46 protein-coding genes and 1 pseudogene (2 of these 47 only partly in view) are annotated in these 57,671 nt (G+C 45.0%); 29 read left to right on the forward strand and 18 right to left on the reverse strand.

From position 1 onward, the window contains the following. Both AB4114_RS08740 and AB4114_RS08745 read left to right on the forward strand, forming a co-directional pair. Positions 1-1,213: the 3' portion of a hypothetical protein gene (locus tag AB4114_RS08740; protein ID WP_441988092.1), read on the forward strand. The gene continues 641 nt to the left of window position 1, outside the view; the window shows 1,213 of its 1,854 coding nt (coding positions 642-1,854); the start codon falls outside the window, past its left edge; its stop codon occupies positions 1,211-1,213. Positions 1,214-1,328: 115 nt separating this feature from the next. After that, positions 1,329-2,639: a glycosyltransferase gene (locus tag AB4114_RS08745; protein ID WP_441988093.1), complete on the forward strand. Its 1,311-nt coding sequence runs from the start codon at positions 1,329-1,331 to the stop codon at positions 2,637-2,639. Between the two features lie 60 nt (positions 2,640-2,699). Here the strand turns inward: AB4114_RS08745 and AB4114_RS08750 are convergent, their stop codons facing one another. Continuing rightward, positions 2,700-2,783 (reverse strand): YjcZ family sporulation protein, encoded by an 84-nt coding sequence (locus AB4114_RS08750; protein ID WP_420794167.1) that lies wholly within the window; start codon positions 2,781-2,783, stop codon positions 2,700-2,702. Between the two features lie 154 nt (positions 2,784-2,937). On the opposite strand from AB4114_RS08750, the gene AB4114_RS08755 reads away from it, so the two are divergent. Continuing rightward, on the forward strand, positions 2,938-4,023 hold the full coding sequence (locus tag AB4114_RS08755) for a hypothetical protein (RefSeq protein ID WP_441988094.1): 1,086 nt from the start codon (positions 2,938-2,940) through the stop codon (positions 4,021-4,023). Between the two features lie 72 nt (positions 4,024-4,095). Here the strand turns inward: AB4114_RS08755 and AB4114_RS08760 are convergent, their stop codons facing one another. Then, complete coding sequence (locus AB4114_RS08760; protein ID WP_171634058.1) at positions 4,096-4,725, reverse strand: nitroreductase family protein; 630 nt, start codon at positions 4,723-4,725, stop codon at positions 4,096-4,098. A gap of 212 nt (positions 4,726-4,937) precedes the next feature. Here AB4114_RS08760 and AB4114_RS08765 point away from each other — a divergent pair, with 212 nt between their 5' ends. The 9 genes from AB4114_RS08765 to AB4114_RS08805 all read left to right on the forward strand — a co-directional run bounded on the left by AB4114_RS08765 (position 4,938) and on the right by AB4114_RS08805 (position 15,580). Then, on the forward strand, positions 4,938-5,219 hold the full coding sequence (locus tag AB4114_RS08765) for a hypothetical protein (protein WP_056616186.1): 282 nt from the start codon (positions 4,938-4,940) through the stop codon (positions 5,217-5,219). 72 nt (positions 5,220-5,291) lie between these two features. Next, positions 5,292-5,765 (forward strand): 6-carboxytetrahydropterin synthase QueD, encoded by a 474-nt coding sequence (gene queD / locus AB4114_RS08770; RefSeq protein ID WP_056616183.1) that lies wholly within the window; start codon positions 5,292-5,294, stop codon positions 5,763-5,765. Next, complete coding sequence (locus tag AB4114_RS08775) at positions 5,765-6,445, forward strand: 7-carboxy-7-deazaguanine synthase QueE (protein WP_441988095.1); 681 nt, start codon at positions 5,765-5,767, stop codon at positions 6,443-6,445. The genes queD and AB4114_RS08775 overlap by 1 nt, the downstream gene beginning before the upstream one ends. A gap of 64 nt (positions 6,446-6,509) precedes the next feature. After that, positions 6,510-7,205: a 7-cyano-7-deazaguanine synthase QueC gene (gene queC, locus AB4114_RS08780; protein WP_441988096.1), complete on the forward strand. Its 696-nt coding sequence runs from the start codon at positions 6,510-6,512 to the stop codon at positions 7,203-7,205. Between the two features lie 29 nt (positions 7,206-7,234). Further along, positions 7,235-7,912, forward strand: a complete 678-nt coding sequence (locus tag AB4114_RS08785; protein ID WP_441988097.1) for a response regulator transcription factor — start codon at positions 7,235-7,237, stop codon at positions 7,910-7,912. Next, positions 7,909-9,303: a sensor histidine kinase gene (locus tag AB4114_RS08790; protein ID WP_441988098.1), complete on the forward strand. Its 1,395-nt coding sequence runs from the start codon at positions 7,909-7,911 to the stop codon at positions 9,301-9,303. Before AB4114_RS08785 ends, AB4114_RS08790 begins: the two co-directional genes overlap by 4 nt. A gap of 107 nt (positions 9,304-9,410) precedes the next feature. Next, entirely contained in the window at positions 9,411-12,524 is a 3,114-nt protein-coding gene (locus AB4114_RS08795) for an efflux RND transporter permease subunit (protein ID WP_441988099.1), read from the forward strand. Between the two features lie 12 nt (positions 12,525-12,536). Continuing rightward, positions 12,537-13,835 carry an efflux RND transporter periplasmic adaptor subunit gene (locus AB4114_RS08800; RefSeq protein ID WP_441988100.1) on the forward strand — a complete coding sequence of 433 codons (1,299 nt, stop codon included), beginning with the start codon at positions 12,537-12,539 and terminating at the stop codon, positions 13,833-13,835. A 35-nt stretch (positions 13,836-13,870) separates the two neighbouring features. Beyond that, positions 13,871-15,580 (forward strand): hypothetical protein, encoded by a 1,710-nt coding sequence (locus AB4114_RS08805; RefSeq protein ID WP_441988101.1) that lies wholly within the window; start codon positions 13,871-13,873, stop codon positions 15,578-15,580. A gap of 81 nt (positions 15,581-15,661) precedes the next feature. Here AB4114_RS08805 and AB4114_RS08810 read toward each other — a convergent pair whose 3' ends face one another. Then, positions 15,662-16,570, reverse strand: a complete 909-nt coding sequence (locus tag AB4114_RS08810; protein WP_441988102.1) for an AraC family transcriptional regulator — start codon at positions 16,568-16,570, stop codon at positions 15,662-15,664. A 150-nt stretch (positions 16,571-16,720) separates the two neighbouring features. Here AB4114_RS08810 and AB4114_RS08815 point away from each other — a divergent pair, with 150 nt between their 5' ends. Then, entirely contained in the window at positions 16,721-17,563 is an 843-nt protein-coding gene (locus AB4114_RS08815; protein ID WP_441988103.1) for a sugar phosphate isomerase/epimerase family protein, read from the forward strand. A 2-nt stretch (positions 17,564-17,565) separates the two neighbouring features. Continuing rightward, positions 17,566-18,585, forward strand: coding sequence for a Gfo/Idh/MocA family protein (locus tag AB4114_RS08820; RefSeq protein WP_441988104.1), 1,020 nt, complete (start codon positions 17,566-17,568; stop codon positions 18,583-18,585). 420 nt (positions 18,586-19,005) lie between these two features. Here AB4114_RS08820 and AB4114_RS08825 read toward each other — a convergent pair whose 3' ends face one another. The 7 genes from AB4114_RS08825 to AB4114_RS08855 form a co-directional block, all read right to left on the reverse strand. Further along, positions 19,006-20,904 (reverse strand): FAD-dependent oxidoreductase, encoded by a 1,899-nt coding sequence (locus AB4114_RS08825; protein WP_441988105.1) that lies wholly within the window; start codon positions 20,902-20,904, stop codon positions 19,006-19,008. Then, positions 20,879-21,724 (reverse strand): hypothetical protein, encoded by an 846-nt coding sequence (locus AB4114_RS08830; RefSeq protein ID WP_441988106.1) that lies wholly within the window; start codon positions 21,722-21,724, stop codon positions 20,879-20,881. Before AB4114_RS08830 ends, AB4114_RS08825 begins: the two co-directional genes overlap by 26 nt. Next, a complete protein-coding gene (locus AB4114_RS08835; protein WP_441988107.1) occupies positions 21,721-22,770 on the reverse strand; it encodes an SGNH/GDSL hydrolase family protein in 1,050 nt (349 codons plus the stop codon). Before AB4114_RS08835 ends, AB4114_RS08830 begins: the two co-directional genes overlap by 4 nt. Positions 22,771-22,793: 23 nt before the next feature. Further along, on the reverse strand, positions 22,794-24,344 hold the full coding sequence (locus AB4114_RS08840) for an extracellular solute-binding protein (protein WP_441988108.1): 1,551 nt from the start codon (positions 24,342-24,344) through the stop codon (positions 22,794-22,796). A gap of 115 nt (positions 24,345-24,459) precedes the next feature. Next, positions 24,460-25,347, reverse strand: coding sequence for a carbohydrate ABC transporter permease (locus AB4114_RS08845; protein ID WP_441988109.1), 888 nt, complete (start codon positions 25,345-25,347; stop codon positions 24,460-24,462). Continuing rightward, positions 25,344-26,270, reverse strand: a complete 927-nt coding sequence (locus tag AB4114_RS08850) for an ABC transporter permease (protein ID WP_441988110.1) — start codon at positions 26,268-26,270, stop codon at positions 25,344-25,346. The genes AB4114_RS08845 and AB4114_RS08850 overlap by 4 nt, the downstream gene beginning before the upstream one ends. A gap of 172 nt (positions 26,271-26,442) precedes the next feature. Beyond that, a complete protein-coding gene (locus tag AB4114_RS08855) occupies positions 26,443-28,599 on the reverse strand; it encodes a helix-turn-helix domain-containing protein (protein ID WP_441988111.1) in 2,157 nt (718 codons plus the stop codon). 295 nt (positions 28,600-28,894) lie between these two features. On the opposite strand from AB4114_RS08855, the gene AB4114_RS08860 reads away from it, so the two are divergent. Together AB4114_RS08860 and AB4114_RS08865 are read left to right on the forward strand one after the other, a co-directional pair. Further along, on the forward strand, positions 28,895-34,663 hold the full coding sequence (locus tag AB4114_RS08860; protein ID WP_441988112.1) for a heparinase II/III domain-containing protein: 5,769 nt from the start codon (positions 28,895-28,897) through the stop codon (positions 34,661-34,663). A 119-nt stretch (positions 34,664-34,782) separates the two neighbouring features. Then, positions 34,783-36,165: an MATE family efflux transporter gene (locus AB4114_RS08865; protein ID WP_441988113.1), complete on the forward strand. Its 1,383-nt coding sequence runs from the start codon at positions 34,783-34,785 to the stop codon at positions 36,163-36,165. Positions 36,166-36,325: 160 nt separating this feature from the next. Here the strand turns inward: AB4114_RS08865 and AB4114_RS08870 are convergent, their stop codons facing one another. The 3 genes from AB4114_RS08870 to AB4114_RS08880 form a co-directional block, all read right to left on the reverse strand. Further along, positions 36,326-37,087, reverse strand: a complete 762-nt coding sequence (locus AB4114_RS08870) for a MerR family transcriptional regulator (RefSeq protein ID WP_441988114.1) — start codon at positions 37,085-37,087, stop codon at positions 36,326-36,328. 49 nt (positions 37,088-37,136) lie between these two features. Then, complete coding sequence (locus tag AB4114_RS08875) at positions 37,137-38,480, reverse strand: amino acid permease (RefSeq protein WP_441988115.1); 1,344 nt, start codon at positions 38,478-38,480, stop codon at positions 37,137-37,139. Between the two features lie 76 nt (positions 38,481-38,556). After that, on the reverse strand, positions 38,557-38,856 hold the full coding sequence (locus AB4114_RS08880) for a Rieske (2Fe-2S) protein (protein WP_441988116.1): 300 nt from the start codon (positions 38,854-38,856) through the stop codon (positions 38,557-38,559). A gap of 103 nt (positions 38,857-38,959) precedes the next feature. On the opposite strand from AB4114_RS08880, the gene AB4114_RS08885 reads away from it, so the two are divergent. Further along, a complete protein-coding gene (locus tag AB4114_RS08885) occupies positions 38,960-40,054 on the forward strand; it encodes a threonine aldolase family protein (protein ID WP_441988117.1) in 1,095 nt (364 codons plus the stop codon). Between the two features lie 224 nt (positions 40,055-40,278). Continuing rightward, a complete protein-coding gene (locus AB4114_RS08890; RefSeq protein WP_441988118.1) occupies positions 40,279-40,623 on the forward strand; it encodes a hypothetical protein in 345 nt (114 codons plus the stop codon). Positions 40,624-41,072: 449 nt separating this feature from the next. Here the strand turns inward: AB4114_RS08890 and AB4114_RS08895 are convergent, their stop codons facing one another. Continuing rightward, a complete protein-coding gene (locus AB4114_RS08895) occupies positions 41,073-42,056 on the reverse strand; it encodes a 2-hydroxyacid dehydrogenase (protein ID WP_441988119.1) in 984 nt (327 codons plus the stop codon). Positions 42,057-42,700: 644 nt separating this feature from the next. Between AB4114_RS08895 and AB4114_RS08900 the strand changes: the two genes are divergently transcribed. The 7 genes from AB4114_RS08900 (at position 42,701) to AB4114_RS08930 (ending at position 51,538) form a co-directional block, all read left to right on the forward strand. Beyond that, positions 42,701-44,017 (forward strand): ABC transporter substrate-binding protein, encoded by a 1,317-nt coding sequence (locus tag AB4114_RS08900; protein ID WP_441988120.1) that lies wholly within the window; start codon positions 42,701-42,703, stop codon positions 44,015-44,017. Positions 44,018-44,102: 85 nt separating this feature from the next. Beyond that, positions 44,103-45,023 (forward strand): carbohydrate ABC transporter permease, encoded by a 921-nt coding sequence (locus AB4114_RS08905; protein ID WP_441988121.1) that lies wholly within the window; start codon positions 44,103-44,105, stop codon positions 45,021-45,023. A gap of 12 nt (positions 45,024-45,035) precedes the next feature. After that, the gene (locus tag AB4114_RS08910; protein ID WP_441988122.1) at positions 45,036-45,848 is read left to right on the forward strand and encodes a carbohydrate ABC transporter permease; all 813 of its coding nucleotides are present in this window, start codon (positions 45,036-45,038) and stop codon (positions 45,846-45,848) included. A 53-nt stretch (positions 45,849-45,901) separates the two neighbouring features. Then, the gene (locus tag AB4114_RS08915; protein ID WP_441988123.1) at positions 45,902-47,743 is read left to right on the forward strand and encodes a sensor histidine kinase; all 1,842 of its coding nucleotides are present in this window, start codon (positions 45,902-45,904) and stop codon (positions 47,741-47,743) included. Positions 47,744-47,752: 9 nt separating this feature from the next. Continuing rightward, positions 47,753-49,342, forward strand: coding sequence for a response regulator transcription factor (locus AB4114_RS08920; RefSeq protein ID WP_441988124.1), 1,590 nt, complete (start codon positions 47,753-47,755; stop codon positions 49,340-49,342). Between the two features lie 75 nt (positions 49,343-49,417). Next, the gene (locus AB4114_RS08925; protein WP_441988125.1) at positions 49,418-50,725 is read left to right on the forward strand and encodes an ABC transporter substrate-binding protein; all 1,308 of its coding nucleotides are present in this window, start codon (positions 49,418-49,420) and stop codon (positions 50,723-50,725) included. 123 nt (positions 50,726-50,848) lie between these two features. Continuing rightward, the gene (locus AB4114_RS08930) at positions 50,849-51,538 is read left to right on the forward strand and encodes a metal-dependent hydrolase (RefSeq protein ID WP_441988126.1); all 690 of its coding nucleotides are present in this window, start codon (positions 50,849-50,851) and stop codon (positions 51,536-51,538) included. Between the two features lie 17 nt (positions 51,539-51,555). On the opposite strand, the gene AB4114_RS08935 is transcribed toward AB4114_RS08930, so the two are convergent. Continuing rightward, positions 51,556-51,957, reverse strand: a complete 402-nt coding sequence (locus AB4114_RS08935; RefSeq protein ID WP_171634119.1) for a helix-turn-helix transcriptional regulator — start codon at positions 51,955-51,957, stop codon at positions 51,556-51,558. Positions 51,958-52,220: 263 nt separating this feature from the next. On the opposite strand from AB4114_RS08935, the gene AB4114_RS08940 reads away from it, so the two are divergent. Further along, positions 52,221-52,388, forward strand: a complete 168-nt coding sequence (locus AB4114_RS08940; RefSeq protein ID WP_246302971.1) for a helix-turn-helix domain-containing protein — start codon at positions 52,221-52,223, stop codon at positions 52,386-52,388. Between the two features lie 53 nt (positions 52,389-52,441). Here AB4114_RS08940 and AB4114_RS08945 read toward each other — a convergent pair whose 3' ends face one another. From AB4114_RS08945 to AB4114_RS08955, 3 genes are all read right to left on the reverse strand, one after another. Beyond that, on the reverse strand, positions 52,442-53,833 hold the full coding sequence (locus tag AB4114_RS08945) for an ABC transporter substrate-binding protein (RefSeq protein WP_441988127.1): 1,392 nt from the start codon (positions 53,831-53,833) through the stop codon (positions 52,442-52,444). A gap of 89 nt (positions 53,834-53,922) precedes the next feature. Next, positions 53,923-54,744, reverse strand: a complete 822-nt coding sequence (locus AB4114_RS08950) for a carbohydrate ABC transporter permease (RefSeq protein WP_441988128.1) — start codon at positions 54,742-54,744, stop codon at positions 53,923-53,925. Beyond that, entirely contained in the window at positions 54,741-55,700 is a 960-nt protein-coding gene (locus AB4114_RS08955) for a carbohydrate ABC transporter permease (protein ID WP_441988129.1), read from the reverse strand. Before AB4114_RS08955 ends, AB4114_RS08950 begins: the two co-directional genes overlap by 4 nt. A gap of 199 nt (positions 55,701-55,899) precedes the next feature. Here AB4114_RS08955 and AB4114_RS08960 point away from each other — a divergent pair. The 3 genes and pseudogenes from AB4114_RS08960 to AB4114_RS08970 form a co-directional block, all read left to right on the forward strand. Continuing rightward, positions 55,900-56,316 (forward strand): annotated as a pseudogene (locus AB4114_RS08960) (glycerophosphodiester phosphodiesterase); the annotation flags it as partial. Next, positions 56,294-56,443 (forward strand): glycerophosphodiester phosphodiesterase family protein, encoded by a 150-nt coding sequence (locus tag AB4114_RS08965; protein ID WP_441988155.1) that lies wholly within the window; start codon positions 56,294-56,296, stop codon positions 56,441-56,443. The pseudogene AB4114_RS08960 and the gene AB4114_RS08965, both read left to right, overlap by 23 nt. A gap of 322 nt (positions 56,444-56,765) precedes the next feature. After that, on the forward strand, positions 56,766-57,671 hold the 5' end (the start) of the coding sequence (locus AB4114_RS08970) for an efflux RND transporter permease subunit (RefSeq protein WP_441988130.1). Its footprint extends 2,202 nt past the window's final position; only the first 906 of its 3,108 coding nucleotides appear in the window; the start codon lies at positions 56,766-56,768; the stop codon falls past the right edge of the window.

Here is a 57,671-nt window from a genome sequence, read left to right on the forward strand (position 1 = left end):
GGAATTAAGCTCATTTTTTAGAGATATTGATGGAGATGATATTTCCGTTATCGTGTTTGACAATATTGATAATTCAGAAACTACACCAGCAGCTAGGTTTGTCTACAAGTCAGAATTTAATAGTTGGATTGTTGAGAGTGTTCAGGTAGGTGAAAGCACATTCACGGCAGTTGCTCTTGATAGTCGTGGTGGCGTAGTGGCATCCCAACCTTTCACAATTGAGGTGCTTGACAATCAGGTACCAACTATGAAAAATAACCCAGTTGCTAATCACTTAGCCACAGAAGGTAATGAACTTAACTTATCATCAAATTCAGAACTTGATTTGAATGAAATTTTCTATGATGCACCTTTTCAAAATCTTCAATATTCAGCTGAGGTAAGTTTTAAAAATGGTTATGGTTGTGGTAGTCAAACAATAAACAACTACCCAATTACTTTCACTCAACCAACGAACATCTTGTCATACGAAAGCGTCAGATCTCGGCTTAATGCAGCCTACCCAAATCTAAACGGAGACATCCATGTAACAAACTTGAAAGCAAAGGATAATTTGAATCAGTTTTCACCTTCTTTATCATCTACTATTAATCTTCATTATAGTGAATACGAGGGATTTAATGAAAATATTCCGCAAAATATGGAGCTTTATGCTTCAAATAGTGCAGGAGAAAGTAGTTTTACAGTAAATACCGATATACAAGATTGGTTTGATGATGATTTATATTTATTCGATATTCAACAACCTCAATCAGAGATTAATCATGCTGTAATACCAAGCATGTATGAAGAAAACGAGCGGGAATACATTAAATTTACTGCTGGAAGTTTAGCGAATACCCAATCCCGATTGAAATTATACTCTGCACTTAATGAAGAGGTTAATAAAACAGTGTGGTTTCAAAATGATATTGTAGTTAAAGTTATGAAGCCAACTCTCTCGGGAATGTCTCAGTCAATTAACCTTTACTCATTATTAGGAGATTATAATTATAATTGGGAATATTTCACCAATAATTTCAACGAGTTTGTTTCTATGACAAACGTAACTGGAGTGACGTATGGCTTTTACGACTCAGGGGTTTATACTTTGACACTGGACAACGTGAATTCAAATGGAACTGTTTTAACGATTATTCCAGACTCTAGCGAAGAGAGGGGCAGTCGCATATTCAAGATTCCATTCGTTAGACTAGAAAATGTCCCATTATAATAACATCATCTCCCTTATCCAATCTAACAAGCTCCAAGAAGCAGAGTGTGAGCTGTTCCAAGCCATTAAGCAATCACCAATTGACGCTCAACTCTGGGTAATGTTAGGGGAAACGTTGCTCCTTCAAAAACAGGCTGGCGCAGCGAAGCTGGTATTTGACCGCGCTTGGTTACTAGATCCACAAGCCAAATGGGTCAACAACATCTACAAGTCAATACAGCAACTCCCTCAAGGAGAGCCGCGCCAGGACATTAGGGATCTATTGGTTGTCCCCAAGGTGACAGTAACTGCTGCGATTTTATCGCATAATGAAGCAGAGAACATTGCGAAATGTATCGTTGCGCTACATGGTGCAGTAGATGAAATTCTACTTATTGATTCATCGACGGATGATACACGTAACATTTCTTTGCAATTTCCAAAGGTAAGAGTTGTCCCAATTGAATGGGAGGATAACTTTGGCGCAGCGCGTAACATCGGTCTTCAGCATGTGCGAACGGATTGGGTCATCTGGATTGATGCCGATGAGATCCTCATTCCAGAAGATGTCCATGCGATAAGGGACGTTGCTAGCATTTATAACCAGTTAGATATCATACCAGTACTGATTATTTGGCATTTGAATCGAATAAATGGAACCATCCAGCATGACTTCTCTCAAGTGCGGATGTTCCCAGCACAACGAGGACTTCGTTACTACGGACGCATCCATGAGCAAATCGCTACGGAAAAAGGAGTTTATCAACTAGATAAATATCGCAGAGCAGTTAAAATCCGATTGGATCATACTGGGTATGAACCTGCCATCCTTCAGAATAAAGGTAAGCTAGAACGGAACCTTCGCTTACTTAAACTCATGATCGAAGAAGAACCTGAGAATCCAGGTCACTGGTTATTTTATGGACGTGAATCGCTGGGACTCGGACTAGAGGAACAAGCTTTCACTGCCTTAACCGAAGCCGAACGCTTAGGTTTACAAACGCCCCTATTCGGCCGGATGCCTGAAATCTACCGACTCCTCATACAAATCATGATGCAACGCAAAAATTACGCCGAAGCGGAAGCCTACTGCCACAAAGCGTTGGCGCATTCACCTGATTTCCCTGATGCGCATTATTTGCTCGCGCAAGTGCGTATACGACAAGCAGATGAGCTGCTGCGATTAGCGGAAATGAGTATTAAGCAGTCGTTATCCAGTCTGCCTAATTACCGCGGCAGTGTTAGCGCTGATTATCACATTGGCGAGTGGAAGGCAGCGACGTCGCTTGGCGAGTTAGCTATGCGTTCGGGGAAGCTTGCGAGGGCGAAGCAGATTTTTTCCAAGCTCAAGGAAAAACCAGGTGCAACGGAGATATTATCAGCTAAATTAGATGCCATTGAATCAGAGCGGCAACGGCTTAATCAAGTCGATCAACACCCCAAATGAGAAAGACGATCACCATGCCTCAGTGGGCTGGTAATCGTCTTTTTGCTTTTAGCACATCGATTAAATAACGAATGCGCTAGTGATGATAACAAGAAGGATAAAAAGCACGAGAATTGCAGCTGACGAAGTTCCTACTGCTGACATGGACATTCCCTCCTTTCGTGATGAGTGTTATAAGATAAGATATGTAAGTGGGGACAGATGTGTATAGACGAATATCCTGATTACTCATATTTTGGTCGATAATGGGCATGCTACAGAAGAATGACACAAGATCTGTAGAGGAGGCGACGAAGTCGTGGCCGATATTATGCTAAGACCCGACCTGAAAACAGCAGGCGGCGAAGTCTGCGATATTATGTACAATGGGGAGTTTGTCGGTACGTTAACGCTAGTCTACAGGGAATCGGATCGTCTTAAAGGCGCGATTCATCTGGAGCAACAATCCATCACGATTGTGAATAAGCAAGCGGTCTATGATTTTGCTCAGTCCTATATCCAGGATGTGATTGATGCGCTTGGAATCGCTCAGTGTGAAGTTACGGTTAGTTACAGTGATTATGATTTCGTCATTGTGACGGATCATGCCGTTGAGCCGATAACGTATCAAGATGATTATATATCGAGTGTAGATCTCTTACATGATGATGGGTTAGATTATTCTTGGCTAAGGGAAGATATTAGCTTGGATGATCAGGAATCGGAAATGTCTTCGGAACAGTTGGATATGCTCGAAGAACGGAAGAAAGAACAGGGATATGAGCTTGTTATTGTGAATGAAAACAGGAGCAGTGTCGAATATCACGTGTATGATAAGGACGCCGAGTTAATCGCGGAAGCCATCCTGCATATATATGGATCCGAAGTGATCGGGGATATTACATGGAAATTCGATCCATTTGATGAAGAGATGGATATTGTCACTGAACTTATGGTGGCAGATTTCAATGAAGAACAAACAGATTCGTTCGTGTTTCATATGATCTTTAATGGGGAGACCGTAGATACGGTGGAACTAACGCATATTGATATGCTGGATCTGGTGGATGACATTCAATTTGAAGATGAAATGTGGATACCGACGAGAGATGACTATTCCATCATTTTGGTTAGAGACGATTTGGATACGTTATCTTATGAGATTTATCAACAATCCTATGGTGGCTTACCGATCGGAACCGCTACGGTGGATATCAGCTCGCGGCAACTCACAGGGTTTATTGATTTCCGTGAGCCCGGTGATTCAGATGATCGAGAGTTGATCGCTACATTGTTGTTAGACGAGTTAGATAAAGAGAAGGAATACGAAACCTTCAATTTATCGATGCTCTATCGGAACAAGCTGATCGATGAAATTATGTTTGAAACCGAACAGTTCCACTAATCCAAGCGCGCAAAAAAGGCATGATCTCTCACCCTAACATGAGAGGCATGCCTTTTATTACATTGACTGTTATTAGAAAGAGTTAGATACTGTGATTTGATCTAATGGAAGGCGACCACCCGCGCGTGCTGGTGTAGCTGCCAAACCAACGCTGATCAACATAACTGGTACATAACGAGCAGGAACGTTAAACGCTTCTACGAATTTACCTGCATCATAACCACCCATTGGACAAGTGTCATAGCCAAGTGCTTTCGCTGCAAGCATCAAGTTCATTGCTGCCAAAGAGGCGTTACGAATCGCTTCATCGCGAGCAACTTGTGGATATTGGTACGCGCCTTCGATTTGTGCAACTAGCGTATCCATCACTGCTTGTGGAAGGAACCCGCCAGCAACTGCTGGACCGAAAACAGCTTGCGCATTTTTGTTAGCTTCAAGATCACCAAGAACGGCGATAACAACGGAGCTTTCAACGATTTGTTTTTGACCGTAAGCGATTGGAAGCAATTTCTCTTTTTGTGCTTGGTCATCGATAACAAGAAGTTTCCAATGTTGCAGATTCCAAGCAGATGGTGCCAAAGAAGCGGAAGTTAGAATTTGTTCAAGATCTGCTTTAGGGATTGTGTGGCCAGCTTGGTATTGTTTAACGGAATGACGGTCTTCAATTACTTTCAAAACTTCATTTTGTACTTGTGTGCTCATTACGGATCCCTCCAAGGATAAGAATTAGTTCTGTATATTGTTGTTCAACCTTCGAAAAGCATGCCTGTAAGTCGTTGGTAATCGATCGAAGAACTGTAAACAACTTTGTAACAATTTACTGTAATCATAAATGTTATAGTTGTGATTGTCAAGAGAGTCTTTCCCGTTGTCGTAAAATGTTGGATAATGGAAAAAGAAAGGGGTTGTTCCTCTTGAAATTAACGCAAAAAGAGTTGAATCACCTTGTTTTTTTGAGCGAGGTCGTATTGACGGGGAAAAAGAAGAGCCTTATGGACGAAACCCTGCAATGCTTGCTCTATATTGTGAAATCACTTGAAGAAGTGGAACTTCCGGATTCTGTTGCCCGCCAGATTGAGCAGTTGACTGCTTTAATTGAAGCAGACTTGCGTGATGAGAATGTACGCATGCAAGAAATACGCGGACACTTAGATTGGATGCAAAAGAAGGAGCGAAATTCTTCCATGCCATCCTAGTAAGGTGACATTCTGTCTATTTATGATATAATATAGAGTACTGTTTTTTTTGAATATATGAGGTGATAAGTAATGAGCTATGAAATCCCAAGAAATGTGCAAGAGTTGGGGCGTGACATCCAAGAGAACCAATTGAAATATCACCATAAATCCGTTTTGATTTCCAAAGAATTTACGTTTGACAGTGCGCATCATCTGCATTGTTATGAGGGAAAATGTAAAAGTCTACATGGCCATACTTACAAACTGCAAGTGATTATGCGGGGAAAAGTGGATAGCCGAGGGATCGCAATTGATTTTGGAGATATCAAAAGAATTACGAAAGAACGTGTGATTGATCGCTTAGATCATCGCTATTTGAACGACGTATTGCCGCCGATGAACACGACGGCTGAGAATATGGTGGTTTGGATTTATGAAGAAATTCACCAAGCATTGCTTGATGAGAAGCTGTACCCAGCCATTTCTTTGGACGAGATTCGCCTATGGGAAACGCCGACTAGCTATGCAGCCATCACTCGCTCGATGATGGAGGAGGATCTGTAATGCGAGATATCCGCATTCCCATGGTCGAGATCTTCGAGACGGTTGAAGGGGAGGGAACCCGTGCCGGGTTCCCAACCATCTTCGTCCGTCTTTTTGGTTGTAACCTGCGCTGCTCGTGGTGTGACACTACGTACAGCTACCCGCCGGCGGAAGCCGAGAACGTCATGACCATTGCTGAAATTATCAGCAAGGTTCAGACGTTCCGCTCCCGGCATATTTGCCTGACAGGCGGCGAGCCGCTCCTGTACGGCAACAAATCACTCGCGTTGATCGAGGCGCTCGCCGAACTGGAGCAGGTCGACGACCTGCACATCGAGACGAACGGTGCGATTGATCTAGCGCCATTCATCTCACAAGTCACATCACCGAAGGTGCGCTACGTGATGGACTTCAAGCTGCCGGATTCCGGTGAAATGGATCAGATGATTTACAGTAATTTCGAGCTGCTGCGCGAGCAAGATGAGTTGAAGTTCGTCATCGGAAGCGATCTCGATTTCGGAACAGCAGTTAATGTACTTCAAGAGTATCCGACGAAGGCGCTGCCGATGTTCAGTCCCGTGTGGGAAACGATGCCGCCGCGCAAGCTGGTAGATCTTATGCTGGCCGAAGGATTATCGAAGGTGAAGCTGAACATGCAGTTGCATAAGATTATTTGGGATCCAGCGATGCGAGGCGTCTAGCCAGCAGGCATTGTACACCATGTGTACAGTGCCATTTTCCAATTATAAGAAAGAGGTGCTTACGATGAGTGAAAACACAAAAAGAGCCGTCATTATTCTCAGCGGCGGTTTAGATAGTACGACATGTATGGGACTAGCGAAGGAAGCGGGGTATGACTTGTTTCCGATTTCTTTTGACTATGGACAGCGTCATAAGATTGAAATCGAAAATGCCAAGCAAGTTGCTGAGCATTATGGAGTTGCAGCGCGTCACAAAATCATTAAATTGGATTTCCTGCGTGATTTCGGTGGCAGTGCACTCACAGATGATTCGATAGATGTTCCAAATGTGATGGAGGGGGCAGAAGTTGAAGAAATCCCAGTAACCTACGTACCTGGACGGAATCTTTTATTTCTTTCCATTGCAACCTCTTACGCAGAAGTAACAGGCTCTCAGGCTATTTATATCGGTGTGAATGCGCTAGATTACAGCGGTTATCCGGATTGTCGGCCTGAATTCATCCACAAAGTAGAAGAAGTTATCGCACTAGCTACAAAAGTTGGAGTCGAAGGCAAGGGAATTACGATTGAAACACCTCTGATTTCCTGGACAAAAGCGAAGATCATAGAAGAAGGATTGAAAATCGGTGTTCCTTATGAACTGACAACATCCTGCTACAATGGTAAAGCAGAAGCTTGTGGTGAATGCGATAGCTGTCGTTTGCGTTTGAAAGGTTTCGAAGAAGCGGGTTCTAAGGATCCGATCGCTTATTTACTGTAGTTGTATGGTTGGAGAAAGGCGGTGCCTGCATGACTCGTATTATGGTTGTTGATGATGACGCTGATATCCGAGAGTTGATCCGCGTTTATTTGGCAGGGGAAGGCCTAACGGTTGTGCAAGCCAGCAATGGCCAAGAGGCGCTAAGTCTTATGGAATCCGTTCCTGCTGACTTAGTCGTGCTGGATGTCATGATGCCGCTGATGGATGGCTGGGAGCTGTGCCGAGAATTGCGATCGCATTACCCGGAACTTCCGTTGTTGATGGTGACCGCGAAGAGTGAATCTATTCATAAGGTAAAAGGTTTTCAGCTCGGCACCGACGATTATTTAGTAAAGCCTTTTGATCCTGTAGAGTTAGTCATGAGAGTCAAGGCGTTGTTAAAGCGATACCGGATTCATTCCTCACAAGTCATTCTCATTGGTGGAATGACCATCGATCGTACAACATTTGAAGTACGCTATCAAGACCAACGGATTACGTTGCCATTGAAGGAATTTGAACTTCTCTACAAGTTCGCAAGTCATGCGGGTCAAATCTTTACGCGTACCCAGCTGATTGAGCAAATTTGGGGGATGGATTATGAAGGTGATGATCGAACGGTTGATGTCCATATCAAACGTTTGCGGGAACGCTTTGAGCCCTATTCGGATGGTTTTCAAATTACAACGATACGCGGATTAGGTTATAGGCTTGAGGTGAAGGTATGATCAAATCGCTATATTTGCGAGTGGTTTTAACCTTTCTGGCGATTGTAGTGGTCAGTGTGCTTGTCGCATTTCCTTTGGCCGAGTACTTTTTTACGAACATGATATCAACAAAATTTCAATCTGAGATGTTAGCCGTAGGAAATCAAATTGTCACGTTAAGCAATGAAGTGCAGCCGAAGAACCTGTATTCCTTTGTAGCAGGAAGCAATCGACTGAATGAAAATTATTTGTTCACACTATTTGATTCCAGCGGCGTTTCATTAGGGCAGACTCCTGTGGATGTAAAAGGGAGGCCGCCCATACAATCGTCCGAAGTTGCTGACGTATTGAAGGGTCATATCTATAAAAGCCTGGATTTCAGTGCACCTTTACGCGGCATTAACGGCATTAAAGTCGGCGTGCCGCTGATCGTTGGCGATCAGAGCTACGCATTATTCATACATACGAACATCACAGATGCTGCACGCGGCCAACTCCAGACATTGATCGTATCAGTTCTCGGCATCGTCCTCAGTGTGGGGAGCATTCTTATTCTAATCGCTTCGCGATATTTAGTGAATCCTTTGAAGAAGCTGACCCTAGCGACAGAGAAGCTGGCTCGAGGTAATTTTAACGTCAATGTGAATGTAAGTAATAAGGACGAATTAGGCAAACTCGCAGAGAGCTTTAACCATATGGCTGGCGAGCTTAAGCAGCTGGAACAGATGCGTCAGGATTTCGTTTCAAATGTTTCACATGAGATTCAGTCTCCACTGACCTCAATTCGCGGCTTTTCCAAAGCGTTAAGGGAGTCGGATATCGATGATAATGATCGGAACAAATACTTGGAGATCATAGAACGTGAGAGTGAACGTCTTTCTCGTCTAAGTGAGAATCTACTGAAGCTAGCTTCGCTGGAATCCGAACATCATCCGTTTCATCCAACGATCTATGATTTGGACGAGCAGTTGCGTCGTATTGTTGTTTTCTATGAACCTCAATGGTCTTTGAAAGAGTTGGATCTGGATCTAGCCCTGCCTCGTGTGAAAATATTTGCAGACAGCGATCAATTAAGTCAAGTGTGGATAAATGTGATTGGTAATGCGATTAAATTCACAGCTACGGGTGGACATATTTATATTAAGCTTGTTCCACTGCGTGACCGGGTTCAAATATGGGTTCAAGATAACGGGATCGGTATTCCAATCGATGAACAAGGTCGTATTTTTGACCGTTTCTATAAGGTGGATCAAGCCAGGCAGCGTGATAGCGGCAGTGGTCTTGGACTTGCTATTGTTAGGAAGATCATTGATATGCACGATGGATCGATTGAGGTGCAAAGTGAAGTAGGCAAAGGCACGGGATTTCTTATAACGTTACCGACAACGCACTCACCAACTAAAAAGAGTTGAACAAGAAACTTGGGATTGTTCACCAAGTTTTTTTGTTTTGTTCATATTGAGTTCATATTGAACCTGTATTCTTTATCTCACAATCATTAGTTGAGGGGAGTACAGGAATGAATCGACTCACACAGTTTTCGATGAAAAACGTTTCCGCGTTATTCATCATCATGATCATGCTTTTTGTAGGCGGCTTGTATTCAGCAACACAGCTCAAGGAAGAGAACATGCCGAACGTTTCCTTCCCTGTTGTGGCCGTTACAACGACCTACACGGGCGCACCTAAAGACGTTATGGATGAAATTACGGTACCCATTGAGAAGAAGCTGGCGAATCTGGAAGATTTAGATTCCATCCAGTCCACTTCCAGTGATAATTTCTCCATGGTTATTATTTTGTTCAAACAGAATGTCGATGTTGACAAAAAGAAGCTAGCAGTACAGGATGCCCTTTCCACGGTTTCCTTACCGGCAACGGCAGGTGCTCCTAAAGCATCTACCTTCGGTGCAGCATCCTTCCCATCCAACTATTTAGTCGCTTATGCGAACGAGGGAGTCAGCCAAACAGAGCTTGATAAAACGTTCAAAGATACGATTAAACCAGGTCTTGAAGGTATTAAAGGGATCGATCATATGGACATTATCGGGGCTAGAGACACCTCACTCGATATTGAGCTAGATGCATCAGCCTTAGATGTCTACGGTTTGTCACCAGGCATGGTGAGCAATGCGATTAATACCGCGGCGACGAAAACACCGATCGGTTCTGTTGAAATCGATGGTAATAGCAAAATGACCCGAGTAACAGGCAACTTATCCAGTTTGTATGATCTGCAAAAAGTAGAGATTACGACGCCTAAAGGTGCCATTGTTACCTTGGATCAAGTCTCCAAAATAAAGGCCATTAGCGAATCCGACTTCAATGGACGTTTAGATGGCAAGCCAGCAATTGGGATGATTTTATACAAAGCTGGCAGTGCGAATGCCGTTGAATTCTCCGATGAAATTGAGAAGAACATTACAGAATGGAAAACAACGTTACCGAACATTACGTTCAAAAGCACCTTTGACAGTGCGGATCAAATCAAAGAATCGATCTCTGGACTTGTCCGTGAAGGGATTGTAGGCGCGGTTCTTGCCTCACTTATGATTCTTGTCTTCTTACGCAATGTACGAATGACGTTGATCGTACTCGTCTCGATTCCGCTCTCCATTTTGATCACATTATTATTAATGTCGCAATTAAACCTCACGCTCAACACGATGACACTTGGTGGTATATTTATCGCGGTTGGACGGGTTGTCGATGACTCGATTGTTGTTATTGAGAACATTTATGCTTCCTTGGAAAAAGCGCAGGAACGGAAAGAATCCGTTATTGCTTTGGCAACGAAACAAGTTTCGATGGCGATTACGTCATCTACCTTGGCTACTGTAGGGGTATTTGCTCCACTTGCTTTGGTAACTGGGGTTGTAGGTGGTTTCTTCCGACCTTTCGCTTTAACGATTGCTTGTGCACTTCTTTCATCTTTAATTGTAGCTTTAACGGTTATTCCGATGCTTTCGAAATTACTAGTGCTGCGTAGTAAACCAGGTAAAGTACAGCATGATGAAACTAAGCCAACGAAGTTGACCATGTTTTATGAAAAAGTGCTCACGTGGAGTTTAAAAAATAAAATTAAAACGCTTCTAGTCGCTTTAGTCATGCTCATTGGGACGATGGCTGGAACGATTCCGTTCTTATCAGTTGCCTTTTTACCTGCATCAGGTCCATCGCACATCATGTATTTCCAATTAAAATTGCCTTATTCAACATCCTTTGATGCGACGGATAGCAAAACAAAAGAAATCGAAACGGTGTTGTTAGACCTGAAGGATTCAAAAGGCGAACCGGTATTTAAATTTGTTGAAGCACTTGTTGGTTATGCGGGTAAAGATGATGAGCAAATTCCGTATGCGTCTCAAATCTTCCTTGAAGTGAATGACAAAGTGGATCCTGAACAAGTGAAGGATCAAACGAAAGCTTATATTTTATCTGAATTGCCGAGTGGTTCTGAAGTTGAACCTAAATCTATGGAAGGTGACTTCGGAGTGTCAAGTACGGACTTCGCCTACACTCTCCAAGGTGATGATCAACTTCAATTAGAGAAAGCAGCTAGAGTGGTGAAAGAGAAATTAAACACGTTCCCTGAGCTTTCCGAAGTTGCCGACAATTTGAGCGATGCCAAAACAGAAATTGAAATTGCTGTTGATCAGAAGAAAGCTAGAGCCTATGGCCTAAGCGCAGCTTCCGTAAGAGATTCAGCACGTACATGGATTCAAAAGCAAAATCTAGGCGATATGAAATTCGATAATATTGTATATACAACAACGGTTTCATTGGAAAAAACAGACAAAGATTCCCTTGAGAAGTTGGGTAATATCCCGTTAACGGCTCAGAATGGCTCGACCATTCTATTGAAGGAAGTTGCCAAAATCAATGAAACGAAAGGCGCTGCTTCCCTTGCAAGAGAGAATCAGGCGCAACTCGTGAAAGTTTCTGCCAAAATTAATTCAGACAATAAGACGGCAGTAAGTGCCAAGCTAAGTTCGGCTTTGAAAGAGCTAGAGCTTCCAGAGGGTGTTACACCGCAAATTACAGGCGTATCCGAAGATGTTAACGAAAGCTTTACCCAGTTATTTGTGGCCATGGCTGCTGCGATCTTCGTCGTCTACTTGATCATGGTATTGGCGTTCGGGAACGCAAGTGCACCATTTGCGATTCTGTTCTCACTTCCTCTAGCTGTTATTGGAGGGCTCTTAGGACTCGTCATTGCTAGAGAACCATTAACCGTAACTTCCATGATCGGGTTCCTCATGTTGATTGGTATCGTCGTAACGAATGCGATCGTACTGATCGACCGTGCACAACAGTTGCGCGAAGAAGGTTATACCGTTCGTCATGCGCTTATTGAAGCAGGGAAAATCAGACTTCGTCCTATTATCATGACAGCCGGAGCAACCATTATGGCGTTAGTGCCACTCGCGCTCGGGATCTCTGCAGAAGGCGGATTGATCGGTAAAGGTCTTGGGGTTGTTGTTATTGGTGGATTGATTACTTCGACGCTCTTGACGCTAGTCGTTGTACCTATTGTTTACGAGTTGATCGAAAGTATGAAAAACCGCATTAGCAACATGTTTAATCGGAAAAAAGCTAAAGAAAAAATGACAACGAGTTCGTTAGAAGTATAAGGAGGCACATCGATGATTAACGAAGGTTCACGAAGAGGGCATAGCAAATATCGCTGGATGGGGGTCATCACGCTGTTAACCGCTGCGACGGTGTTGGCAACAGCCTGCTCGGCACCAGGAGCTAAGGATGCGGCAACCGTACAGTTAACGCCTAAAGCGGTCAAAACGGAAGCGATCAAGCTTCAGAAAATAAGTAATCCGATTGAACAGGTGGCAGATGTTGTAGCCGGAACAACACTCGATGTGATGGCGAAAGCGAATGGCGAAGTTACGGAAGTTCTGAAGAAACGAGGCGAATATGTGACGAAAGGTGATGTCCTTTTCGTTATTGATAATACAGATGCCTTATCTGCTAAACGGAAGAGTGAGCTTCAAGTGAAGAGTGCACAGGATTCCTTGCAGCAAGCTCGAGATAATAAAGTGAATACACGGAAAGATTTAGCTGATAACGTAGCTCGTACACAAACGGCTTTGAATAACGCTCAGCAAGATTACAACAAAATCAGAAATGATTTTGAAGCTGGAGTTGCGGTTCAGCGCCAGGTAGACCAAGTTAAGCAAGCGTTGGATAATGCTCAAATGAGCTTAGATGCTGCGCATAGTAAGTTATCCGCATTCGATAATACGGATTCTATCTCCAGCATTGAAACACAAGCAGAATCCGCACGTCTAACATTGGAGGATGCTACTCGCTCTTTGGATAATTTCGAAGTGAAAGCTCCAGGCAGCGGTATTCTGACAGATTTCAATGTCGTGGTTGGTCAAACAGCATCTGCAGCAGCAGGAAAGGTTGGTCAAGTTCAGCAGATCGATCCTATCAAAATCAAAACTGAGCTAGCTGAAACGAACTACCAACTTGTGAAAAACAAGAAGGAGCTCGTGTACTATAACCCGAATACGCCTGATAAAAAAGGGACAGCTAAGATTAGCTACTTAGCGCCAATCATGAGTGCTGCTTCCAAAACTTATACGCTGGAATTGGATATTCCGAATCCAGATCGTACGATTCAACCGGGTGGACGTTATCTGGTCCAATTGACAACAGAGACGGAAGAGAACGTTGCTGTCGTGCCTACACTTAGTATCATTCGTGAAGAATCCGATACCTTCGTGTTCGTTCAACAAGGTGACCAATACTTGAAACGGAAAGTGAAGCTTGGACGCATTAACGGCGAATTCCAAGAAGTGCTGGAAGGCGTGAAGGAAGGCGAACAACTGGTCATCACTGGACAGAACACTTTGAAAGACGGTCAAAAGGTGACAAGCCCTGCAGCATCCGCACAACCAACTGCATCACCAGCTGCCAAATAGCATCATTGAAATTCATATTAAGGGAGACGTTATAGATGAAAAAAAGACCATGGAAATCCAGTCTAACAGCCATTATGCTGGGAGCAATGATCGTTCAAGGAGGTACCGCAGCATGGGCTGCGGAGCCTTCCACGCCAACTGTTGTCGCACCAACTGTGAATTATGGGTTAACGGAGGATATTCGCGCTGCTATCAAAAGTGTAGGTGAAACGCCGACTGCGACTGGCTCACAGCTTGCTGTGACAGTTCGCTTGTACAATGGCGGCACAACGCAAAATCGTGTGCCAGAGCACGAGCTTCGCGTGCAAACATCTAGCGGGATCTCTTACACGCTGAAACCAAGTGCAAGTAATAAAGCTTCCCTGCAACCAAAGGAAATTGCAGAGCTTGTTTATTTCGCAGCGATTGATTCGAAGGAAATCGGTAGGATTGAAAGCCTTTCGTTCGTGAACGTCGACTTGTATGCTTATCCGAAGGTAGAGACTACGCTGCTTTCAATGCCAACTAATCAAGTATGGTATGGCGGTACGGGCAGTGCAGCACTGGAAAGCATCGCTAGTGCAGAGTGGGGACAAGAGTTCACGATTTCTGGTGTGAATTCAGGACTTACGTATAAGACGGTGGAATCTTCCCTACAGAACACAGCAGCTGGTCGTGTAGCCGTTGTGACTGTTCTTGTAAACAATCCGGGAGCAGGTCGTGAAACGGTACCCGCATTCCGTATAGATGCTCAATCAGAGTCGAAGAATTATGAAGGAAAACGTACAGAAGTGGCGCCAGTTGTCTTGGCAGCAGGAGAAACGACCTACATCCACTACGCGATCCCAGTGGAAAGCGGTGTGACGTTAACGAATGTCGTCGTGCTATCGACAGATACGTTTGTTCCGAAAGACGGAGGACAACCTTCGGAATTGGCAACAGCTAAGTTGGCTATGAACTGGCCAGTAGATGGGGCTAATACAACCGCAGCCGCGTATACGATCGGTCAACCGATCACTTTCAATGCACAAGCCAAAGTGATTGATAAGTCGACGGAAGTATCCTTAATGGAGCTGCATTTGCATGAGAATCCAGGTGAGGGCTATAAGACAGCCGTAGTGAAGTTCAAATTAACGAACGCAAGCACAACGCCAGTAGCAACACCAGCATTCTTGACGGAGCTAACAAGTAAGCTAGGTGCCTCCTACCAAGGTGTTCGTCAAACGAATGTGACGACGATGCTGAATCCTGGATTGAGCTATGTGGTCAGCTATTCCTATATTGTTCCACAATCCGAAGATAGTGAAAGTTTTGCTTTGAAAATATTAGATGCACAGGCTGCAGCTCCATATACGACGACGATTGCTGCGTTGCAAACGGACCTTCAGAAGGAAACGACGGATAATATTATTTCCTTGTACCCAATTGATGTGACGTTCAAGGACATAAACGTTAATATGCAATATGCGATGGGGACATACAGCTACAAGGTGAAATTGGATCTAACTATTACACAGGCTCCAAATGTTGTGGTTGATAACAATTTCTCCAAATTAAGATTTGAGATCGTGGATAGCTTAGGACGTGTTGTAGGTTCTAAAGACGCCTCTTTTAATGGGCCTAATAAGTTAATTAGTGGCAGCCAAATCCTTGATGCGACAGGGGCTAATTTGGATCAATTCAGCTCCCCATTCACGATTAATGTCTATGAAGCCATTGATACGCCAACGGGAATCGCTAAACGTTTAATCAAAGTAATGAAATAATTGCATATGCGTTATATTGAAAAAAACAGCCTGCTAGTAGAGAAATCTACTGGCAGGCTGTTTCTTGTGTAAGTATTCCGTTTACCGCTGTACCCTAGCTTTCACAGATTTCGCATAATCCGATGGTGACATCCCGACGGTTTTCTTAAAATCTCTAGAAAAATAATGAATGCTTGTGTAACCAAGCAAGCTCGCAATTTCTGTTATGTTATAAGGGCCTTCACGCATATAGGTTTTGGCTTGCTCGATTTTGAGTAATTTGAAGGCTTCCATAATGCCCATACCCTTCTGGGATTGAAAGAGCTCCTTCATACGACTTTTGCCCAGGTGAAAGGTTTGGCAGAGGTCATCAAGGGTAAAGGAATCTGCCAGATGATCGCTCAAATAGGCCATAATCTGACCGACGAGCCCAACCTCAGCTTTCTCCTTTTGCAACGAGGACTGTTTCAATTTCTGAGCTTCCTGAACGTTTCCCCGAGCTTCTAGTTTACGGATAAGGGTGATAAGGAGAATTTCTAAATAAGCTTTGATGAGCTGCTCACTAGCAAACGATGCCTCTTCGTTTCTTTCTAACAAATGAACGGAAGGAGAATCGAAGGGAGGGAGGAACGCATGAAATCCCTCTTGCGTGATGATTGAAAGCATATTGCGTTCGCGATCGCCTAACGATACGACTTTATTAGCTAGCTGAGACATAGCCTCAGAATGGCAGACGAAGGCGATAACGATGAGATTCGGCGGCTTATGCGCATGTCTGACATGAACGGTATGGAACTCCTCCGGTTTGTGGAAAATCATATTCCCCTGCTGGAGGGTATGGATGACATCGTCGGCACGGACCTCGACTTCCCCCTTGTCCACGTAGAGAATTTCCCAGAAGTCATGCTGCTCACCGTCGAAAACAAAGCCTTTGGCATATTCAAAATAGTGAAAGGAAATGAGCGCTTCGATCGAAAGTGATTCCTGTAAATAGATTCTTGGGAAATCCATGGTGTCCGTCCTCTCTAGGCGATTTTCTTCCCGAATATAGCCATTTTACCACATTCAATTTAGCTAAAGTGCAAATAATTCGGCTTAATAGATAAATCCAATGGGACATCACTCTTTTATAATAAAGGAAAGAAGCGGAGGCGATTATCAATGAAAAAAGGGATAAATATTTGGTCATTTCCAGGCTCTATGAGCGTGAAAGATTGCATTACGACTGCGAAAAAAGCCGGATTCGACGGCATTGAGTTAGCTTTGAACGAAACGGGTGAACTTAGTCTGGAAAGCACGGAAAGTGAAGTTCGTGCGTACCGCCAGCATGCTGATGAAACAGGGATTGAGGTAAGCAGCTTAGCGACAGGCTTATTCTGGTCTTATTCCTTGACAAGCAGTGCCCCGCAAACGCGTCAGAAGGCGAAAGACATTGTGAAGAAGCAGCTAGAGCACGCCGCGGCACTTGGTGTTGATACGATTTTGGTCGTACCTGGTGCGGTAGGTGTTGATTTCATCCCTGACTCTGAAGTGGTTCCATATGACCAAGCCTATGACTACTCCCTTGAAGCCATTCAGGAGCTTTCGGCCGTTGCCGAGTCTTTGAAGGTTTCGATTGGGATTGAAAATGTGTGGAACAAATTTTTATTATCACCGCTGGAAATGCGGGATTTCATTGATAAAGTAAATTCACCTTATGTAGGTGCATATTTCGATGTAGGGAATGTTATATTCTCCGGGTATCCGGAGCACTGGATTTCTATTTTGAGCCATCGTATTAAAAAAGTACATTTCAAAGATTATCGCCGCGCAGCTGGCGGTTTGCATGGTTTCGTTGACCTGCTTGCAGGCGATGTGAATTATCCGGAAGTGATGAAAGCCCTTCAATCCGTCGGTTATGATGACTATGTGATCGCTGAAATGATCCCAGGCTATACGCATCACGGTGAGCAAATTGTTTATAACACATCAGGCGCAATGGATGCTATTCTGGGGAGGAAATAATCATGCTAAGAATCGGACTAGTTGGACTAGGCTTCATGGGAAGAACACATTTGGAGAATTATGTACGCCTAGAAGCAGAAGGTGTTGCGATTAAAGTTGTAGCGTTATGTGATATTGACCCGGTTAAGCTAGAAGGCAACGCGGTTGCTGGAAATATTGATACAGGTGATTCGGCGATCGATTTCAACCTCTATGCGAAGTACACTAGTGTGTCCGAAATGATTGAAAAAGAACAGTTGGATTACGTGGATCTAGCTCTCCCGACTTACCTGCACCGTGATATTACGATTGAATGTCTAAATAAAGGTCTGCACGTGCTATGTGAGAAGCCAATGGCTTCGAATCCGCAAGAGTGTGAAGAGATGATTGCAGCTGCTGAAGCGAATGGCAAGCAATTGATGATTGGACAGTGTCTGCGCTTTTGGCCAGCCTATGTGTATTTGAAAGAAGCTGTAGAGAAGGGGACTTACGGTAAAGTAACAAGCGGTTATTTCTACCGCGGCGGCGCTACTCCGACTTGGGGACCATGGCTAATCGATAAAGAGAAGAGCGGCGGAGCTTTACTCGATATGCATGTTCATGATATCGATATGGTTAATTGGTTGTTCGGAAAACCTGAATCCGTTTCGTGTTTGGCACGAAATGTAGTTCCAGGCAGCGGCTATGATGTCGTGTCTACGAATTATTTGTACGGGGATGGCAAAGTTATCAATGCGCAAGCTGACTGGACGCTCGAAGGTGATTATGGCTTTGATATGCAGTACCGTGTCAATTTCGAGAAAGCGAACATTATTTTTGGCGCGAGCGGCCTGAAAGTGAACCCGAATGATGCGGCTGGATTCAATCCAGAGCTATCACCAGAGATGGGCTATTACTTGGAGCTGAAATATTTCATTGAGACGCTTCTCGCAGGGGAATCGGTTACAACCGCAACGCCGGCTAGTACACGGGAAACGATTGAAATTGCTGTCGCTGAGATGGCTTCGGCAGACAAGCAAGGGGCTTGGGTGGAAGTGAAATAGTAAGCGAGATCTGTATGTAAACCTTGGGAATCGTATCTGATTTCTAAGGTTTTTTTGAATTGAGGCACTAAGTATACGCGGCTCGCTCTGGTAGGCAGTAGAACGCATACCTCTACATCATATAAAGGAATGACATCTTCGATAACTTCGATGTTTTGCCCCCTTTTGACAGGCGTAACGTACAGGAGATGGTTCACGTACCGGTTAATGGCATAAAGAACCGTTTCCCGCACTGCCACACTACCGCAGGAAGCATAATCTTCGAACACATGCCAGGCGATGTAAATGCCGTTAGGGCTTTCTACTATGCCGGGGCCAGCGGCTCTCAAGGTGCTCACCGATGCCAATAGTGGCAGCAACAAAAACGGCAGTCTAGGACATATTTCCGTTTCCTAGTCCGCCGCTGTTTCTTTTCTCGGATCAGTCTGCAATTTTTTGCGTTTGAATGTCATCCCACTTGCGAAGGAAATTCGAGGAGATTCGCCTTATTTTATGCTCCATCGAGAAGCGAATAGGCGAAAAGTCGCTGCGAGTTTGTTTAAACGAAATTGACAAGGATATCTGCTGTTGCTCAACCCTTTTCCTTATAACTGCAGCAATTTCCTTGCGCAGATGAGCATGTGCGTCCCCGATTTTGAACAATGCCATGAGGCTGAACGTGAAGTATTGAAAGTATAGCTCTTCATCGTCTGCAATAAATTCGGTAGAACCATTTATATTTCTTATTCCGGAAGAATCGGATAACAAGGCGATCAATTCAGGCACAATAACCGTGTCCTTTAATTTACCCAGCAAATAGATCGCTGTATATCCTCTGGCATTATTATATTTGATGCTCGTTTTCGGCACGAAGGAATCGCGTTCCACGACCATAGCTCGCAGCATAGGAAGCGCTGCTTCATCCTGCATAAGGGCTAATGCAAAGGAACTGTGCTTGCGCAAATGTTCATTCTCCTGCTGTTGCAGCCATTCGAGAAGCAGCGGTTTCATGGAGGGACCGTTTCTTATTGCTGACCATATGGCTAGGCCTGGCTTTTCACTGCTTAAGCCTTTCTGAATGTTTACCGTTTCGTTCAACCAATGAATAATCGGATTCTTCTCATCCTCGTAGGCGATTCGATCCTTCATTCCCACATGATTGTGCGGATTCAAACATCCGGTTGATCTTAGTAGTGCCGCTAATTCATCATAAGGTACGTTCAAGAGATCTGTTTGATGCCGGGTAGCCAGATAGGCCGCCATAGCCGCCGCTTCTCCGCACTTCTGCATATCCCGCTTCATCCGCACACAAGGGGCAAGATCATGGTCGAGCGCCAGGCACCGCCCTGCAACGATTAGGCCTTTCATTCCTTTGGGGATGAGTGCCCCGAGCGGGACAGGGACTGAGAAGTTTACGCCCCACATGCTGCCTGCTACGGTCCAATCCTGCTGAGTTTCGCTTTCGAATGCAACGTCCTTACTATGATTATCCAAATTAGCATATGCGTAAAATAAGGGCTGATCGGTGAGGCGATTGTGCAGGTAACCATTAAAGGTAAGATTGGACTCGCCTTCGATAAACCTTCCTTCGCGGATACCAAGCAGCGGTGCTAGGCGGAGAAACCGCTGCTGATCGTCGTATCGATCCTTCAAGTGCGTATGCAGAAGCGCAGAATCGACAATCGCCCGAGTCAAATCCTCTTCATCTGCCTGATCCACATAGCCGGAATCGGTATAAACAAAAGTAACTCTTTGTTTCTCCAAGGCGACGATGACATTAGAAAAAGGTTGGGATTGGCCGTCGCTCTCGCGTCCTTTACGAGTCGGACAGCCGGCCATCGTGCATACCTCTGCATCTCCCGAGCTGTCGATAACGATGCGGCTTCCAGCGGTATGAACGCCATCAGCGTCGATCCAGCGTATCCCTTTGACCGTCAACCCTTCCAGATAGACGCCAGTTGCAGTTGCCTCATAGCATAATTCAACACCTGCCTCCAGCGCCTTCTGTTCCATCACATACTTCTTCAACTCGCCGTTCACCGTCACCTGGGGTGTGTAAGAATCGCGTTCCAGTTCTAGAACTTGCTTATCAATTTCTTCGTAGAAGCCGCCCTTGGAACCGTAATAATAAGCAAGCACACCACCGGCCGTACCCACGCCCCCCATACAATTGAGTCGCTCGATACCCAGCACCTTCAACCCCATCTTCGCTGCTGTGATAGCAGCTATCGCCCCGGCAGTTCCAAGTCCTACAACAATAATGTCATATTCGTTATCAAATAAATGATTATGAGCAAGGGTTTCAATAACGGACTTATTTACAATCTCTGATAAGATCATTCGGGCTCACCTCCTGCTTTGCATAGGATAGTCCTGCTTCGAAGGCTTCCATGAAATTATCATAAGCGCAAGAGGGCAGCCAGCTCGAGCCCATTGCCGCGACTTGAGCTCCCTTGTTTACCTTAATATCGAACGTATCGGCAACTGCCGCCAATTTCCATGGACGAAGCATCTTCGGCCTGTTCATCCAGAATTGATGTAATTTGTCACGAGCCACGATCCAATTGTCCTTGTTATCTACCTTAAATTGGAAATAAATCTCCGATGGAAATCCTCCTTGTACCATTTCGTAGCTTCGCCCGGAATCGCCTATCGATGCTGCCAGTGGAGGACCATCAAGAATAGCATTAATGCTTTTTGCAAGGATGGGGGGATTCCACAGATGAGATGAGCCGCAGGTTGAAGTCGTATCAATAATGTTTCGGACTTGCACCGTTTGCGAGCCTGAAGTGTTGTAAAGCATCACTTCATATCCGTCTTCTGATGATCTTACTTCGGTGATTTCCGTCATCATACGTATATTCAGGTCATGCTTTCGAATGAAATGATACAGAACCGGTGAAATACCGGGAAGGTGGACGGCGCCGTCCGCTTGCACAATATTGCGCCTGACAAGCTCGTCATATAACTCCTGTCCGATACCGGAAGTCGGTCTGTTGGCAAGCCCGTGTCCCGGACGATAGCTGTTAACATATTCATGACCAACTAGTGAGGACCTCTCAACAAGAATGGACTGTTTGCCTAAGCTGTATGCCATCCCTAGACCGGCAAAAGTGGCTCCATAGATCAATACAGGAGCATCAGAATGAAAGGCTGTCATGATTTCTCACTCCTAACTTGAAGAATTTCCCTCAGCTTTGCGGCCATATGCTCACCCATGAGCATGTGGCCGTAATCGGAAGGGTGAAGCAAATCAAATACAAGCGATGACATTTCCTTCATAATCTCGTAACCTTCAATAAGATAAAGCGAAGAGTGGTCCAGTTCGGCGACGATTTCTCGTAATATGTGATTAAATTGAGCTTCATTCCTGCTGGCTGGATAATCCATGTGCGAATAGGTCGCCGCATTCGGATAGACGGTAATGACGACCACAGGCTTCTGAGGCTGCTTCTGAATCACGGTCTGGATTAAATAGTATGCCCGTTCTTTAAACTGCTCAGGTGTAAAGAGCGTTCTCATATTGACTCCTAGCTCCAGCGTAGCTATATCCCAGTCATTCCGATTTGCAATGTAATCCACAGCTTCTTTCTCGCAGAGACACGAGCCACTCAAACCGAGATTAAGAACATCAACGCCAAGACGTCTTGCGGCCTGTTGAGCATAGCAATTGTAGTAATGGATTGCGGCGCCTCCATGCGTGATTGACGAACCGTAGGCAAGCCATCTTAACGCAGGCACTTCGTTCTGATGCGGCGGGCGGACACTCCGACCCAAAGTATCCAACTCGTGAAATACCGCTGTATAGCGGCAAGTCATTATCCTCCACACATGGGGCGAGAACGATAAAGACGACTCTTCCGCCAACTTCCTGTCAGGGCTTTCCCTCTTGAAGCGTTCGGGCTCTTCTAATAAAAGCGTACGTCTGACACCTGTTTGCAATCGGTGGTTGGAGTGAAAGTAATCACCTTTAAACACGATCAGATCTCCGTCTTCTTCCAGTGAGGAGATCGACAGCCTCACGGCCTCGGCATCGGTGACGAAGCGAATCTCGCAACCGCTGGATTGTGTGGATATATGGGATCCTCTTGTACTTAATCGATTCCGTACGTCTCTTGGATATCGATGTAAGCGCAGTCCGGGGAATAGTTTGTTTTCTTCCAATTCCACAACATTATGAAATTCAAGTTGATTGTAGATCATCATGTACTCCTCTTATGCGAGCTGCCTTATTTTTTTACGGAAAGCTCCTTGTAGATCTTATTGACTTCCTCAGTAATTTCTTTGCCTCCCGACTTGTTCCATGTTTCCACAAAACGGTCAAAACCTTTATCTGTATCTACTTCTCCTGTAATAAACTTAATGAAGTATTCCTGTTCGATATTGACCAAATCCGGATATTTGACAGCTGATGGGATGATGAATTTCGCTTCATTGACGACGCGCTCTACCCCTTGGGCCAGCTGGTCCCGCTGTGCAATCTCTTCTGCAGAGTAAGTAAACGGCTCGAACGCTTTCGATTTACGTGAAAGCAGGCCATAGTAATTGCCGAATCCCATATTGATCCGCTTCTTACTATCCTTGAAATCGTCCTTAATTACAGGTTTTCCGTTCTCCATCGAGTAATGTACCCCATCTTCCCCAAATTGGGACATCAAGTAGCTGTCTTTATCGGAGTAGAACGAATTAAGAATTTCATATATTTTTTCTTTCTTAGCCGGATTCTTGCCTGCATCAACGCTCATGCCTATATAATTGCCCGTTAAGCCCCACATGGCCAATTTGCCGGGTCCGTATGGACCTTCAAGCGCTTTGCCAACCATAAGGTTGATGCCATTTTTTTTAGCTAACTGCCCGATTTTGCCGTTTTCTCTAAAGTTGCTCCAGTTTTCGGTTGAAATGCCCACGCGTTTGTTCTCGAAGTCATTTCTTTTGCCGTCATTTGTAATGAATTCCGGGTCGAGGACGCCATCTTTAAACCATTTGTTGAGCAGCTTAAACGATTCGCGAGCACCTTCTGTCGTTATCCCATAGACCAGATTGCCGGATTTATCTTTGGACCAGGATTTGGGATGTACATGATGGGCGCCGAATACGTACTGAAAGGAGTCCGCCGCCCCAGTCTTCCCGTAACCAGTCAAGCCAAAGGTATCTTTCTTGCCATTGCCGTCTGGATCATTATTGCGGAATTTATACAGGACATCTTCCAGCTCTTTCAATGTTGTGGGAGGCTGGTTATATCCAATGGCTTTGAGCCAATCCCCGTTATAAAACGGATGAAGGGGGAGTACACCTTCAAGGTTGGTAATCGGAATACCGTAGCTTTTGCCGTTAATGAGGCCGTCGTTCCACGCACTCGGCTGATTCTTATCAATAAACTCAGCAAGTGTTGGCATCTTCTTTTTGATTTCCTCGATGGGCAGTTCAGCCAGCAGACCTTGCTGGGAATACGTGCTTACATCAGCCGTCCCCCAAAGCAACCACATATCGGGAAGCTCATTCGTGGCTAATCTCAAATTGAGCTGGTCTTTCCAGTTTTGCCGGTCAATACGCATATTTTTGATTTTGACATTGAATTTCTTTTCTATCCAATTCTGTACCAAGGAACCGTCTTGCTCGGGAAAGTCAAAGCTAAGCCAGCTTATTTCTACAGGTTTCTGTACCTGCGGCGTTGGATTGCCGCTTTGACTCGGCGTTACTTCCGTTTTGGTGCAGCCGCTCAAGACAACAGATGCGGCGAGTACGGATGCGATTGTCATTTTCAAACCTTGATGTTTCATGGTGAAGCCTCCCTTTTATTAGTTTATAGAATAACGCTATGAAGCCATGGAGTTCAATCTACCGCTAAGATGCAGAAGATGCGTTAGGCATCACTCCCTTCAATAGTTATGGGCATCATCCCTTTAGTGAACCGATCATTATGCCTTTGACAAAATACTTCTGAATAAATGGATACACAACCAGTATGGGGATTGTGGCTATCATAAGGACAGCAGCCTTAACCGACTCGGATACAACCTCGTCCTCGGAGGCCTGCGCCATCAATTCCCGCATCTGCATATCATCATTCTCCACAATGAGGCGGCGAAGCAGGATTTGCAGCACGATCTTGGATTGATCCTGGATATAGATGAGTGCGTGGAACCATTCGTTCCAATGATACACAGCCATCCACAGTCCAATTGTGGCCAGAATCGGCTTGGAGATCGGCACAACAATTCGCCAGAGGATCTGAATATCGTTAGCGCCGTCGATTTTGGCAGAATCCTCTAATTCCTGTGGCAGCTCCATAAAAAAATTGCGCATAATGATCATATAAAAGGTGTTGATGAGACCGGGAATGATCAGAGCCCAACGTGTATCGTAGAGACCTATGCTCTTAATGAGTAAAAACGTTGGGATTAGCCCTCCGCTGAAAAACATCGTCAATACAATCAACATCGTATAAAAATGACGGTGGGGCAGGTATTTCTTCGACAGCGCATACGCGCCAAGCGTCATAACGACTAAGGACAAGAAGGTCCCCACGACCGTTCGGAATAAGGTATTGAAATAGCCGACCCATATTCCATTGGTTTGGAAGGATTGCTTATAGGAGGACATGCTGAAATGCTTAGGGTACAAATGAATACCAGGACGCAGCGCTTCCTCAGGTGTGCTTAAGGAAACGGATAGTCCGTGAACGAACGGATACAAAACACTGATGCATAGCGCAACAATAACAGTCATCGCTGCAAACTGGAACATGATTTCTCCTCGGCTCATTCTGCTTAACATGCTCATAAGATCCCTTCCTGTCCCATTCGTTTGATGGCATAATTGGTCAGCATGACCAGGATAAACGCGACCACATTCTTGAACAGTCCCACGGCTGCGGTTAAGCTATATTGCAGCTGTGTAAGACCCGCACGGTACACGTAAGTGTCCAGGATATCGGCAACACTGTAAGTATTCGGACTATAAAGATTCAGAACCTGATCAAATCCCGCATTTAAGATGTTGCCGACCCGGAATATGAACATGATGCAAATCACCGAAAGAATGCTTGGAAGCGTAATATGAAGAGTTTGCTTCCAACGTGAAGCACCATCCATCACAGCGGCTTCATACATGGAGGGATCGATGCCTGAGAGTGCAGCCAGATAAATAATGGTGCCCCACCCAATTTCCTTCCATATCGAGGAGACAACAAGAGTAAATCGAAAATATGCGGGATCCCCAAGGAAATAAACAGGGTCAAATCCAAAAAAATGAATCAGGCCGCTCACGACGCCTGTACTCGGTGACAAGATAGTAATGAGTAATCCGCCTAATATGACCCACGATAGAAAATGGGGCAGATAGCTGATCGTTTGTGTAATTCGTTTGAAGGCATTGATGCGGATTTCATTAAATAGCAGAGCGAGCACAATCGGCGCCGGAAAACCAAAAACGATATGATAGAAGCTGAGAATAACGGTATTTTTCATGACTCGCGGAAAGTCCTGCGATGCTGTGAACAAATAATGGAAATGCTTCAAACCGACCCATGAGCTTCCCCAAATGCCTTCTCGAATCCGGAAATCCTTAAATGCAATTTGCACCCCGTAGAGTGGTCCGTACTCAAAAATCAAATAATACACTAAAGCGGGTACAAGCATAAGTAACAAATACTTGCACTTAGCATAGTCCTTCCAGATCGAAGAACGGAACGTAATCGTTTTCATAATGTTCTCTCCTTGTATTCGATGTGATAGCCAAATCATAATTGCGTTCTTGGCAGGCTTCAATGTTAACATCTGAAACGAGACTGAAATATATGAAACAGTCAGAAAAAAAACGTTGTACTGCCGGCTTTTTACCGGAAACAACGTTTTAGTGACTTATATGAATTTGTCCTTAACCTGAGTGAACCACACTTTTGTTAATGGGGGGCATGCTACGGTATTGCATGGGGGTTACACCGGTATACTGTTTGAACTTAGTTCCGAAATACCCGGGACTCCTATAACCCGATTGTTCGGCCACATCTGAAATCGACAAACGATCGTCTGCCAGAAGCTCTTTGGCTTTCTCTATTCTGATCTTCGTTAAATAATCGGCAATGGTCTGCGAATACTGCTCTTTGAATACCTTACAAATAAATTGCTTGGAATAAGATGTGACATTTGCTAATTCGTCCAAGGAAATGTCGTGCTGAAGATTTTCCTCGATATAAGACTTCAAGGTATGGGCTAATACGGAATGCAATGATTCAGGTCGGTACTGTAGCCGAACCGCCAACTCCAGACTAAGCGCTTCCAGGGACTGAAGTGTAGCCGTAAAAGTTTCTTTTTTATGACTGTTCATCAGTTCGTTCGGACTCTTGAAGGCGTAGTCACCGGTCATGGCTTCCAGCATGATCTTGGTCAAACACAACGTAAGCTGGTTCAGGTATAGCTCAATTCCCTGGATCGAATAGCTTTCTGCTTGCATACGGGTATGAATGTCGGCAAAGTAGTGTTGGATCTGCTCCCGAGTTCCTCCGTGGATCAGATTCTCGAATATCTCCCCAGGCATTAAATCCAATAGGACGGAGCTTCTTGTCCTGATTTCCTGATAGATTACGATACTCTGTTCGCCAAGGAGAAATTTATACTGTACTGCTTCCTGAGCCTCCGTGAATGAAACGATTAATTGCTCAGCCTCCTCCACGATACAACCGATACCGGCAGAGAATTTGAGTTCCTCCCCGATCTTGAGGCGGAGGGCATTCAGTTCGTTACGGATTTCGGCCACCCGTGACACTTCATCGGTTTCTTCCGTATCGTCTAACTGATACACGATCGCGATGTGTTCTTTGCCCCATGGGATTGAGATGAGAGACAATCGTTGCTGCTTCTGTTCCAGCTTCTCTCTCAGCTCATCCCTGCGATGAGGCTCGACAGGTGTGAGGAGAGCGGCAGCGAATGCACCCTTCTCAGGAAAGGGGAACTGCTTCTCATCAACGGATAACGTACCACTCAGCATATCCTGCAGATGCTTATCCCGGACATGTCGATGCAATTGATTGATGCGGTACGTCAGGAGCTGAATCGGCTTATCCAATCTTACGGACAGTAAGTAAGACAATAACAGACCAATGAGCAGAATGCTTGCAATGACGAGCCATATTTCTTTTTTCAACGTTTGCGTCAATAACAAATAGGAGGTAACCGGACGAATGCTTGCGTAAGACCACCCCAATTGAGACCTTTCGGGGGGGAGTACGGAAAGCACGGTGCCATTGTGGTAAGGGATAGATGTTACTTGACTCTGCAAGAGAGGCGCAACAATTTGGTTATCATCGAGAACCGGATCTTTATCTGTCAGATCGGAGGATAACATCCCCGTATCTGTAAACAGGTAGATTTGCTCCTTTGAGTGGCGCAGCATGTTACGCACATTGTTCATCAGTTCTTCAGCATTAACATCCACAATCATATAGCCTTTGACATTGGGGCCAGCAGATTTATAAGGCAAGGTATAGATATATGACAGAACCTTATGGTCTGATACTTCGGCATTCACTTGATCGCGAACAAACCATTTATGGGGCTCAATCGTTTGTAAATGATCGATTAATGGACCGTTCGGAGAACGCTGCGGATCTGCATAAAAGTAATTCGTATCTACAATGAACCCCGATCTGTCAAACACAATCGTTACGTTGTCCAGTCCGGGTTGAGTAATTGATAGCGTTTTCAAATCATGAACTAAACGAGTTGCACGGAAATAATTCCCGTCGATAGGGTGATCCAGGAAGAAATGAACCTCCTCCATACTGGATTCTCGAATCGTTGTCATCGCTTTATCCAATAATGCGTTATGATAACGCTCCAGGTAATTGTCTTCCACATAGGATTTAACGCGCTCAAGCTCATATAAGCTTTCCTTGGATATTTCCTTGGCAAGCAGGTCATTGGTACGTTTCGTAAAATAACCACCGAATAAACTGATAATAACGACAGTTAATGCAAGGTAAGATAGTACAAGTTTACGCAAGTAACCACTAGGTTTTTTAAATAATATCCACATAAGCGTTCCCCCTTTCTGCTATCAGTTGCGATATTCCTGCATCATAACTAAATTTACAGGCAATGTAAAGCGGTTACACATAGCCTACTTCACTGCCAATTCCGGAGATGGGGGCTGCGATGAGACGGGCATTCTCGTCCTCATCATGGGATCTTTCTGTTTCGAACGATTCATAATTTAAACATCAAATTCAAATTGTGAGATTGTTGCCCTAAAATAAAACGCTTACCCTTAAAGAGGATGAAGCCTTCTGGAATTGGGCAGATCCAAACCAAATGCGAAAGGGTGCGAATTCATGAAGAGAAGAAGGATTAACAAGACATTGATTTCAATTCTGCTTGTATGCATGTTTTTTACCCTAAGTCCCTTACCGGCCAAGTTTGGAGGGATTCCCCTTGCTTCTGCAGACAGCCTTCCGTCGAATCTGGTTTCGAATAGCGGGTTTGAAGATGATCTCGACGCAAACGGCCAACCGGACAACTGGGTGCTCTCTAATGTAGGAGTAACAAGCGCAAGCGTTACCCTCGATACTTATTACGCGATTGAGGGGAGTAAGAGCGCCAAAGTTACTTTTACCGCAAATTCTCTTGCAGAAACTCATTATGCACAGTTGCTTAGCGCTCCGATACCTGTTAAAAAAAGTACCGCCTATACAGTTTCCTTCCAAACAGGGTTCAGCGGAGCTTTATCTGCCGTTAATGCAAGGGTTGTCTGGTACGATGAAAGTGGAGCTTACATAGCGGGCAGCGACTTGATGATCTGGAATCAGACAGTGAATAACAACAGTTCCGCATTCAGCGGCTGGAAGTATAAAGCGGCGGGCACTCCCAACTCCCCGGTTAATGCAACGACAGCACGCATTCAGCTGCGCTTTGAAAATGCCGCATCCGATAGTGGAATCATCTATATAGATGATGTTAATTTGGTCGAAGGCAATGAGGAGCGGCTTGGAAATATACTGCCGAATGCGGATTTCGAACGGGATGCAGCCGGGGATACCGTACCGGATAATTGGACCGTGACCAAAACCATCGGCAGCGCCACCGCCGCATTGTCTGATGAACAGGTACTTGAAGGGAATAAGAGCTTGAAATTCAATATTCCGTCCGGGACAAAAGCTTTGAATTCGTACGTAAAGATTAAATCTGCTTATGTCAAATCAATTCAAGAATCGGAGACATACCTATATCGGGCTTATTTGAACTACTTGGGCTCGAATATGAATAACGAAGTCGATATAAGGGTCCTTTGGTACAGTACGGCCGATCTGGTTAATCCGCTTCGGGCAGACCATATTTATCAGCAGATCCTCGTATACAATGATCCTGTGAACCATGCCGGATGGAAGATGTTCGAGAGTAATCTGACTCCACCTGCTTCGGCCGATAGAGCCATTTTCGAGGTAGCCGTCACTTCCAAAAGCACAACGGCCGCCGGAACCTTCTATGTGGATAACATGTACTTCGGTAAGAATAAACTGATGAATCCGTCCTTTGAATACGAGGATGTAGTTGATAACGCGACTATGGCCAATATGCCCGACGGCAAGATAGACGGTTGGGAATTTGCTGATCTGGATCAGAACTCGGCGTCACTGACGGTTGACGCAACTTATGCCAAAGACGGTAAATCCAGCGGGAAGCTGTCCATTCCGGCTGGCTCTCCGGCCACAGATCAGGCATACGCGGAGCTGAAAAGCGGCAAACGGTCGATCGATAGCTCCCAAACCATGTTGGCCAAGCTATCCTTCAATTTGAGAGGCAAACTTCATCGAATACAAAGTCAAATTCTTTTCTTTGACACTGTCGGCACGCAGATTGCAGCCAAGGACATATGGGACGAAACGATCCTTTACGACTCGGTGGTGTTGAGCGGCTGGTTCAATAAAAATCTGACGGTGATCCCCCCTGCAAACGCAACAGTAGCGCAGATTGCTATTCGTGTTTATACGCCATCGAGCTTATCTAATGAGGGAGCGGTGTATGTAGATAATGCTTATTTAGGCAAAAATGAAACCTATTCTCTCATCGCCAACAATAGTGTGGAAGATATTTTGGATCCGATGTGGATCAGGACAATGAACAGCGAGCAATACTGGAAGCTGAAGCATAATGTCAACAACACAGCTGGGAATTTCGGGATATCTCGGGAAACCAGTGAACTTATGGTTTGGTATAAACAGACGGCAGGGACATACAACGAGGTACTCTACCAGCGAGAATTCAATTTGGATGTGCAGGGTATTTACGATCGGGTCATTATCGACACTAGCGGCGCCGGCGGCAAGGAAATCATTATGAGGGTGAATTACATCGATACGAGTGGGATGCCGGAGACAGTCGAAAGCATAAGAGAAATTACGGACGGCAAATATAAGGAAGTTCCGCTGGATTTGGCAAATCCGAAGATGTTGACGAGCATTGAACTGGGTATACGAGATCGAGCGGGAGCCGTGGAAATCCATGACGAAATTGCCGGCGCGAACTTTCATTGGATCATGCTTAAGAAGCCGGGCACGGAGCCAAAACCGAACCATAGCCAAACCCAGATGAAGAGTACCGTTGACGACCTATTGACGACAGGTATTCCCCATGGTCTTCTTTTCTCTCGCTCCGATGTTGCGACCTTAAGGAATAGAATCAAGACAGGTGTGGACAAAGATATATTCGATCAGGTGCAGAAGCAAGCCGACGCATATCTCAGCTATGTGCCGGAGAACGATATCGATGGTTATCTGCCTCCGGCTGACACTGCCAAAGGCAATTATTCACGTGACGGCAACGATATACCGTTGGGTTGGCCGGATAAAATTACCAAGCTGTCATACGCTTATGTAATGACAGGCAATCTGGCCTATGCCGATATGGCTCGCCGTATTCTGCTGACCATGGCCGATACGCCGGAGTGGACGCAATCCTTCATGTACCGCAGAACGGAAAAGCCGAACCCCGACGGGCGCTGGTCACCGTTCAATGAAGCGCAGGCGGTTGTCGCAGCTAGTCTTGGCTACGACTGGATTTATAATACACTGACAGATGAAGAAAGAACGCTCATTCGCAACGCTATCCGGGACAAAGGTGTCAAATATCTGGATGCGTTCGTGAACACGCAAACGTTCTGGCAAACCAATAATCAAGGGCTTGACTTCAACGGTGCTCTCGCCGTGGGCGCGATTGTCATTAACGACACCGCAAAGATTGCCAAAGCCAAGACCAACCTGGAGACTGTTATCAATAACTATTACAAGCCCGACGGGGACACCGATGAAGGTATGAACTATTGGATTTATTCTACTTCTTCTGCAATATTTGGCGCTGAGGTGTTGTCCCGCTACAATCCAAGCTGGACTTCTGGTCTAAAGACCGATGGACTGAAGCGATCGATTGAGTTCGTTCTTCATAATATTTCGATCGGTTCAGACAAGCCGCTGCAAACGTTGAATTTTAATGATGGCAATACCCTGTATATGAATGCCAATCACATAGCCGATTATTATGCATCGCAACAGTTTCAGAATCCATACGACAAGTGGGTGTGGCAAATCGGTACGAATGAGAACGAATTATTCGTCTCCGTATCCGGCAATCCTGTATTCAACCTGATTTTCTCCAACCAAACCGAGGCCTCATACCCGCAGTTGCCTCTGTATGTTAACTTTGATGGCAATTCAGCGAAGGCTGGAACAGGTTACATGTTCATGAGAAGCGGCTGGGAGCAAGGCGACGATATTATGCTCGGATTTGCTGGAGGGCAATGGCCAGCTGGTCATTATCATCTAGACAGGAATTCATTCATTCTGGAAGGCTACGGCGCCAAGTTTGTTCAGGATCGCGGCAGAACGCTATTTTCCGACCCTTCCTATGCAGATTACATCAGAACGGCAAGTCACAATACGATCTCCCTGAATGGCGAGGATCAAATATGGAAGAAATCAGGGTCTGCGGCACAGGTCGAAAGGGAGTTCGCATCGCCGCTCTTTGATTTCTATTCGAGCGAAGCCAAAGATGCCTACAACAACGGAGCTGTGCAGAAAATGAGTTCTTTCAAGCGCAATATCGTATATGCTAGGCCGGACATCTTCTTTATCATAGATGAAGTTACCCCGACCGCAGCATCGACCATACAATATAATCTGCATACACGTCAACCTCGCTCGGTGAACGGGAACATGATTACCTTCACTGATCCTGCAACGAATTCAAGTCTTGAAATGGGGATTGTACTTCCGGCTTCCGGTAGCTACTCGCTCATGCCCGAGCAGCAGATCAAGGGAGACTCCGGCAATACGAATCTATACGATTTTCAGATGTACACACCCACAGCCAAAATGAATGAGAAGTTCTTCACAGTCTACCGACCAAAGCGATCCGGAGAGCAAGGGATGACCATTAATCAGATCGATGCAGATGTTCGCGAGATCAACGTGCCTGGCGGCGCTTATACGACTGCATATGGCAATACGATCACCACCCATGTGAATACGGATGCCAAATTCGCCCTGATGTACAAGAAGGAGACTGATAACTATGTGTCTACTGTCGGTCTAATGAAAGGATCTAGACTTGCGTATAAAGGAGTGCAGTTGATATCTGCCAACGTTGTCAGTGATATATCAGTCGAGTGGAAGCCGGATCATACTGTGAGCGGTAAGATCAAGACGGATGGCGCGGGGACTGTAACCCTCATTTCGCCTTATGACGGAACGACTCAATACCAGTTTACTTTCACGGAGGCTGGGGAGAAAATCATCTCTAATACACTGAGAACTATGAACGCCGGCAAGAAAAGCGAAACGCTGAAGATCGGCTTCACACGGCAAATATCACTGCAGGGAAGACTCTATGATGGAACTCCGTCAGATCTGAGTACTGCCTCGAAAACATTCACGAGCAGCAATGTGAACATTGCTACCGTCAGCAGCAGTGGATTGGTGACAGGCTTATCGGAAGGAACGGCGGAAATCACCGCTGAAGTGACCTTATCAGGCGTTACGCGGGTAGTTAGTGTGAAAGTGACTGTAACTCCATTTGTGATCGGGAATCTGATTGTTAACGGCGGGCTTGACACTAATAGCAATAATTGGGACATAGCTAACTATAATGCCGCAGCGATCTCCATGGATAACGTGACCTATCATGGAGGAACTGGGAGCCTGAAGTTATCCATCGCCAATGCATCAGGCGGAGCTTTTATGAACACGCACGTCACCAGTACAAGGTTCGATATTAAGGAAAACGGGCTTTATGAGGCGAAGTTTTGGTACAAGATCGCTGCTGCGACGGTTGCGACGGCAACGAATGTGAACAGGCTCACAGGCAAAGTATACTGGTATGACAAAGACGGATATCGGATTGGCGGCCAGAACGATATTCTTATTGATCGAAATGCCACCGCTCCACAATCGACCGGATGGCTCCAGGCCCAAGCTAAGGTTGTCGCCCCGGCGGGAGCAGTAAGCGGCAAATTAACCGTGTTTCTGTGGACAGACATGAAGAATGCCATAGACCTGTGGCTGGATGATATGGAAGTCACTTCCCTAGGTCAAGGGTTACTGGCTACGCAAAGTTTTGAAATAGACACAGATCAGAATGGATTAGCTAACAATTGGAGCGGCTTGTATACCAATGGCGCATATTCTAACGTAAGCTTCTCCAGAGACGATGTTGCTAAGGCAGATGGTGATTATAGTCAGAAATATACGTTCAGTGGAACGAATCTCGATAACACCATCGTATATTTGAACAGCGATATTTTTGCGATTAACCCGAGCTCCACCTACCGTTTTAGAGGACAGGAGCAGCACAGCGGCAAGTTGTATAAACAAGCAGCATATGTCATTTGGTACAATTCCGGCAATCAGGAAGTTGGAACGCGCGTATTATTATACGATGACAATGTGAGCTACAACTCGTCTACTCCTTCAGGCTGGGTTCAGAAGGAAGCTAACGCAATTGCCCCGCCACAAGGCGTTGGAGCGGTGAAAGCCAGAATTCAGCTCAGAACCCTGACGAAGACAGGAGATAGCGGATCAGCCTGGTATGATGACATTTATTTCGGTGAGTAACTTACGAGTTGTATTAGGTAATCAAATAACCATGAAAAAAAGTTAATTATTTTCATTTGACTGCAATCGCTTTCGTATTCTATGCTAATTGCATTTGCAATAACTTGAGGTGAAGACGAATGAAAGACATAGATTCAACAGCATCGTGGCAAAAACTCCGTCTATTCGCAGTCACTTGGCCGATTTTTATTGACTCTGTTTTACGTATGATGTTAGGTACTGCGGATGTCTTTATGTTAAGCCGAATTTCGGATGAAGTAACGGGAGCCGTGGGTTTAGCGAATGAAATCATTGTGTTCTGTATTCTAATGTTTGGTTTCGTGGGTATCGGGACGAGTGTGGCTGTGGCTCAGCATCTGGGAGCAGGTAAGGTGAAAGAAGCGAGTCGGATTTCTGCAACAGCCATTACGATTAATTTGATTTTCGGCATTATGGTGAGTATCGCGTTAGTTGTGTTTGGTGAGCCGTTAATGCATCTGATGCATTTGGATCCTCAGCAAATTGCGATCGCCAAAAAATACTTAACGATCATCTCCGGATTTATTTGGATTGAAGCGTTGTCGTATGCGATTTCTTCGGTATTGCGCTCCAATGGTCAGACCCGAGACGTGATGTTCGTTACGTTGGGGGTTAATGTGATTCACATTGTGGGCAACAGTCTCCTGATTTTCGGGAATCTGGGATTCCCTGAATGGGGAGTTACTGGGGCGGCTGTTTCAACGGTTGTAAGTCGACTTCTTGGACTCATTGTTCTTGTGATCATCTTGTATCGTCGCTTACAGGTTCCTATTCTTCTTAAGCACTATGTGAGCTTCAAGTCTAAGATTGTGAAGCAAATTCTTAGTATTGGTTTACCTTCTGCTGGAGAGCATGTTTCATGGCAGTCGCAGTATTTGATGATTTTCAGCTTTATTAATATTATCGGGGCCACAGCGCTAAGTGCGCATGTGTATGTGATGAATGTGACCAATTATTTCATGGCACTGGGCATGGCGATTGGCATGGGGACAGAAATTATTATTGGGCACATGGTGGGTGCCGGGGCTTTCCAAGCGGCTTATCATAAATTGATCCGAAGCTTGAAGATTACGTTTGTTCTGACATTCGTCATCGTGGGCATTACGTCGATCTTCCGTAAAGAACTGCTCGGACTATTTACCGATAATCCCGATATCATTGCTATGGGATCGACAATTCTACTTCTTTCTATCATTCTAGAACCCGGTAGAACTTTTAACTTGGTTGTCATTAATTCCTTACGTGCTGCTGGAGATGCTAGATTCCCGGTGATGATGGGGGTTGTCTCGATGTGGGGGATTGCTGTTCCATTAGCCTACTATCTCGGGATTCATTTAGAGATGGGCCTACTCGGTGTCTGGATTGCTTTTACAGTTGATGAGTGGGTGAGAGGCTTGTTGATGTATTTGCGTTGGCGAAGCCGTGTATGGCAAAGTAAATCACTGGTTAAACCAAGCGGCGATACCTTGGCTCATTCGGCCTAATTGTAAATGAAGAAGCCTAAAACTCTTGATGAGAGAGTTTTAGGCTTCTTTCGTATTATGAAAAAGATGACAAGAGGGTTGAGGCTGGCGGCTGGTAATCATACTATATTCAGTTTCTTGTAAAAGAATTGGATGTTTGTATCAAATCATAGAAAACGTGCTAGTGTACCCCTGTATAGATGTGGATCGCATCTCTTAGAAACGCTGCCGTACCTGGTTGCTTCACATCATAATAGGCTTTGAACCGTTCATCATCCACATACATTTGAGCAAGCCCAGCATGCGCTTCTTTACTGTATTCTGTCCAATAGGACATGAGCCATTGTTTGTGCAAATCAGCCGCTTTTTGTGCAAGCTCACTTCCTGGGTCACCTAGCTTGAAAGCCTCAGCTAAAGTATCTGCTACTTCCTCCGCTAAGCGAGTCACTGCTTCGTGCTGCTCTTGCGTCATATTTTGTAGTTTCTGATTGCTCTTATTCACTTTGTCATCGCCGTATTTCTCACGTATCTCTTTCCCATAGTTCTTCTCGTTATCATCAATTAGTTTTTGTTTGAAGCCTTCAAATTTCTCTTTGTTCGACATGGTAAGTCTCCCTTCTTTGGAAGCAATGGTTTGTTCGACGTTGGCAATGAGAATATCCAATTGTCGCCGCTTGTCGAGAAGCTGCTCTCGATGGTCCATCAGTGCACGGGTTCCGTCATAAGTAGGGGACGACATGATGTCTTTAATTTGCTCCAGAGGAATGCCCAACTCTCGATAAAATAAGATCTGCTGTAGCCGATCCACCTCATTTTGCCCATAAATGCGATATCCGGATGAGTTGATTCTTGCCGGTATAAGAAGTTCAATCTCATCATAATAGCGAAGTGTACGGGTGCTGATTCCAGCCAACTTCCCCAAGTGCTGTACCGTGTATTCCATCTGCTCACCTCCTGACAACTTAACTGTAAAGGTTTACGTAGCGTGAATGTCAAGTCCTTTTTTTGATCTTGTGAGTCCAGCTGAAGTGAACGACGAAAGTGATGAATCCAATCAGCACGATGAATAACAGACTAACGAAGAAGCCAGGACGCGTGGTAGGGTGAAAAGCAGCCCCAGAAATGGCAATCAGAATAAGAAGCAAGCCCACCCAGCGTTTGAACATTTTAGCAGGCGTATGAACTAATAGTCGTCCGGAGGACAGCAAAATCAATAACCAGATGAATAGCAAGGTGAGACCTGCTGCCGTTGACATAACCGTGTAAAGTTCATCGGGTAAAAGCAAGGAAAGAATAACAGCGGCAGCCATTCCACCGGAAGTTAAGGCTAGAGCATTGTACGGAATCTGCCTTCTTCCACTTGTCGTACGAGTGAACATGAATGGCGCATCATGATCCTTCGCAAGGGCAACGAGTATGGAGGTAACGGCGAATAAGGAAGCCACCATCGTCGAGAAAGCAGCAATAATGAGGATAGCATTGAATACATGCGGAACATAAGGCAATGGGTAGCTTTCCAAGCTGACTTGGAAGGGGCTTTTTTGGTCATGAAGAGCGTGCAAGGGTAAGAGGGTTAAGACTAAGAAGAGCGAGACGATGTAGAGGATAGCTAAAAGAAGGATCATGATGGAGCCTGCTCGATGAGCCTCACTCGAATTCTTTAGACGCATGGCGAAAAGCCCCATCATTTCCGTTCCGCCGAAGGCGTAGAACGCATAGATGAAGGATGACCAAGAGCCCTTGAGCCCTGAGGGCAGAAAGGTGTCTTTTGAAATAGGAAATGAAAGAGGATGGAGACCTCCTCTAATCCACCCGAGTACCGCGGCACCGGCAAGGAGGAGAAATATCAGCAGCGCTGAAACTTTGATGAGTGCGAAAATATGCTCCGACCGCTCGAAGGCTTGGACACCGAGCAAGATGACACCTACGCCGAGACTGGCATAGAAGAAGGCGAACAACCACATCGGTACTATGGGAAACCAGAATCGTGTAAACAGGGAGAGAGCCGCTAATTGACTCCCCATGATCATCAACTGAGATCCCCAGTAAATCCAGCCGCTGCTAAATCCAGCCCAACGTCCATATGCTAATTTGGCATAGGAGCGGAAGGAGCCTTGTTGGGGATGCTCACCTGTCATTTGTAGCAAAGCATCAAGAACGAAATACGTGCCTGCTGCAGCTAAAATGAACAAGAAAAGCATGGAAGCGCCGCCCATTGTGAGGCCGATACCGACACCTAGAAAGTAGCCAGTTCCGAGCGTACAGGCGACGCCGAGCAGTGATAGCTGCCACCACGCCATCGTGCTGTTCTTGGTTGGGGTTGCTTTTGTGGACATGCCGCCTCCTAAGCTGTTAAAGAGAAATGAATAACAACAGCCCATAGTATAGCTTGTCCATTGGTAAAATATACAGTTAAGACAAGTCCATGAGTGCGTATAAAAAACCTTCTTTTTCGATGACATCAAAGGGTTGAAGCCTTGCATTAGGAACATTGTGGCAACGGCCTGTATGTACTTCAAAGGTCCAGCCATGCAGCGGACATTCCAGTTCACCATTCTCAAGTTCCACCGCATAACCGGCGTGAGGGCAACGACTAGAGAGCAACGTGTAGACACCATCCGCTTCCGTAAGGAAAAATCGCTTGCCATTTACTTTCACTTCGGAGGGGTTTGCAGTAAACTGTTCCTTAGAACCAATCAGGATTTCATTCATGGGGATGCTCCTTTTCACAAGGGGATTTCTTCATTCATTTCATTATAATCCAAACGACATCAAAGATCTCTAAGCAGATGGCAAAAACAAAGGAGCACGATCCATGAGTAGTACATTATCTCCCCTAGCAGCAGCCTTTCGCCAAACCTCGTATCCCGTAGGTGGACACGGTCGCAGAAATATTCAAATTTTAAAAGAGGCCTTAGATGGACTGGATGGCAAGATTGAAAGTGACATTTATGGAACTGGCGAAAGTATAGAGAGCTTTCAGGCAGAAATGGCCGCTTATCTTGGTAAAGAGAAGGCTGTATTCTTCCCTAGCGGGACGATGGCGCAGCAGATTGCCCTACGAATTTGGTGTGATGAGAAGGGAATCCGCAAGGTTGCTTATCATCCGTTAAGTCATTTGGAGATCCATGAAGAGGATGGATTGAAGGAGCTGCACCAGATTGAATCGATTTTGCTCGGCGAGAAGAATCGCTTGATTCGATTGGATGAAATTCTTGAGCTCAAGGAAGAAATCGCATGTCTCTTGATTGAATTGCCACAGCGTGAAATTGGTGGTGATCTGCCGCCTTTCGAGGAGCTCGTTGCGATTTCGGCACATTGTCGTGCCCATGGAATTAAGCTACATCTGGATGGTGCGAGATTGTACGAGGTACTACCTTACTACCAGAAGTCTGCGGCAGAGCTGTGTGCGCTTTTCGATAGTGTGTATATCTCTTTCTACAAAGGAATCGGCGGGATAGCAGGTGCTATTCTTGCTGGTGATGAGGCTTTCACGGCAAAATCGAAGGTGTGGAAAAGGCGGCATGGCGGCGATTTGATCAGCCTGTATCCGTATTACCTTTGTGCGAGCTACTATTTCAAGCAGCGTGAGCCGAAGATGGGTCAATACTATGAAGAAGCAGTGGAGCTTGCAGCGCTGTTTAATAGCTGTCAACTCGTGACTACCTTGCCGCGGGTACCCGTTACGAATATGTTCCACGTTCATATTGATATGCCGAAAGAGAAGCTCGAGCCGATCCTAGTTGGATTGTATGCGGAGACGGATGTAGGTCTGATCCACTATCTACGTGAGTCCAGCGAGGGGATCTGTTCATTCGAGATAAGTATTGGCGATGCTATCGCGCAAATTCCGAAGGACAAGCTGAAGTTGACGTTTGAACGGTTGGCTGCAGGGTTGCGGGAGGGATAGTGTGCCGGTCTACCTATAAAGTGTAACGAATAGCGCACTGTTGTTCTGCTTGGTTTGACGAAGCGGAACAACAGTGCGCTATTTGCTGCTAAGGAACGCTGATTTGAAGCAATCGTAACTTTGTACTCCACGTGGGGAGACCAGTGCTATCTAAGCACCATCGATGAGAAACAGGTGCTCCTAGTACACTCGGCAATCCTGATAAAGGCGTGTACGAGCCGCATATGCAAATTTTGAGCGACGGCACGCTGGCTGTCATGTATGCGAACGAAAAGCATGTGACGGAGAGTCCATCGTATAGTGAAATTATTTCGGAGAAACTTTCTACGAACGGCGGCGCAAGCTGGGGAAGTAAGATTTATGTTGCTTGGGACCCAAGCAATGCAGCAGCGCGGCCTGGTATGCCGGTATGGCAAAAAATGAACAATGGCCAGTATATCGTAACCTTTGAGGTTTGTGGTAGGCAAAGCTGTAATGTGTTCACGAAGAAAAGCAGTGATGGCAAAACGTGGGCAAGCGGTATCGGCACGCAAGGTGTACGTAGGCGATATGGCCACTCCAAAAATTAACTTTACCGATACAACATTTGCCAATGGTACGATCGGGGTCCGTGGTGGCTTCGGGAATAGTGTAAGTTTCGACAATATATCGATCAACTAACTTGCTTGTAAATAATCTATTGAAAAAAGAGCCCTTGGGCTCTTTTTTCAATAGATTAAAAGTATAAGCTTTGAGGTAAGCGCAGCAGAGGGAACTAGTTGTGAGGCAAGGTTAGCTTTGATTTTTACTCCGTTACGGACAGGAGAGCCGTTATTTGATGAGAAAAGCAGAGAGTCCAAATGTAACGGCCGCCACGGCCGCTATTCAGTCCCTTGCCACACATGTTGGCACGCAAATCAGTCAATAACGCCTCTGGTGTCCATTAAAATTCAAAACTGCCTCATTTTCAGATAATAGAGGCTGTCACGTCCGTTAAATTTGGCTATATGATAGTCCCACAGGGAATGGATCCTAAGCGTTAATTCGGAACCAAATCCTTTAGCTCCTGCACAACGTAGGCCTGACCGCCGTTCAGAGCTCCCACAAGATTCTTGGCTGCAAGTTCAGCCATGTCATTACGAGTCCGTGCTGTCGCCGAGCCGATATGAGGTAAAGTTACCACATTCGGCATATGCAACAATGGATTATCTACGGGAGTGGGCTCGATATCGAAAACATCGAGACCAGCTCCTCGAATTTTCCCTTGTTGAAGCGCCTTAATCAGCGCTTGCTCGTCTACGGTTGCTCCTCGGGAGGCATTTATGAAGATGGCTGATGACTTCATCAGGTTAAACTGCTCCTCGCCGATCATATGTTTCGTCTCTGGAGTTAAAGGCGTCATCACAACGATGTAGTCGGATTCACTTAGTAACTCATCCAACTCGCAGAAGCGGGCATTGAAGCGCTCGTCTATTTCTTTTTTTGGACGGCGACTGTGATACAGCAGGTTCATATCGAAGCCAAACACAGCTCGCTTGGCAATCGCTTCGCCTATCCGTCCCATGCCGATAATCCCGAGCGTCGAATGATGAACATCTACACCGAATAATTCGGTACCGATCGTACCCTTTTGCCATTTGCCCTGTTTCACATATGCGTCCAATTCTGCGATTCTTCGTCCTGCACTTAGCATCAACGCGAGAACGAGATCAGCGACGGTGCTGTCCAGTACATATGGTGTGTGCGTACCAATTACCCCGTGGGCTCTCATTGCATCTAGATCAAAATGATTGTACCCGACTGAAGAGGTACTCGCTACACGCAGCCGTGGTGCGCAACTTAGCAGCTCCTCGTCAATTGTTCCTCCCAGAATTCCCTCCGCATCCGAGACATTTTCTAAGATGACACTCCGAGGCATACTGCCTTCCTCATTCCAGAACGTACAATCACCATGGAGATTTAAATAATCCTGAACGGTTTCCGGTAATTTGTGGGTAACGAGTATTTTGGGCTTGGTCGACATGAGTATTCCTCCTTGAGTATCTCATTTGAATATACTTTGCATGCGATTATTAAAGTGCCGAGATAACGCGTTTATTCGAATAGCGGGTTTCAGTCCCGACTAGGCACTTTTTTTCTTCTCGATTGACCAAAAGATGATCTGACAAGTCAAAATAGTCTTTAGGCAGTCTGTTCTATTATAGCTAAATTGATCGGAATGAGATATGTAAATCTACTAGTTCACTAGAGTTGCTTCTTCATAAATTGACCTTGCAGTTGAGTAGATAATGTTAGTTAAGGTTATGGTAGAGGTTGAGGTTGAGGTAGATGGAGATGGAGATGTATGAAGGGGAGTAGATAAAGTAGTTGATATTGACGTAGTTAGAGTTGGTTGCAGCCCCCTCCGACGAAATAAATGGATTTCCTATATCTAATTTGATCAATCCGCATCCAACGTACGATTCACCCCTCCAATCGTAACATCGTCACCATGTAGCTAAAATGCAGTCTGAGGATTTCTTACGTTTGTTCCCTAAAGTTGACGGTTTTATCGGTTTAGACGCGGAGCGATTCCTTGTAAAGTTAGAACCAAGGAAAGCCCTTACATCTGAGTGAAAGGGCTTTCGCAACTAACATAAACCGAATGAGAGAGGGTTGTTCATCACAATGAAAAAGAAATTAACAAGTTTACTTACCGCAAGCATTGCGCTTGCTATGGTAGCGACAGGCTGCTCGAGCACAAAAGAAAGCGATACCAAAACGACTACGACGACAGCTTCAGAGACAACGAAAGCCGTAGAGACAAGCAAAGCAGCGAATCCGGTAGAAATTACTTTCTGGAATATGTTCGGCGGTGGCGAAGGCGATTTCGTAGATCAGATCGTCAAAGGCTATAACGACTCCCAAAAGGAAGTCATCGTGAAACAGCTACGCCTAGAATCGAACGAGTACTATGCGAAACTAAGCACAGCACTTTCATCTTCGAAGGGGCCAGATGTGGCTGTAGCGCACGTGGATCGGATCTCGCCTTTCGTCAAAGCGAAGCAAATTTTACCGCTTGATGGGCTTGCCAGCAAGGTTGGTTTTGATCTGAAACAAGTCTCAGATTCCAATATCAAAAGCGTGTCCTATGACGGAAAGCCTTACGCCGTACCGTTAGATACACATTTCCATATGTTCTATTACAACAAGGATCTGCTTAAGAAAGCGGAGCTGCTGAACGATGATGGCACGCCGAAGCTAGGAGATTTGACGCCAGATGGCTTTAAGAAAACATTAGCGCAAATTCAAGCGAAAGTACCTGGTGTGCAGGCGTTAGCCGTGAATACACCTTATTTCCAAGAGCCATTCCTGAATTTGTACTATGAAGCAGGCGGCGATATTTTGAATGGGGATATGACGAAATCCGCGATTAACAATGAGAAAGCATTGAATGTCCTTAAGTTCTACATGGATTTGTACAAAAACAAATACAGCGATCTTAATGATAAAACGCCTTGGGATTCCTTCCACAGCGGGAAAGCAGCCCTATGGTTCGGAGGCGTGTGGGAAGCGGGACTATTGCTTAACGATAAAGCTTTGAATATTGGTGCGATGCCGCTGCCTGCGATCTTCGGTAGCCAAACGCACTGGGGAAGCTCCCATTTGCTCGTCGTCCCGTCTTATGTAACAACGGAGAAACAAGAAGCATCCGCGAAATTCATGAAGTACTTCTCCGAGGTAGGTGGCAAAACGTGGGGTCAAGCCGGACACGTTCCTGCCAACAGCGCAGTAACGACAAGCGATGAGTACAAAAAGCTGCCATACCGTAATTTCTTCATCGAAGCTCAGAAAACCGTGAAATTCGCACCGAAAACAGATAAATACACAACGATTATCACGACGGTTTCAGAGTCCTTACAGAACATTCTATTCGGTAAGCAATCTCCGGAAGACGGCTTGAAAAGCTTGGATAAGCAAATCAATGATATTTTGACCAATTAATCGTCCGTTTGAATCGGGTGAAGCCTCCGCGCACGCTAACGGGGCTCCACCCGAACTTTATAGAAAGAAACAAGGAGAAGAGCCAATGGAGACAAAAGTAAGTGAGCGTGATCGGACTTGGGTCCTCCGCGAACGTAAACCGTTACGAATAGTTATGGAAATGAAGGCACTGCTGTATCTGCTGCCGTTTCTGATCCCTTTTGCCATCTTCTATCTGTGGCCAGTAGGGCGAGGGGCTTGGATGAGCTTGCACGTATGGGGCATTCAGGGGATGCAGAAGTATGTTGGTTTTGCGAATTATAAAAAGATTTTCAGTGATTCTAATTTCTATCTGTATATGTGGCACTCGATTTACTTTGTCATCATCTGTACACCGACAATTATCGTCCTCGGCCTTATTTTAGCCTTGCTGATTAATCAGAATCTCCGCTTTCGAACGCTCATTCGTTCCATGTTTTTCCTGCCTTATGTACTGTCGGTCTCGGTCATCAGTTTCATATGGCTCCGACTTTTCGATTCGAAGTATGGCCCGATTAACGCATTCTTGAAACTCATTGGTTTCTCTGGTGATATTCACTGGCTGACGGATAAGCATCTCGCTTGGTGGGCGATTACCCTTACAACCGATTGGTGGTGTGTAGGCTTCGTGATGGTACTGTTCCTAGCGGGCTTACAAGAAATTCCTACAGATCATTATGAAGCTGCGAAAATAGATGGCGCTGGCGCTTGGAAGCAATTCATTCATATTACGCTCCCAGGCTTGTCGAGAGTCATGCAAATACAAGTTTTTTATCAAATAATCTCGTGTTTAAAGTTGTTTGGGCAAGTACAGATTATGACCGGCGGAGGTCCAGGGGACTCCACGAATACCATGATTCGTTACATTTATGTCACGGGGTTCAAAAAGGATATGTTCGGGCTTGCTTCGGCTCAATCCATCGTATTCTGCGTCATCATGCTGATCCTCGCCTTTGTACAGTTCAAATTAACAGACAGAAAAGATTGACGGAGGTTGAACATGAAAGGAATCGCAATTAACATCATCGCCGTGATGCTGGCTCTCTTATTTATGTTTCCATTGATTTGGATGCTGATTGTTTCACTGAAACCGGACGGCGTTAATGTCTCTGCTCTAAGTGATTGGGTGAATGTCTCGGATTTACATTTGCATAATTATACGAAAGTGATCAAAGATTCGCAGATCCTAAGATGGACATGGAATAGCGCAGTTATCGGTGTGCTAACAACCATTATTTCACTCATCTTCAGCTCCCTAGCTGCTTTCTCCTTTTCGAAATTGCCTTTCAAGTCCAGAAGTTTGTTTTATCTGGTCATCGTTTCTGGCTTGTTAATTCCCACAGAAGCGATTCTAATCCCACTTTACGAAACGACGCTTCATCTGAAGCTGATTGATAACATGTGGGCGATTATTCTGCCTGGGCTCACGAATCCAATCGGCATCCTGCTCTTGAAGCAGTTCATGGACGGCGTCCCGAAGGATTATATCGAGGCAGCACAAATCGACGGTTGTAGAAATTTCGGTTTATGGTATCGCATTTGTCTCCCGCTTACTCGATCTGCCATGTTCTCTGTCGGGATTTTCTACTTTATTTTATCTTGGAACAATTTCTTGTGGCCGTATCTTTCCATTACCTCGCAAGAGAACATGATCTTATCAGCAGGACTCCCGACATTTTTGTCGAATAATACGATGTCCTTAAATCTGATCATGGCAGCAAGTGCCATTGCAGCAATTCCAACGATTCTAGTGTTTGCTGTCCTGCAGCGTCAAATTGTGCAAGGGGTGGCCATGTCGGGAATTAAAGGATAATTCGCAGCATAACTAGACGTTCGATTCTCTTCCCAGAAAGGGTTGCTACAACGATGACCCAAGCATCAGAAGTTGCGACGCAACAACGCCACAAACGAATTCCTTCATGGATGTATACATGGACGAGCAGCATTCGCTATAAGTGGATGCTGTTGTTGTTCCTCTTTTCGCTAACGCCCCTGCTTGCATTGGGGTTTATTTCGTATTCGATATCGAAATCAACGATTAACAATAAAGTAACGGAATACTCGGAACAACTCTTGAAGCAGACCGCGGAGAATATTGACACGAGACTTGGCATTTACAAAGATATGATGATGCAGGTCGTCAATAACAACGACATTGTCACGATGCTGCGCACATTGGATCGCACAGATCCTACCCAATATGATCTAGATAGTCTATCCTTAACTACGAAGCTATCGACCATTATTGCAATTAATCAGGATATACAGTCGATTTCGTTCCTTTCACCACAGCATTTTATCAAAGGTATTTATAGATGGAATGATCGGTCTTTGGATAAAGTATCCCCATTCCTGCAGACCTTGGAGGATGGGAGCAATTTCCGGTGGTTTTCCACGCGCTTGGGAACGTATGTCGACAGTTTAAACACGCAAAATGTTCACGTCTTCTCACTCGCCAAGCAAATATACAAAATGTCGGACGATAGTCCTGTAGGAATCATTGCCGTACTGGACATCCGCGAGGATGTGCTGAAAGAAATCGGTGCTCGAACGACCAAGAGTGATATGGATATAGCTAGTTTCGTTATTGATGGTTCAGGACACATCATCTCTTACCCAGACAGTCGTGTATTGGGGAAAAGTGTGAAAGAAGTGCTAGGCGAAGACGGGTACACAGAAATGTTTCGTGGGGCGATGGAAGAATCCGTTTTTCCACTGAAATATCAAGGTGAAAGATTGATTGTGAATTATAAAAAGCTGCATACAAACGACTGGATCGTCGTCAATGTCATTTCGGAGGCATCGCTGTACAAAGATTCGAATCGGTTGCTGCAAATTATTTTGGTGATCGCTTTCATATGTATCTTATTCTCTATCCTGACGGCAATCTTGCTAGCTAATTCAATCTCCAAGCCGATTCTGAAAATGATTCGATTGATGCGGCAAGTCATGTCAGGTGATCTGACCGTCCGTTTCAAAGCCAAGCGTCGTAATGATGAATTCGATATTTTGGGCGAAAACTTTAACTACATGGTTACACGGATTGATGGTCTCTTGGAAACGGTGTATGAGGAACAAAACCATAAGCGAGTAGCGGAATTGAAGGCTCTACAAGCGCAAATTAATCCACATTTCCTGTATAATACACTGGATATCATTAAATGGACGGCGCTCCTGCAGAAAGCTAATCATGCGGCTGAAATGGTCAGTCTTCTATCCCGATTGTTGCGGATTAGCTTAGGTAAAGGTGAAGAGACGGTAACCATTGAAGAAGAAATCGAACATGTGCAGTGCTATCTGGGTATTCAAAAGTTCCGATTCAACTTTAATATCGAGACGTTTGTTCATTTGGACGAGGAGGTTCGTACATATCGTACGCCAAAGCTGATCCTACAACCCATTGTAGAGAATGCCATTCTTCATGCTTTTACAGATAGAGAAACAGGTGAAATTCATATTCGGTGCGGCATCCATCCGGAAGGTGGAATACGCTTCGAGGTCGTGGATAATGGGCGTGGCATGGATGCTAGTCTTGTTCAAAGCCTTAATCGACATGTGGCTCCCTCCGTTGATAAAGTAAGCGGGATTGGCTTAGCGAATGTAGACGAACGAATTAAACTCATTTGTGGGAAGCCTTATGGTTTGGACATTCAAAGTGAACCTGGAGCGGGTACCCATATTCGTATCCGACTTCCAGAAATGAAGTAGGTGAAGAGCATGTTTCGAGTTGTGATTGTGGAAGATGAATATATCGTAAGGTTTGGTATTCGCTCGATGATTGATTGGGATAAGCTGGGCTTATCGGTGAGCGGTGAAGCAGCGAATGGGCAAGAAGCCTTGGCGTTGATCCGCGAGAACCCACCTGATATTCTCATCACAGATATCAAAATGCCTGTTATGGATGGCATTACGTTAATTACGGAAGTACGTAAAAGTTATCCTCAAATGAAAATAGTTATTCTTAGCAACTTGGAAGATTTCCAATATGCGAAGGAAGCGATTCGCAATGGGGTTTCCGAATATATGATCAAATCAGATATGATGCCTCGTGACCTAGAGGAAACGCTGCTGCGAGTCAGGGAGTCGATTCTAGCAGCGTCTCCAACAAGTGATCAGAAGCCTGTGGTGAGTGACCTTGAGCCTCTCATCAGAGAAAAACGGATGCTAGAGCTCCTTGAAGAAATGGACCCTGCTCGGAGCCAACACATCGTAGAAAGTTTAAGACTCTCCGATGTTCAGCTACCCTTATATGTGCTTCATATCGTGAAGAATGAGTGGGCGCAGAGTGTTGAGGAGGGGCAAGCATTGATACGCAAGGCGATTGCTGAAGTGAAGGCGACTTCCTCAGAGGATGCCTATGAAGCTTTTCCAGATCGGCAAGGGGAAATGAATGTCCTTCTTTTTGCAAGGGAAATGACGGCTGCTGGCTTGTCTGAGATGAAGACATGGGTACAATCCGTCGTTCTCTATCTTAAGGATCATTGTGCCATGTCGTGTACAGTAGGCATCAGTATGAGTACGTCCAAGTGGTCAGGACTGCATCAAGCCTACGAGCAAGCAAAAGCCGCAGCGAAATATAAAATGTTTATTGGCCCTGAACGAGCGATTCTGTATGGTGTTGATTATGTGCCCCTATCAAGTCAGTTAACGGATAATATTAAAGTGAGCACAACGCATATTCATTCGATGGTGTATGCTTTTCAAACGAAAGAGCTGCAAGCTTACTTGGAAGATATTTTCGAACAGCTAACAGCGCTTAAAGACTATGATCTCGTGGAAATTATTTCACTGGAGCTGCTAATTCTACTCACGACGCTATGGTCAGAGGTGGCAAGTGATCAGCAAAGTATTCTCCAATTAAAGAAACAGTACTATGAGCAATTATCCAAATTAGAGACGATTCAGATGAGTAAAGCTTGGTTCCTGCAAGCATTTGAGGAACTCGTTCGGCATATGATCGGCGTGTATAACAGTGATCGCAATGGCATTATTAAGGCAGCGCAGTATATCGGGCAGTACTACCAACAAGAGATTTCGCTGCAATCGATCAGCAGTTTGGTGCACCTAAGTAAAAATTATTTTGCCAACTTGTTCAAAAAGGAAATGGGAGAAAGCTTTCTGGAGTATTTGACGCGGATTCGCATCGAGAAAGCCATGACCTTATTAACAGGTGAGCTTAAGACAGCAGATATTGGCCATTTGGTAGGCATTCCAGACCCGAAATATTTCTCGAAAGTATTTAAGAAAATAACAGGTCTATCCCCATCGGAATATCGAATTCTAGCCAAAGAAGACAAGTCAAACTAGTCTTCTCAAACTTAATTGCAAACGCTTACCGAAGAGCTGTTCATTGTCAGGCGTGTGGGGAAAGGGGGGATCGGATTGTTAGATAAAAGAAAGATCAAACGCAGTGTTGGCATCGGATGTATCTGTACACTCACTTTCGTGCTTGCAGGATGCTCATTTCTATCCAATAATCAGCAGCAAGGAGCTGAGAACAAGAAAAGAGTAGCGAGCACAGCAGCGCCTATGGAAATTTCGTTCTGGAATCCATTTGGCGGTGGTGAAGGAGAGTTCGCCGAACGCATTGTTCAAAATTTCAATAATTCACAGAAGGACGTCTACGTGAAGCAGCTTCGCTTGGAATCGAACGAATATTATGTGAAGCTGAGCACAGCTCTTTCTTCGGGAAAAGGTCCGGATGTAGCTGTTGCACATGTTGACCGAATGTCACCGTTCGTAAAGGCGAAGCAAATTATGCCATTGGACGAATTGGCGAGTGAGGTTGGATTTGATTTCAAGGACTTAGAGGAGAGCAATGTTCGAAGTGTGAGCTTCATGAATAAGCCGTACGCGCTGCCATTAGACACGCATTTTCACATGTTATATTACAATAAGGCTATTATGAAAAAAGCGGGCTTGTTGAATGACGATGAAACGCCTAAGCTGGCGGTCTCAACGCCGGAGGCATTCATTCAGATGCTGCAACAGATTCAAGCTAAAGTACCGGATATAGAGCCATTTGCTGTCAATACCCCTTATTTCCAAGAGCCATTCCTCAATATGTATTATCAAGCAGGCGGCGAATTATTGGATGATAGCAAGTCGAAAATAACTATCCATAATGACAAATCGCTTCGTGTGTTAAAATTTTATCAACAGATTTATGCAAGCAAGCTCTCCGATGTGAATGATAAGACTCCGTGGGATACCTTTCATAATGGCAAAGCGGCGCTATGGATGGGTGGTGTTTGGGAGGCAGGCTATCATCTAAGTGAGTCTTCCCTTCCCGCGGGGATCATGCCGCTTCCAGCTCTATTCGGCAGTTCGATGCAATGGGGGAGCTCGCATACACTTGTCATTCCTACTTATGTATCGAAGGATAAACAACGTGCGGCCATGGCATTCATGTCTTATTTCTCGAAGGTAGGTTCCATGCTATGGGGCCAAGCTGGGCATGTACCCGCTAATCGAGCCGTTCTTCAAAGCCAGGCGTATAAGCAATTGCCTTATCGGAAGCTTTTTATCGAAGCGCAGCATAGCGTCAAATTTGCCCCACAAACGGATAAATATGCAACGATGTTTACCACCTTGTCAGAGGAGCTTCAAAGTATTATAATGGGAGGTCTGGATCCGGAGGAAGGGCTCGTACAACTAGAGAAAAAAATGAATAGTGTGCTGGCCAATTAGGTTGTATAAATGTCCCCTTTCGGAACTTTCCGGGAGGGGATATTTGTTTCGTCTGGAAGAATTTTTAATTCGCAAAGGTACCTATGATAAAATGAACCTATTAACCCAAAGGAGCTGAAATAAGTGAACATTATTTTCCATGGACAAAGTTGTGTCGAAATTCGTTTGAAGCAACACACCTTGATTATTGACCCCTTCCTTACCGGTAATCCGCAAGCAACGGTCAAAGCGGAAGACATCAAGGCAGATTACATCCTTGTTACCCATGGACATGGGGATCATGTCGGGGACACGTTATCCATTGCAGAGCGCAACGATGCAACTGTTATTGCTCCTAACGATTTGGCCAGATATTTGGGCTTTGAGGGGGCAAAAACACACGGGATGGGAATCGGCGGGGCTTATGAGTTTCCTTTTGGTAAAGTCAAATTGACCCTTGCCTTACACGATTCTTCCTATAATCCGCCAGGCACCAAAGAAAACATCTATACAGGCATGGCGAGTGGATTCTTGCTAAAGGTAGAAGGGAAAACCATTTATCATGCAGGGGACACGGGGTTATTTAAAGATATGAAGCTGATTGGCAAAATGAACAATATTGATCTGGCCTTTCTGCCGATCGGGGATAACTACACCATGGGACCGGAAGATGCCGTGATTGCAGCGGGATATTTGAAAGCCAAAACCGTTGTCCCGATGCACTATAATACGTTTCCAGTGATTGAACAAGATCCGAACGCCTTTGTTGCAATCCTGGAAGAAGAAGGCATTAAAGGAATCGTGATGTCACCGGGGCAACAAATAGCACTGTAATCGAGTGGATGGAATCTTCATGAGGAGGGTTCACTTTCGGTGCTTTTGTTCGATTGACGTTCTTTCCAGAAAAGGACGGTGAGCATGCGCTCCACCCATTCCTTATCTTCAGGCGTTAAGATAAAACCATCGAACATGAGTTCATTTTCACGAAGAAAACGCCGCAGATTAACAGGATTGCTTTCAAACTGTTGGTTCGCCTGGGAGGACTCGAGATAACCAGCAATATCCATCAGTTCCGAGTAAGACGTGTTAAGCCCCTCAGATAATTTCATCAAGACGTCGGGAGAAGGAATTCCGCGGTTGCCATTCTCAAGTTGAGAGATGTATGCCGCGGACACACCTGAACGATCAGCTAGCTCGCGGATGGTGAAGCCTTTCATTTTGCGCATATCTCGTAATTTATCGTAAAAGTACATGTCAGCCCATCCTCACTCCGTAAAGTAAACATTAGTAAACGTTTTAATACTAACAGTTTACTATAGTAATTACAACGATGAGTTTCGGACCTGTTAAATAAAGGTATGCTCACATATATGATTACTAATGTAAACATTTATTGTTACATTAGTGAATATGCGGTATACTTCAGATAGGACGAAGTGAGGATGGGGGACTGACACCAACGCCGATGCATATTCAGATTAAAGCCAAAACAGATGCATTCATTAAGGCAAGAGTCATGAAAGGTTACTCGCAACGAGAGCTGGCACGGCATTCTGGCCTGAGCCACGCGTACATAAGTTTACTGGAACGGTCGATTAAATCTGTGGGGCCATCTACCGCTAAGCGACTAAGCGAAGTGCTAGAGATGGAGTTAGAGGAGCTTTTTCAGATCAACATCGCTTGAAAAACAGAAAACCGATGCCCCCATAATTGGGGAGCATCGGTTTTTGTTTTGCATTATTTCACGGTCTTGTTATAAGCACCAATTTTCTCAGTAATACTCTTAGCTGCGTTATCCAACGCGTCTTTTGGCGCTTTTTTGCCAGTCAGAGCCTCTTCAATCGCTGTTTCGACGATTTGACGAGCTTCTGGGAATACACCCATAACCGCACCTTGCGTTGCTGTGTTGGCTTTCGTTTTGTGCAATTGATCGATGGCTGTTTGGAATTGCGGGTATTTCGCAAGGTTGTCTTTGATAATTGCTTCGTCATACGCTTTCTTCGTGATTGGGAAGTAGCCTGTGTTCACGTTCCACCATGCTTGTGTTTGTGGCGTTGTTAGAAATTTAATGAATTCCCAAGCACCTTGTTGCTCGGCTTCTGACTTGTTATTCAAGATGTAGAGACTCGCGCCTCCAACGACAACACCGCCGTCTTTGGCATCGGATGGCTTAGGAAGCGGGCCAGTACCCACTTGGAATTTGCCTTCAGCACCGCTTACAATACCGCGAAGAGAAGCAGTGGAATCCAATGTCATAGCGATTTGGCCAGCTAAGAAAGCTTTTTTCGTGTCATCTGTTTTACGGCCAAGGTTGGCGGACGTTTTGTTGTCGACCATCTCTTTCCACCATGTTAGCGTTTTGACGCCCGCCTCATTGTTGACCATGGATTCTGTTGCAGCAGTGGTACGTCCATTCCCATTATTAAGGTATTCAACACCTTGGTTAGCAAAGAATTGCTCCATAAACCAGCCGTAGATGGCAAAGGAAGAGCCGGATTTCCCATCTTTACTCAACGCTTTAGCAGCTGTTGTAATTTCTTCATATGTAGTCGGTGGTTTCTCAGGGTCAAGTCCCGCAGCTTTGAACATATCTTTGTTGTAATAAAGGATAGGGTTAGAGGTGTTGAAAGGCATGGAATTCAGTTTGCCATCGACTTTATAATAATTCAGAATGTTCTCTTCAAGTTGGGAAAGATCGAACTTATCAGCATCGACATACTTTTGTACGGGAGTGATGGCTTTGGAATCGATCATGAAGCGTGAGCCGATTTCGTAAACTTGAATGAGGGAAGGACCGCTTTTGGTATCCATCGATGCTTTCATTTTATTGATACTTTCATCATACGTACCTTGGAATACTGCTTCAACTTGTACATTCTTCTGTGAGCTATTGAAATCTGCCACTAATTTATCGACGGCTTTGCCGAGCTCTCCACTCATCGAATGCCACCAAATCACTTTAACAGGTTCAGTTGGTTTTTTGACATCCGCTGCAGCGGCACTTGCCGTTGGTTTACTTTCTGTCGTACTGCCTGAAGTCGTTGTTTCTGCTTTGCCACAAGCACTAGTTAACAGCACCATAATTGCAGTCATAGCAAGGATGGAGCTTTTCGTTTGCAATGTTTTCATAGTTTTCGTTTCTCTCCCTTATCTCTTTTCTAAAATATATGGAAATCTGATTCAGCGAGTTGCTGAACAGAGCAGCCATCAAGTAGGGTTTAACCTTTCACAGCACCGGCCGTGAGTCCGCGAACGAGTTGTTTTAAACCGAGGACGAGCAATAAGAGGGATGGCAGCAAGACGATGCTTACGCCTGCCAGAACCAAATTCCATACCGTCAATTCTTCGAATTGCAGCATTGCGATGCCAATTTGCACGGTTCTCATGGCTTCGCTGTTCGTGATGAGCAGTGGCCATAGATACATGTTCCATGCATTTAAAAAGGCATACACAGCTAACGTTGCCAAGGCTGGACGCCCGAGTGGAAGCACAATTCGAAGGAACATGCGAAAATGTCCGCAGCCATCGATACGTGCCGCTTCGAAGAGCTCTTTGGGCAGTTGTAAGAAGAATTGCCGCAGGAGGAAGGTACCGAAGGCCGTTGCCAAGAATGGAACGGTTAGCCCCTGCATGCTATCGAGCCAGTCCCATTTTTTAACCGTCAAATAGTTGGGAATAATGGTGACCTCCCAAGGAATCATCATGGTAGCCATGAAGAGCGCAAAGATGAAGGACTTGCCTATAAAGCGAATATTGGTAAAGGCATAGGCGGCCATGCTCGATGTAATCAGCTGTCCCAGGGTAATTACGATAGATACAACTAGACTATTGGTAACAAATTTGGTGATGGGTACAAGTTTGAAGACAGCGGCGATACTACCTAGATAAAAGCTGCTAGGCAAGAAGTGTGGCGGATAGGCGGATGCTTCCTCTGGCGTCATAAATGCAGAAGAGAACGTATAGAAGATGGGATATAGAACAAGTGCGGCGCAGATGATCAATAGGATGTAGAAGAAGGTTTGTTGCAAACGAGTGATCATTGATAGTGCACCTTCCTTTCAAACACTTTAAACTGAATGACAGTGAAAATTAGGATTATGGTGAAAAGGACAAGTGCTTGCGCGCTGCCTGTACCAAATCGGAAGTTAATAAATGCATCTTGATACAAGGAGTAGACAAGTACATCTGTAGAGTTGACGGGTCCCCCTTTGGTCAGAATATGAATTTGTCCAAAGGACTGAAAAGCACCGATGATGGACACGATCGTGACGAAGAATACCGTCGGTGAAAGCAATGGCAGGACAATTTGCACAAAGGTACGAATGGGGCCAGATCCATCGATTTTGGCGCTGTCATAGATTTCATCAGGAACGCCTTGAAGTCCACTGAGCAGGACAATGTAGGTGAAGCCGAGATTCATCCAGACCGTCATCATCGAGACAGAAAGCAGTGCCCATCTGGGGTCCGTCAGCCATGCCACAGGTTCTAAGCCAACTTGCTGAAGCAAATAATTCAACATGCCGACACTTGGGTGAAACAGCATCATCCAGATCACAGCGGAAGTTCCAACAGATAGAACAACAGGTAGTGAGAAAATGAATTGAAAGATTCGCATGCCTTTGAGCTGATTGTGCGTAAATGCGGCGAGCATGAGTGCAATTACGATAACTGTAGGCACGGTTAGTAGTGTAAATAAGCCTGTAACGCCTAAGCTTTGATAGAATCGTTCAGAGGTGAATATCGCTGTAAAATTATCGAGCCCTACGAAAGCAGCAACCCTGCCTCGAGGATCGGTTTCGTGTAAGCTGAGATAGAAACTTTGTATCAAGGGATAGAACAAAAAGATGGAAAATAGTAGAAGAGAAGGAAACAAAAAGATATAACCAAGGATCGTCTCTGCCCAGTTCTGGCTGATCGCTGCCTTGCGTGGATGCGCTGCTTTTACGGTTGTTTTAGATTTTCTTGCATGAGGTAAATCTCTTTCTATTGCATTCATTTCAAGCTCCTCCATGAACATTATTAAACATGTATGCTTCGTTACTAGACTAACGCTTGTTTATTTGACCAATGTCAAATTCAAGTGAAGGTTTTGTATATTTTTAGAAAAATTTACAAATACATTAGAGTTTCATACTGGGCAGAATGAGGATCATTCAACTATAATTTGAGCATATTTAGATTGCCGTACGACAGATGGCTCCGGATTTATTGGTGACAAGAGCTGGGAAGAGTTGAAGTCGTTGGATGCAGGTTTTTGGTTTTCGGAATCTTTCACGGGAGAGAGAATTCCTCATCTGCGTCAAGTATTCGAGCTTGTACCACGGGGACATCTCATCAATGTGGAAGTCAAACACGCTTACGAGGGGAGAATGGAGAAGGCGTTGTTGGCATTTTTGGACGAAATGGATAGATGGAAGGATATCGTGATCTCTTCCTTTGATCACAAGTTGATTCGCAGGATCAAACTAGCGCAGCCTAAGGCGAAAGTGGGATTGCTTTATGCAGCCAATTTAATAGATCATGCAGCCTATGCTAAGCAATTGGGGGTAGATGTGTTTTCCTTGCATTCCGTATCACCACTGTATAGACATGGAGGATGTTCTAGGGGCTGATGCTGCGGGACTGGCTGTTTATCCCTATACGGCAAATGATGTTGCGGATTTTAAAAGGTTGATTGCAGCTGGTGTTACGGGGATTATTACCGATTATCCAGGGCGATTGCGGAATTTTCTTCGGTAAATCGCTCCTCCAAATGTTATAACAACATAGTTTAAAAATCAGAAAACCGATGCCCTCACATATTGGGGAGCATCGGTTTTTGTTTTTTAGAACTTGTTTCACATAAAGTCACAATCATTTTACCCGTTCGTATTACCAAAATATGACTTAAATATGACTTTACTCACCTGTTTTAATGACAATGAAAAGCTATAATAAATCCGATCGAGCATACACGGAATTGTCAATTTCATTATATTTAATGTTAAAAAATTCCAAGTATGATGAAAGAGTGAGTAGTAAGCGTATAAGGATTAAAGCTGGTGATAGGGGAGAAGTGAGAATGTCCAAGTTAACTGAGTTTTCAATGAAAAATGTGGCAGCGATTTTCATCGTTATGCTACTGTTGGTCGTAGGTGGAACCTATTCTACTACCACACTGAAGGTAGAAAGTATGCCTGACATTACATTTCCGGTAGTTATTATTAGCACTACCTATGTAGCACCTCCAAAAGATGTCCTGGATGAAATTACGAAGCCATTAGAGAAGGCGGTTGCGGGGTTGGATGGACTCAAAACCCTTAGCTCCGGATCACAGGACAATTACTCACAGATTATTCTGGAGTTGGACCAAGATAAGAAGCCAGAAGATGTTAAGAAAGATGTAGAGAGCTTGATCTCTAACGTTAAGTTGCCTCAAGGCTCTGAGAAACCTAAAGTATTAACAGCGGGCTTTGCTTCAGACCCTGTCTATTATTTGGCGGTTTACGGTGACGCAGGAATGAACCAAACCGAGTTGGATAAAGCCTACAAAGATACAATTCTTCCGGGCTTTAATGGGCTCAAGGGAATTGACCATGTCGACTCTGTAGGCAATCAGGATGCTGTTCTAACCATTAAGCTTGATGCACCTGCGATAAATAATTATGGTTTAACACCATCCGAAGTTTCTAGTTTGATCAAAGCCTCATTGGTATCTAGCCCTGCAGGAACGGTAGATTTCAATGGGAACACACAGATGGTTCGAGTCAAAGGTGAACTAGACACAATTTATAACTTGGATAATTTGAAAATCACAACGAAAACAGGCGATACACTACTTCTCAAACAAATTGCCAAAGTTGAAGCGATCAGCGAGTCCAAGTTTATCGCAAGATTAGATGAACTGCCAGCCATCGGCGTACTGCTTTACAAAACGAAAGCTGCGAATGCAGTAGAATTTGCAGATAGTGCTGACAAGCTTATGACA

The organism is Paenibacillus sp. 2RAB27, from assembly GCF_052115445.1.
Classification (GTDB): domain Bacteria; phylum Bacillota; class Bacilli; order Paenibacillales; family NBRC-103111; genus Paenibacillus_E.

Coding starts and splice junctions, on each gene's coding strand:
- AB4114_RS08750 (WP_420794167.1), bottom strand. CDS start 2,783: ATGTCAGCAGTAGGAACTTCGTCAGCTGCAATTCTCGTGCTTTTTATC.
- AB4114_RS08760 (WP_171634058.1), bottom strand. CDS start 4,725: ATGAGCACACAAGTACAAAATGAAGTTTTGAAAGTAATTGAAGACCGT.
- queD (WP_056616183.1), top strand. CDS start 5,292: ATGAGCTATGAAATCCCAAGAAATGTGCAAGAGTTGGGGCGTGACATC.
- AB4114_RS08775 (WP_441988095.1), top strand. CDS start 5,765: ATGCGAGATATCCGCATTCCCATGGTCGAGATCTTCGAGACGGTTGAA.
- queC (WP_441988096.1), top strand. CDS start 6,510: ATGAGTGAAAACACAAAAAGAGCCGTCATTATTCTCAGCGGCGGTTTA.
- AB4114_RS08785 (WP_441988097.1), top strand. CDS start 7,235: ATGACTCGTATTATGGTTGTTGATGATGACGCTGATATCCGAGAGTTG.
- AB4114_RS08790 (WP_441988098.1), top strand. CDS start 7,909: ATGATCAAATCGCTATATTTGCGAGTGGTTTTAACCTTTCTGGCGATT.
- AB4114_RS08795 (WP_441988099.1), top strand. CDS start 9,411: ATGAATCGACTCACACAGTTTTCGATGAAAAACGTTTCCGCGTTATTC.
- AB4114_RS08800 (WP_441988100.1), top strand. CDS start 12,537: ATGATTAACGAAGGTTCACGAAGAGGGCATAGCAAATATCGCTGGATG.
- AB4114_RS08805 (WP_441988101.1), top strand. CDS start 13,871: ATGAAAAAAAGACCATGGAAATCCAGTCTAACAGCCATTATGCTGGGA.
- AB4114_RS08810 (WP_441988102.1), bottom strand. CDS start 16,570: ATGGATTTCCCAAGAATCTATTTACAGGAATCACTTTCGATCGAAGCG.
- AB4114_RS08815 (WP_441988103.1), top strand. CDS start 16,721: ATGAAAAAAGGGATAAATATTTGGTCATTTCCAGGCTCTATGAGCGTG.
- AB4114_RS08820 (WP_441988104.1), top strand. CDS start 17,566: ATGCTAAGAATCGGACTAGTTGGACTAGGCTTCATGGGAAGAACACAT.
- AB4114_RS08825 (WP_441988105.1), bottom strand. CDS start 20,904: ATGATCTTATCAGAGATTGTAAATAAGTCCGTTATTGAAACCCTTGCT.
- AB4114_RS08830 (WP_441988106.1), bottom strand. CDS start 21,724: ATGACAGCCTTTCATTCTGATGCTCCTGTATTGATCTATGGAGCCACT.
- AB4114_RS08835 (WP_441988107.1), bottom strand. CDS start 22,770: ATGATGATCTACAATCAACTTGAATTTCATAATGTTGTGGAATTGGAA.
- AB4114_RS08840 (WP_441988108.1), bottom strand. CDS start 24,344: ATGAAACATCAAGGTTTGAAAATGACAATCGCATCCGTACTCGCCGCA.
- AB4114_RS08845 (WP_441988109.1), bottom strand. CDS start 25,347: ATGAGCATGTTAAGCAGAATGAGCCGAGGAGAAATCATGTTCCAGTTT.
- AB4114_RS08850 (WP_441988110.1), bottom strand. CDS start 26,270: ATGAAAACGATTACGTTCCGTTCTTCGATCTGGAAGGACTATGCTAAG.
- AB4114_RS08855 (WP_441988111.1), bottom strand. CDS start 28,599: ATGTGGATATTATTTAAAAAACCTAGTGGTTACTTGCGTAAACTTGTA.
- AB4114_RS08860 (WP_441988112.1), top strand. CDS start 28,895: ATGAAGAGAAGAAGGATTAACAAGACATTGATTTCAATTCTGCTTGTA.
- AB4114_RS08865 (WP_441988113.1), top strand. CDS start 34,783: ATGAAAGACATAGATTCAACAGCATCGTGGCAAAAACTCCGTCTATTC.
- AB4114_RS08870 (WP_441988114.1), bottom strand. CDS start 37,087: ATGGAATACACGGTACAGCACTTGGGGAAGTTGGCTGGAATCAGCACC.
- AB4114_RS08875 (WP_441988115.1), bottom strand. CDS start 38,480: ATGTCCACAAAAGCAACCCCAACCAAGAACAGCACGATGGCGTGGTGG.
- AB4114_RS08880 (WP_441988116.1), bottom strand. CDS start 38,856: ATGAATGAAATCCTGATTGGTTCTAAGGAACAGTTTACTGCAAACCCC.
- AB4114_RS08885 (WP_441988117.1), top strand. CDS start 38,960: ATGAGTAGTACATTATCTCCCCTAGCAGCAGCCTTTCGCCAAACCTCG.
- AB4114_RS08890 (WP_441988118.1), top strand. CDS start 40,279: ATGCAAATTTTGAGCGACGGCACGCTGGCTGTCATGTATGCGAACGAA.
- AB4114_RS08895 (WP_441988119.1), bottom strand. CDS start 42,056: ATGTCGACCAAGCCCAAAATACTCGTTACCCACAAATTACCGGAAACC.
- AB4114_RS08900 (WP_441988120.1), top strand. CDS start 42,701: ATGAAAAAGAAATTAACAAGTTTACTTACCGCAAGCATTGCGCTTGCT.
- AB4114_RS08905 (WP_441988121.1), top strand. CDS start 44,103: ATGGAGACAAAAGTAAGTGAGCGTGATCGGACTTGGGTCCTCCGCGAA.
- AB4114_RS08910 (WP_441988122.1), top strand. CDS start 45,036: ATGAAAGGAATCGCAATTAACATCATCGCCGTGATGCTGGCTCTCTTA.
- AB4114_RS08915 (WP_441988123.1), top strand. CDS start 45,902: ATGACCCAAGCATCAGAAGTTGCGACGCAACAACGCCACAAACGAATT.
- AB4114_RS08920 (WP_441988124.1), top strand. CDS start 47,753: ATGTTTCGAGTTGTGATTGTGGAAGATGAATATATCGTAAGGTTTGGT.
- AB4114_RS08935 (WP_171634119.1), bottom strand. CDS start 51,957: ATGTACTTTTACGATAAATTACGAGATATGCGCAAAATGAAAGGCTTC.
- AB4114_RS08940 (WP_246302971.1), top strand. CDS start 52,221: ATGAAAGGTTACTCGCAACGAGAGCTGGCACGGCATTCTGGCCTGAGC.
- AB4114_RS08945 (WP_441988127.1), bottom strand. CDS start 53,833: ATGAAAACATTGCAAACGAAAAGCTCCATCCTTGCTATGACTGCAATT.
- AB4114_RS08950 (WP_441988128.1), bottom strand. CDS start 54,744: ATGATCACTCGTTTGCAACAAACCTTCTTCTACATCCTATTGATCATC.
- AB4114_RS08955 (WP_441988129.1), bottom strand. CDS start 55,700: ATGAATGCAATAGAAAGAGATTTACCTCATGCAAGAAAATCTAAAACA.
- AB4114_RS08965 (WP_441988155.1), top strand. CDS start 56,294: ATGGAGGATGTTCTAGGGGCTGATGCTGCGGGACTGGCTGTTTATCCC.